We start from the raw sequence: 57,671 nt of genomic DNA on the forward strand, positions 1-57,671 counted from the left end.
TACGAGAAGCAGGAATGGAGCCTGCAATATAATCCGATGAGGTGCATGTGCGGACCAGGAGAGTATTGTATGCTGCGGGGCAGACCTCTTTCCAAAAAGACAGGGAATATATACTACGATCTAAAGGTATCTACAATCCGAAAAGATGATACCTTTTTTGCCGGGGAGCCTGTAGTGACGATCACAAGGGGAAAGAAATTTTTGCAAAGCAAGGTTCCGGTCGATATCTGTGAGGAAATTGTAAAAAGAAAACAGGAGGATATTTTTGATAAGGAATGGTGGAATGGCTATTCTATGCGGGCCTTGTACGATCCGGATTTGAAGGTGGAAATTCTGAATGTTAGAGTTGCTACGCGATTGACGCAAGATAAGGCACAGGATACTGAGGATGAGAAAGCCGGAATATACATTGGCTATGAAGCTGACTTTGCGAAAGCGAAGAAGAAGTGGAAACAGAAACGAAAAGAGAAACGCCTGGAGCAGACAAAAAGAAAGATTGTGAAAAAGGGCTGGGAGTCTCTGAATGATACAGAACAAAGATTTATGAAGAAGAGACTTTCTGTCGAACAGATTGAAGCTTTGCAACAGGAGTGGGTTACGGCAAATGCGCATAAGGATGAGGCTGAGCAGCTAACCCTGAATTTATAAAATAACTTCGGAAAGGACAAATTAGATGGAAAAACGAAAGCTAAAAAAAATGAAGGTATTGGAACCATCGGAAGAGATGCTTCTGGCGGCAGAAAGTGATATTCCAGTTATCGGAAATATGGATTATGAGAGAATGAAATATCCAATTGGTTTGTTCATTCAGGCAGAAATGGACGAAAATATCTTAAAAATTGTTTTTTTTGTTACAGATATTTTGAATGCTGGCGGAAAAAGACCTTTATATACCCTGTTCATTGATAAGGAAAAAGATTGCTTCATAGGGTATGATTACCGGCTGAAGAAATGGACTAATAAAATGCTGGATAAAATTGAACTGCCCAAAGGTGTAAAGGGAGATCATGCCTGGTGTGATCTGAACAGCCGCAGTCAAATATGGAAAACCCTGGGTGAGGAATATAAAAAAGATAATGTATGTTATGGCCTTTTTCATTTTGAAGAACAGGTACGGGAAAGGCAAAAGATACAGAAACATTTAAAACGAACAACCGCCTGGGATCAGATTATGAAATATGTCAGGGAAACTCCGAAGGACTGGGAGAAATGGCTGAAAAAAGTGGGAATTACACAGAATTACATTTTTTATGAATACTCCCGGAAGAAAAATATCACAGGCTACTGTACATGGTGCGAAAAGAATGTGGTGGTAAATGGCGTAAAACACAACAGGATGGGAAAATGTCCTAACTGCAGGCATAAGATCCAATATAAGGCAGTTGGAAGACAGCGCATGGTAAAGTCAAAAGAAGAAACTGCATATCTTTTGCAGACGTGTGGTGATAATTTTGTTATTCGTGAATTCAGGGCAGATGTGAAATATGACATGGTTGCTTATACAAAACCAGTTTATAACTGGAGAGAGCAGCGACGATATGTATTTGATAAAGACCTTAACGAAAAAGAATTTTACTGGGGCTATTATCATGGGACAGAAGAGAACAGATGGATCCATGGGTCATTGAATACATATAACCCTTATTGCTGGGGAAATTGGGGATATGAACCCCGCTATCCGGGACATATCTACAAAAAGTCACTCCATGGAATAAAAAATAACCAGCTTAAAAGAAGCGGATTCTATGAACTGGTCAGAAAAAGTGAATCAGTAGAGCCGGTAGCCTATTTTCATCGGTTAAAGCAATATCCTTATCTGGAGCAATTGATAAAAGCCGGGCTGAATGAGCTTGCAAAGGAAATCATAGGAAACAGCACTTCTGTTTTTTATAAGGAAGCAGATTCGCTTGGACATACTTATCTGCAATCTGTATTGGGAGAAACTAGTGTAGGTGAATGGTTGTCATTCATACCAGGTTGCTTAATATTTACAGGGATTAGTATGGTATACTATTTTTGGTGGGTAAACCACTGGGAAGGAAACAGAATATCGGAATAGAATCGAGGGAAACTATGGCAAAAATACTGGCAGTTGATGATGAACCGGCAATTCTGGAAATGATAGAAAGCATTTTGAATAAGGATGGACATCTGGTTACTAAAGTAAGTAATCCACTGAAACTTAATATGGAAGAATTACATCGTTATGACCTGATTTTACTGGACATTATGATGCCTGGAATTGATGGCTTCGAATTATGCAAAAGAATCAGGATACTTGTGGATTGTCCGATTTTGTTTCTTACGGCAAAAACGGAGGAAAACAGTCTGGTAAACGGACTTTCTTTAGGAGCAGATGATTATATTTCAAAGCCATTTGGAGTGATGGAACTTCGGGCAAGGATCAATGCACATCTTAGAAGAGAGCACAGGGAACATTCTGTCCGGATGGTTTTAGGGAGAGTCTGCATTCAGATGTCTCAAAAGAAACTGTTGATGGATGATAAAGAACTTCCGTTTACGAAAGCAGAGTACGAAATCTGTGAATTTCTGGCTAAAAACAGAGGACAGGTTTTTTCGAAGGAACAGATATTGGAAGCGGTCTTTGGTTTTGACAATGAGAGTAATGACAGTACTATTATCACGCATATCAAAAATATAAGAGCAAAATTTGCGGATTATGATTATATACCGATAAAAACAGTCTGGGGGATTGGATATAAATGGGAAGAATAAAGAGAAGCAATGCACTCAGCAGGATTTTTATGAGATATGTACTGGTCATGCTTGGATCATTAGTTGGTTTGGTGATTGTTGCTTATCTGCTGCTGTACCTTTTGATTAGTGTGGGCTGTATTTATCCGGCAAATTATGCAGAGCAAAAGATTAATGAAGCATATGATACGATTCTACGTGCAGATAAAGTGACTGCTGAGATGATTCCCGCACTTTGTGATTATGTAATCTTTTCAGAGAATGGAGAGAAAATAGGTGGAGATCTGTCAGAACAATACGAACAGATAGCATGGAATGTTGCAAAGTACGGAAACGCATCCGGGAAATATTTTTATAAAGTAATTGTAAGGGAAAATGAATATGTTGTATTGCAATATCGCCTGACACCTCAATATCATTCAGCTTTTTTGAGGGAGCATTTTATAGGACCACAGAATGTGATGAGTTTTATGTCTGTGATTGGAGCGGTAGCGATTATCATCATTCCGTCCATACGTTTTGGAAAAAGAATCAAAAAGCAGATGCAGCCTGTATTAGACGCAATCGGACAAATAAAGGATCAAAATCTGGAATATGAGACATCCTGTTCCGGTATCAAAGAGTTTGATGACTGTTTATCGGCAATCGATGATATGCGAGATGCATTGCGAGAATCTTTAGAAAAGCAGTGGAAAACAGAGCAAGAAAAGAAACAGCAGATGTCTGCTTTGGCGCATGATATTAAAACACCTCTTACGATTGTACGGGGAAATGCAGAACTACTTTCAGAGACTGAACTGACCACAGAACAGAAGAATAATATCACTTATGTTTTGAACGGCACAACACAGATACAAAGTTATGTAAAACAGTTGATAGATGTCACAAAATCATGGAATTGCAGTGATGTTACCTATACAACGGTGAGGTTAGAAGATTTTTTCGCAGATATAAAGGAACAGGCACTCGGACTGGCAGAAATCTATCACCAGATAATAGATTGGAAGGCGGGACAAAGTGATAAAAAGGTAACGATTGCTTATGATCCAATGTTTCGAGCCGTAATGAATATGATTCAGAATGCAGTGGAGCATACAAAAGAAAATGGAATCATTTATATTGACGCAAAGGAGCAGGATGAACGGCTGACATTCATTGTGGAGGATAGCGGATCAGGATTTACAAAAGAAGCATTATTGCATGGCACAGAGCAGTTTTTTATGGATGACACAAGCAGAAATGGCGAAGCTCATTATGGGATGGGGCTATTTTTTGCAAAAACTGTGGCTGAAAAATATGGTGGAGGTATTAAACTTTCAAATTCTGAAAATACAGGTGGGGCGAGGGTAGAAATATTTTTCCTGAGTAGTCAAAAAACAGGCTAAATAGACCACAATTAAGCTATGTAAAAGAAATTTTATATGCTTTTATCTAATATGTAAAAGCCTTTTGATAGACGTTACTACTACGTTTGCTGTAATTTCATGGAAAAAAGAGGTATACAGAAATATGATAGCTGATAAAATTAAAAATGCTCGTACTATAAAGAAACTTACACAGGAACAGGTTGCTGAAGACCTCAATGTTTCCAGGCAGACTATTTCTAACTGGGAAAATGGTGTTTGAGTTATAATAGGACCAAGTTAGATGAAAGCCAGTAAAATCAAGGGGTTATGCCTAATTTAGTCCTTATTTTTATACCAATTTAGCGGTAGATTAAGGCAGCGCTGTTATATCAAAACCGAAAATCCAAGTCAGTATCACAGATGTCCGCAATCAGTCTGAGAGTGAATCTGTGTGCTTAGATTAGGTACAATTTTATATCAAAACATTTAGTGAGGACTAAATTAGCACTTGAGATGGAATATTCCATCAGCTGGTTTGCTCCTCTTTTTATTTGAGAGGAGTGGTCGAATGGGCAAAGTGTTAATTTGGTTCGTAATCATTATTAGTACAGTGGTACTCTATTGTCTTATGAAAGTTAAGGCAGAGAGTGATGAACTGTATGAGGAATTAATCGTGTATATCGGGAAGGCCTAGAATATAATGAATTTACAGGCCAATTGAAATCCATCATTATGCCAGTATACCAATCCGCACAAAATTGTGGTTTTGGAAACTGGATTTACGAGGTGAGCTAGATGAAGGTACATAACAAATTAGTTAGAGATAAAATACCGGAAATAATAGAAAAAGACGGAAAGACTTGTGTAACTCATATTCTCTCAGGCGAGAAATATATAGTAGCATTGGAGACGAAGCTTAACGAAGAGGTGGCAGAGTATCAGGCTGATAAGAACCTTGAAGAAATGGCTGGTGTACTTGAAGTTCTTCAGGCGATATGCGTGGCAAGAGGTTATAGCTTGGATGAGCTTGAGACGATGAGAGCAAAGAAAGCTGATGAACGTGGTGGATTTAAGGATAAAGTATTTTTGGAATATGTTGAATAATGGGGAATGATTATGCATGAGCAGGTTGCAGGCTTTAAGGACATTCATACAGATATGCATTTCCTTCAATATCAACGGGAATATATAGTTTTCCTGTTGAGTTGGCAGCAAAGATTGCGGTACATACAGTAAACCGGTTCTTGCAGGATAATCCGGATTGTTTTGACCTGGTGGAATGGGTGCTATTTGATACTCATACTGAATCAGTGTATGAAGATGAGGTTGATAAGATATATTAAAAGATTAATCGGTTTAAGATTGGTTTGATTTACTCTGCTTAAACCGATTATTTAACCAATCAAGACTCCAAACTGCTATAAAATAGGGCTTATGATTGGTTTAATAGGGTCAAATTTAACTGATTTAAAAAGTTGCAATCTATTTACGGATGAAATAGGACATTTCTTTCTAAAAATAGTATGTTTATGGTATACTAGTATAATCCACTTTAGATAACAAACTATTTTAATACATATTCCTATTATGGTACAATTGAACCATCGGAGGTGCCAATTATGCCACATATCACATATTTGGCGTATCAGAAGCATGAAGCATGTTTCGATATTCCATAGGCGTACATCCGTATTTCTTGCGGAATAGCTGAAAGAAAAAGCTGGTATTCTGATATCCGACGGCAAGGCTGATATCATTTGTGGAAAGTGCGGTGCTCCTTAACAGTTTTGTCGCCTGAGAAAGCCGCTGTGTCTGGACCAGCTCTTTGTAAGTGGTTCCGGTATGCTGGCGTATGTAGGAAGAGAGATAGTTTGGGTGCATATTAAAAAACTCAGCTGTAGAAGAAAGGGTACAGTCCGCAAAGTTTGTTTCGATATATCGGAGTATGGTATAAATCTGATCCACAGAGGCGTGATCCAGAACCATATCGTGCTGGAACAGATTAATCATCTCGCAGGTAATCAGCGTAAAAAGACTGTCTAAAAAAGGTCCGGATGTTACGGACGGAGAATAAAATTCACAGAGAAACTGGTTGGCAAGATCTGCCAGCCGGTTTTGTTTTTGTTCCGGGGAAAAGACAATATACCTGCTTTCCTGCATCGTGGTGTTCAGAGCCTCAATGAAAAAGTGTGTAAGGTAATTATCCTGAGACAGGCGTTCAAAAAAAGTACCGTTCAGATATTCGCGCGTCAGCAGAAAATTGATGATAATATCATTTTCTGAACATCTTTTGACAGAATGAGGGGCATTCTGGCTGATCAGAACCATCTGCCCGGCTTTTAGCCTGAATGTAGTCTTATTTATCGTCATTGTGCAGGAACCAGAATAAATATAACTCAACTCCAGCCACTCATGGATATGCAGAGGTACGTTTTCAAAACGATCCTGTTTTACAACAGCGAAGTTGTAATAACTCGGAAGAACTTTCTTTGAAAGAAATAAAGAACGCAGATCTTCAAGGTTCGTATCAAAACGGTAACAGGGTGTATCAAACTTACCGCTGGCAACAGGAAATTGTGAATAATCTTTCTTTACACCGTTCAGACGATGGGTTTCTTCGGGAGTGTGCTGCTTCAGAAATTGATTCAATGTAGATAATGTCATCATATATATTCTCTCCTTTTCGAGATATGAATGAACTGTGATTATGGTCATCAGCAGTTTATTTAACCTGTCTAAAATATACCATATTGGGGGCAAAGGTGTACAGAGTAATCTCGGATATTTATTAAGTTTGGTCGGTAAATCACTTATGTTTCGTTGATGTAATTTTAGTCTGTATAAAGTAAGATATCAGTAAGAAAAGGAGGCATAGGTTAGGATGAAGATATTTTTTGCAGTAGTGGTGATTGTTTTATTATTTGTAATCGGTGCGACATTATATGTCTACAAAAAAAGTGCCATGTTTTTGCCGGCACTTCTTGGCATCTGCGGATTTCCAAAAATAAAGGAAAGCAGCTATTACGATGAAAACGGACATTTCCGTCCAGGAACGGGGGAGGACAAAGTTGGATTTTTCATGCAGCATCCGGTATTCGGCGGTTTTAAACATATGTTTTTCAATGTGGAGGACAACGTGCTGAAAGCTATTGCGCCTGTAAAGTATAAGGATTTTTTAAAGGCGCAGGGTCGTGAGGAACAATTGGATGCAGCCTTGGAATCTTTCCATTATCTAACCGGACTTGTTGAGAAAGGTCAGGCAAGGCTGGTGCCGGATCTGTATCCTGCGGAAGCAGTGAATAGTCATCCGTACAGGTCACATCTGACGGGAATGTTTTATCAGGGACAACAGGGAAAACCACTTGCCATTGTAGTTCCGGGAGGCGGATTTATCAGTAATGTAACTGATTGCGAGGGGTATCCTGCGGCGATGAAGCTGCATAAAATGGGATATTCTGTTTTCGTCATAAGTTATCCGGTCGGCAGGCAGCTGGGTGAGACAGAACAGGTGAAGCAGGGACAGGCTGCCGCGAGGGAACTGACACAAGTGATCCGATATCTGACGGAGCATCAAAAACAGTTTTATGTAAACATGGATGATTATGCCATCTTTGGTTTTTCAGCAGGAGGACTTATGACCACGGCGTATTCATTTGCAAATTATGAGGACTGCTGCCACAAGAATCATCTGCCAAGACCGAAGGTGATCTTCCCTATGTATGGTCTGGACTGGAATATCAAAGCTTTGCCGGAGGACAAAGGACTGGCGGTATTTTCTATCGTAGGGCGGGGTGATGAGTTCGGTTTTGCAAATGTGGAAGATAAACTGCCGGAATTAGAGAAGGTACTGGGCAAAGAAAATGTGTCAGTTAAAATCATTGACGGTCTGGGACATGGATTTGGCATTGGATATGAAACAAAAGTGAAAAACTGGCTTCAGGAAGCGGTATCCTTCTGGGAAGCCCACAGATAACAGAGGGTAAGATTTATTTAAGGAGGATTTCATAATGAGTAGAAACTTGAAAGAATTAATCAGAGAGATGACGCTGGAGGAAAAAGCAGGACTTTGTTCGGGCGCGGATTTCTGGAACACAATGGGAATCGAAAGATTAGGGATTCCGTCCGCTATGATGACAGACGGCCCGCATGGTCTGCGCAAACAGGAAGGAGCGGCGGATCATCTCGGCCTGAATAAAAGTGTGAATGCAGTATGCTTCCCGGCAGCCTGCGCCACGGCATCCAGTTTTGACGTGGAACTGATGGAACGTATGGGACAGATCCTTGGTGATGAGTGTCAGGCTGAGAACGTGAGCATGCTCCTCGGTCCTGCGGTTAATATCAAACGAAGTCCTCTCTGCGGAAGGAATTTTGAATATATGTCCGAAGATCCTTATCTGACAGGTAAGATGGCGTCAGCATATATCCGGGGCGTACAGTCGAAAGGCATCGGAACCAGTATGAAACATTTCGCCGTGAATAATCAGGAAACAGACCGTATGCAGATATCGTCGGAAGTATCGGAACGGGCTTTCCGGGAAATTTATCTGCCGGCTTTTGAGGAGGCGGTGAAGAAAGCGCAGCCAAAGACTGTGATGTGCAGCTACAATAAGATCAACGGAGTATTTTCTTCAGAGAATAAGAAGCTTCTGACAGATATCCTGCGAGATGAGTGGGGATTTGAAGGATATGTGGTCAGTGACTGGGGAGCTGTAAATGACCGGGTGAAAGGGCTGAAAGCCGGTCTTGATCTGGAGATGCCGGGATCAGAGGGATATAATACAAGAAAGATTATCCGGGCAGTGGAGAATGGAGAGCTGGAGGAGGAGATTCTTGACAGAACGGTAGAGCGCATACTGAAAGTAGTCTTCTCCTACGCAGATAACCGGAAAGCAGAGACTGTATTTGATAGGGAAAAGGATCACAAGGCAGCGGCAGATATCGAAACAGAGTGTGCCGTACTTCTGGAAAATAAGGGGGCGCTGCCGCTGAGAAAAGAACAGAAAATAGTCTATATCGGGGAATTTGCAAAGAAACCGCGCTACCAGGGCGGGGGATCGAGCCACATCAATACGGACAGCGTAGTGTCAGCTCTGGAAACTGCGGTGAGAAAAGGCAGGGCAGTGGAGTATGTGAAGGGCTTCTCGTCAGAGCGTGACGAAATGACAGAAGAAGAACTGAAACAGGCGTGTGAAGCGGCTGCGGGAGCAGATGCAGTTGTAATCTTTGCCGGACTGCCGGACAGCTTTGAATCGGAAGGATATGACAGAACATCCATGGAACTGCCAAAGTGTCAGAATCGTCTTATAGAGGTTGTGGCTGAGATACAGAAGAATGTGGTGGTGGTCCTACATAACGGAAGTCCCGTAGAAACTCCGTGGGCTGAGTCTGTAAATGCCATTCTGGAGATGTATCTGGGAGGAGAAGGCATCGGGGAGGCCAGCGACCGGCTGTTATTCGGGGAGGCGAACCCGGGGGGACGTCTGGCGGAGACTTTCCCATATCGTTTGGAAGACAATCCGAGTTACCTGAATTTCCCCGGAGACGGCAGGACTGTTCTCTATGGAGAAGATATCTTTGTCGGATACCGCTACTATGATGCGAAGAAAGTACCGGTGCGCTGGGCATTCGGACATGGTCTGTCATATACGGAATTCAGCTACAGCAATATGAAACTCTCTTCTGTAGAAATGAAGGATGGAGATGTTCTGAGGGTAAGCATTGATGTGGAGAATACAGGAAAGATGGCAGGAAGTGAAGTAGTTCAGCTCTATGTCAGCGACAAAGACAGCACCGTGCCAAGAGCAGTGAAGGAACTGAAAGGGTTTGCGAAAGTATTTCTGAATCCGGGTGAGAAGAAGACGGTTACAATGGAGCTTTGTGCGAGAGATTTTGCTTACTACGAGACAAAGATTCACGACTGGTATACTCCGTCAGGTACATATGAGATCCAGATCGGACATGCCAGTGATGATATAAGAGAAACTGCCAAACTTTCATTTACTACAGATGTATCGCTGCCGTTTACTGTAGATATGACCACGACAATGGGAGAGTTAATGAGCCACCCGAAGACAGCAGGAAAAATGATGGAGTATCTTGAGGGGATATCACAGGGAGAAGAATCAAAGAAAGAAGAAGGAGAAGTAGAACTTGTGACTCCGGAAATTATAGCCCAGATGCCGCTGAAGTCATTTCTGAGTGTGATTCCAGGTGAAGCGATTGAACAGATGATTGTAGAGTTGAATTCTCTGTGTGCAGAAGAGGGAAAGTGAGAATAAAATATGAATCAAGATAAGATAAAAATGAGAGAAAAGCTGTCATTTGCAATGGCAAACTTTGGAAACATTCCGATTATGACACTGATCAACGGATATTTACTAATTTTTTATACCAATATATGCGGCTTGAGTCCTGCTGCATGTGCGACACTGTTCCTGATCGCACGCTTTCTAGATGCCATTAACGATCCGTTAGTTGGATTTATAATCGACCATCTTCCGACCAGAAAAATGGGACATTTCCGACCGACATTGATTCTGGGAACAATTCTGTGTAGCGTCAATTTCCTTCTGCTTTGGTTTGGACCTATGTTATCAACATCGGGGAAACTGGCAATCGCATATGTATCGTATATTCTGCTTGGTGTGTTGTTCCCAGTCATGGATATTTCGCTGAACAGTCTTCTGCCGGTTATGACAGAAGATATGAAAGAAAGGAACAGCTTAAGTACAATCAAAGGGCTTGCATATGTGATCGGGGCGCTTGTAATCGGTGTGGCAGCTCCACTTATTCTTGGAGATACTTCTAACAAACAGGGATATATTAATCTTGTTCTGATCATGACAGCAGTGATTTTTTTCTTCTCTATTATAGGAACCATGGGAGTAAAAGAACGTGTAAAACCACAGATGGAGAACAGCTATTCTGTAAAAGAATTATTCAAGATTCTCAGTCAGAAGCCGGTGTACATTACATTCCTTGCTGTACTGTTATATTCGATTGGAAGCAATATCGTGAATGCAGCAAATACATACTTTTATACATATATTTTTGAAGACCTGACGTTGGCGTCTATTATTACGCTTATTACATGTGTTGCTGTTTTTCCGGCTACAATGGTCATTGGTAATCTGATTGGAAGGTTTGGAAAGAAGAAAATGTATGCGATTGGACTTGCACTTGCAGGACTTGCACCAATCATCCGTCTGTTGGATGTGAGGAGCATTCCCCTTCTTATTGTCTCTGTATTGATTGCAGGAATAGGAGCCGGCTTTGCAGCACCTCTTAATTATGGAATACAGGCAGATAATACAGATTATATCGAAGTGTCTATGGGAATTAGGGCAGAAGGTGCTGTCGCATCTCTTTCCAGCTTTGTCTCCAAGTGTGCAATGGGAATCGGTGGTGCGATTCCGGGGTATCTGCTGCAGTTAGCAGGATTTGACAGTAAGGCGGCAGTACAGAATGACGATGTGATTAATGTGATCGTCCTCTGTGTGCTAATATTGCCGGCAATCGTAAATGTGGTGGCCATTGTGATCTTCTCAAAAGGTTATCCTATTACCAAGGAAAAATTGAATGAGCAGACATATCTGTTGAGGGAGAAACGGTCAAAAGCGGGAATAAGTGAATAAGAATGATAGAGAAGGAGTATCAGCATGGGAAAGATTTATGCGGCAAAAACAAATCATATCACAAATCCGATAGGGTTTAATATGGATACTATTGCATTTTCATGGAAAGTGAAAGGATGCAGGGGACAGAACCAGAAACATGCAAGGATTGTAATCAGCAAGAATAAAACCTTTACAGATATCTGTTACGATACAGGTGAAACAGAGTTGGACAGCCTCTCTACAAGAGTAGAATTTGAAATACAGCCGTATACAAGATATTACTGGAAGGTCATTGTTGCAACAGATGTAGAGGAAGTAATCGAATCAGATGTACAGTTTTTTGAGACTGCCAAAATGGATGAACCATGGACTGGAAGATGGATTACTTGTGACAGCAGTCAGGAACGTCATCCGATTTTTTCAAAAAGGATTGAACCGAAAAAAAAAGTGAAAAGAGCAAGGTTGTACATTTGCGGTCTGGGATTGTATGAGGCATATTTTCTGGGGGAAAGCAAAGAAAATCCTGAGAAAATCGGTGATGAGTATCTGACTCCGTACTGCAATAATTATGACCAGTGGATCCAGTATCAGACGTATGACATCACGAAACAGGCAGAACAAGGCGGTGTGCTGTCTGTTCTTCTCGGAAACGGCTGGTATAAAGGCAGGTTCGGTTTCAATGATCCGGAGCGGGAAGCATATTACGGTGACGAGTGGAAGCTGATTGCGGAGATTCACATAGAGTACAAAGACGGAACGAAAGATGTGATCAGTTCTGATGAAACCTGGTCAGTTACAAGAAGCAATTTGTGGTTTTCCAATATCTATGACGGTGAGAGAAGAGATGATACGCTGCCGCCGGTAGAGGAGTCTCCTGCGCGGATCGCAAAGGTTCCGAAAGGCCGGCTTATGGAACGGTTATCTCTTCCGGTTAAGGTACAGGAGGAGATGAAGCCGGCAGAACTGATCCATACGCCTGCTGGAGAAGATGTATTTGATCTGGGGCAGGAGATCGCAGGGATCTTCCGACTGCGTGTACATGAGCCGGCGGGGACAACTATCAGGATTCAGACGGGAGAGGTGCTTCAGGACGGATGTTTCTATAACGAGAATTTAAGAACTGCACTTTCGGAGTACATTTATGTTTCTGATGGTACAGAAAAGGTGATTACGCCTCATTTTACATACTATGGCTATCGATATGTGAAAGTGACCGGGATTAGGGATCTTTCATGTGAGGATTTCACGGCGCTTGTTCTTTACAGCGATTATGAGAGCATCGGGGCAATCGAGACAGGGAATGATCTTGTGAACAAATTGATCTCCAATATCGAATGGGGGATGAAAGGAAACTTCCTGGATGTGCCTACAGACTGCCCGCAAAGAGATGAGAGAATGGGCTGGACAGGGGATGCACAGGTATTTTCTGCGACTGCAAGCTATCTGGCTGATACCTACGCGTTTTACCGGAAATATTTATATGACATGTATCAGGAACAGCTTCTGGCGGACGGAATGGTTCCGGAGATTGTCCCCACATTCGGACCGACAAAATGTTCCTGCGCATGGGGAGACGCTGCGTGTATCATTCCGTGGAACGTATATCTGTTCAGCGGGGACAAAACAATCCTGGAAAGCCAGATTGAGAGCATGAAGGCATGGGTTGATTATATTCGCAGGATTGACGGAGATCATCACGGATGGAGACAGATCTTCCATTATGGAGACTGGCTGGCTCTCGACCGTACAGGCGCTGCCGCGAACAGTGTGTACGGGGCGACCGATGAAGCATATATCGCGGATATCTACTATGCGGCAAGCGCCCAGACAGTCGCAAAGGCGGCGGACGTGCTTGGACTGGAAGAAACGAGACAGGAATATCAGGAAATCGCAGACCGTCAGTGGCGGGCAGTGAAAGAAGAATATTTTACTTCCACAGGAAGATGTGCGGTGAAGACGCAGACAGGGCTTATCCTTGCGCTGAAGTATCATCTGTCTGAAAATGAAGAACTGACAAAGCAGATGATGAAAAAACTCCTCCGGGACAACAAAAATAAACTGAATACCGGGTTTGTGGGTACGCCGCTTCTGTGCAACGTGCTGACAGACCACGGGATGACGGATGCGGCGTACCGGCTGCTTTTGAACGAAGAATATCCGGGTTGGCTTTATGAAGTGAAGCTGGGGGCAACGACCGTGTGGGAGCGTTGGAATTCACTGGATGAGAACGGCCATGTCTCCAGCACGGGAATGAACAGCCTGAATCATTATTCATATGGCGCCGTACTGGAATGGATCTTCCGCCATGCGGCCGGGATTGATGTGACGGAACAGAGTCCGGGAGGCCGGGTGATGCGGATCAGCCCGAAAGTGAATCGCGGACTGGGATATGTAAAAGCGGTTTATGATTCAGCATGCGGATGCTATCAGTGCGGTTGGGAGATATCAGGGGATAATAAAATCACTGTCACTGTTACAGTTCCGTTTGGCGGAAGGGCAGAAGTGGTTCTTCCACTTGCGCCGGAATCTGTATATGAAGATAAAGAAAACCCACTGTTTGAAGATGTAGAAAACGGAATTTGCCGTGTGAAAGCCGGAGAATATGAAGTCACTTATGAGGCGTCACAGCCTTTAAAGAGGAAATACAGCATAGATTCGACAATGGAAGAACTGCTGAACCATCCGGATATTCGCGCGTTTCTTTCTCAAATGATGGAAGTGGATATGATTCCGGATATTGCATATGGACTTTCGCTTAGAGATGTCGCGAAAACATTCGCAGGAGAAATCAAACCAGAGGAAGCACAGATGCTGGATATTGCACTGGCAAACTTCTAATAAGGAGCAGAGAGATGAAGAAAGAAAATCAGAAAGTAAAATTATCTGAAAAAATAGGGATGTTGATGGTATGTGCAGGAAACATACCGCTTATGACACTTTTATCCGTATATTTTATGATCTATTACACAACTGTGGTGGGACTGGATCCCAAGGCGCTTGCGACCTTGTTTTTAATCTCTAAGGTAATGGATGGAATCAGCGATCCTGTCATGGGCTTTATTCTGGATAGATTTCCCGTAACAAAAATGGGAAAATTTCGCCCTATGCTGATTCTGGGAACCATTATCTGTGTCATAAACTATATTCTGCTGTGGTTTGGCGCTGTCTGGAGTCCTGTAGGAAAATATGTGATCGTTTATGTTACCTATTTGCTGTTGGGATGGACCTTTGATATCATGGACATCTCCAAAAACAGTCTTCTTCCGGTTATGACTACAGATGATAAAGAAACAGCCTGTCTCTTTTCAACGCATTAGGATCGATGATTGGAGGAGCGGTGATTGGAGTATTAGGACCTGTTATAGTAGCAGATGGAAAACTGGAAAGTTATTATGTATTAATCTTCGGATCTATGGCTCTGACGCTCGTTCTTTCCATCTCAGGTGCACTCAGTGTTAAAGAACGTGTGGAGTTCGGGGAAAATAATGAGGAAAAGTACAGTTTAAAAGAGATGCTTCAATTTCTGAGATATAAGCCTATATGGGCAGCGTTTGCAGCTACTTTAATAGTAGGGACAGGAAGTTCAATAGCTGGCGGAGCAGGAGCATATTTTTATACATATGTTTTAGGGGATATGAAACTGATGTCGGGAGTTTCTATTATTGGCTTAATTGCATCACTGGTTGGAATTGTGATGGGACCATATCTTGCCAATCGGTTTGGGAAAAAGAAAGTTTACCTGACCGCGGTCATAATATCGACAGCGCTTAACCTGCTTCGACTGCTGGATGTGACGTCTATGATTTTAATATATATCAGCGCTCTTATCGGAGGTGTGGCAGGAGGATGGATGGTTCCGGTCAGTACCAGCATACAGGCGGACAATACCACTTATGTACAGTATAAAACGGGTAAACGGGCGGAAGCAGCCATCGCTTCACTCACATCCTTTGTCAGTAAGGTCGCGCAGGGGCTGGGAGGAGCAATTCCAGGGTATGTGATCGCAGCATATGGATTTGTTACCGGCGCATCTGTCCAACCTGAGAGTATCAATACAGGCATTATCCTGTGCGCATTGATCCTGCCGCTGATATTTGGAATATTAGGGTCGCTTATCTTTGGCACACAGTATACGCTGGATCAGAAAGCAGTAATAGAGATGGACGCTAAAATCAACAGGAATAACTAATCCGGCAGGGAGGTTGCTATGGAGCTTACAAGACTTAAGGTAAACAGTCAATACAGACCATGCGTGGACGAAGTACCTTATTTTTCATGGGTGATCATCAGTGACAAAAAGAATGTGATGCAGACATCCTATCATATTACAGTGACAAGTCTGGGAGAAGTAGTGTGGGATTCCGGGGTGATAGAAAGTGATAAAAGCACTTTTGTAGAGTACAACGGGAAACCATTGAAAAGTCTCAGTGACTATAGCTGGACAGTGAAAGTGACGGTTAATAACGGAGAAAAGGCGGCGGCATCCTCATCCTTTGAGACGGGATTTATGAAGAAAGAATGGACGGCCGAGTGGGTGAAATCTCCGTTCCCGATGAAAAAGGTAAAACCTGGAACCGGCGGGCAGAATCCGGCAGAATATTTCCGCAAAGAATTTGACGCACGAGACGGTATAAAACGGGCACGCGTCTATGCCACATGCCACGGAGCATATCAGCTCAGCGTGAACGGAATACGTCCGGACGACAGAGAGTTTGCTCCGGAATTTACCGTCTATTCTAAATATCTGTGTTACCAGACTTATGATGTGACTCCATTCTTGAGAGAGGGAAGAAATGTCATAGGAATGTTAGTGGGGGACGGCTGGTATGACAGTGCGAACTTTAAACCGAGAAGCAGGAAGTTTAAAGCCGAACATTCTGTGTTATTTCAGATAAAGATTGATTATGAAGACGGAACGAGTGAAATTGTTCTGTCCGATGATGCTGTGAAGGTTTCGGAAAGTCCGGTCCGGTCTTCCGATTTGTTTGCAGGCGAACTCTATGACGCACGGATGGAACAGGAAAACTGGAACTGCTGCGGATTCGATGACAGCAGCTGGAAAGCAGGTATCCCATGCGGAAAATCTTACGCGAACCTGGTAGCTCAGTACGGGGAACCGGTGCGCCCGGTAAAGGAAGTACCGGCAGTCGGAATGACAGTCAGCCCGAAAGACGAGACAATCATTGACTTCGGGCAGAATCTGGCGGGGGTTCTGCGCGTAAAAGCGAAACTGCCTGCCGGAACAAAAATGGTATTAGATCATTTTGAAACTCTGGATCAATATGGAAACTATTTCAATAATATTTTCATGTCAGAGAAAACAGGACACAAACAAAGCGATATTTATATTTCAAACGGGAAATTTACAGAATATATACCGCATTTTACATATCACGGTTTCCGCTATGTGAGAATGACATGCAATCAGCCGGTGAGTCCGGAGGATTTCACAGCGATTGTCCTGTCTTCTGACAATGAGGATCTGGGAACTTTTGAGACGTCCAACGAAGATATAAACCGGCTTTACGAAAATACAAGATGGTCTCAGCGGTCGAATCTGTTCTCAATCCCCACGGACTGTCCGCAGAGAGAAAAAGGCGGATGGACCGGAGATATCCAGATTTATGCAAGAACAGCCATGCTCAACGAAAATGTAACCCCGTTTCTGACAAGATGGCTGCGTAATATGACCTGCAGCCAGCAGAAAAACGGAGCGATTCCCAATGTGATCCCCCTTACCGGAATCTATGAATTACTGGAGAAACTGAATCGGATCGTATACCGCAATTTTGAACCGGTGGGAGAAGCGGGATGGGGAGATGCCGCTTGTATCGTACCGTGGAGCATGTATCAGCTTACAGGAAATATCAGGATACTGAGAGAGCAGTATGACACAATGAAAAAGTGGTGCGACTATATCATCAACACTGCAAAGAAGCGTAGAGGCAAGATGAAACATCCAAAAGAAATTGACCAGTATCTGTGGAATACAGGACATCAGTACGGGGAGTGGCTCATACCGAGCCAGACAGTAGACGGAGCAGACCAAAGCGCTGCAAAACCTATCAATACTTCTGTATACTGCGCGCCAATCTTTGGATGGAATTCCTGTCGGATCATGGCAGATACAGCAGCACTCCTCGGGCATACATCAGACGAATTATACTATGATGACATTGCGTCCAGAATGAAATCTGCCATTCAAAAAGGACTGATCGATGATGATGGGAAGATGCCTCTTGATTTTATGGGCAGTTATGTGCTGGCAATCGCATTTGATCTTGCTCCTGAAAGGAAGAAAAAAAGTATCGCCGGACATTTGATCCGCAAGATAGAAGAAAACGGGGATTGTCTGGATACAGGATTCCTGACGACACCGTATCTGCTGGATGCACTCTGTAAGATCGGCAGGATGGACAAGGCATATAAAATCCTGCTCCAGACAAAGTGCCCGTCATGGCTTTATGAGGTGAAGCAGGGAGCGACAACAATCTGGGAAAATTACATTTCTTACAAGGAGGACGGGTCTCCGGTTATGACAAGCCTGAACCATTATGCCTTTGGATGCGTGGACGACTGGATGTTCCGGAAGATAAGCGGCATTGATATGGCTGCTTCCGGATTTAAGAAGATTGTGATTGCGCCGGAGCCGAATAATGCGTTTACAAGTGCAAAACGTACCTATATGAGTGAGTACGGTAAAGTAGGGGCAGAGTGGAGTATGGAAGAGGGGAAATTTAAATTGAAAGTGGAGATTCCCTGTAACACAACTGCCACTGTAAAACTGCCGGATGGCAGATTGTATGAGGTGGGGAGCGGAATATATCAGTTTGAATAAAAGTATCAAAGGAAATAAAATGACAGTATTTGTGAGAACTGACCGGCAAAAGCAGATGGTCAGTTTTTCTTAATACGAAAGTTGAAAATAATACGAGGAGTTTAGGATTATGAAAAAGAAAATATTGAAGATTACCTTAAGTGTCGTTTTAATTTTGATTCTGGCTGTGGGTATAGGTCTGGCATATTTAGTAGGGGCGGCAGGCGGTGGTGGACCGTTTGATTTTGTTTGGAAGAACAAACTGAAAAAAATGCCAGGAAACGCAGAAAAATATAGTCTGGAAAATGTAGAACCCTTAGAAAACAGTCCGCTTGAAGGAAAGCGTATTTGCTATCTTGGATCGTCTGTAACTTTAGGGCTGTACTCAATGGATGTTTCCTTTGTAGATTATATCTCTTATAGAAATGGCTGTGAGTATGTAAAAGAGGCCGTAAGTGGTACTACTTTAGTGGATAACGGAAAGACGTCTTATATCCAGAGGATGAAAAATAATATCGGTACAGATGAGAAATTCGATGCATTTGTCTGCCAGCTTTCCACGAATGACGCGTCGAAGGAAATGCCGATAGGAGAACTCAGCCGTTCAGAAAATTTGGAAGATTTTGATACACAGACGATAACAGGAGCAATGGAATATATCATTGTATATGCAAAGCAGACATGGAATTGTCCCGTGATCTTTTATACTGGAACAAAATATGACAGTAAACAGTATCAGCAGATGGTAGATGTATTATTTGAGCTTCAGGATAAATATGGAATAGGCGTGATCGACCTTTGGAATGACGAGGAGATGAATGACGTTTCTGAAAAAGAATATGAAGTTTATATGGCAGATCCGGTTCATCCGACGCAGGCAGGATATCTGGAATGGTGGACGCCTAAGATGGAAGAATATTTATATTTATTTTTAGAAAGATGATTATTATATTAAGTTTCGTCGGTAAACCGCTTATATATCGTTGGTGATTTGCCCTTTGGGATTATTTATAATTGAATCAAACAATGAAAGGACGGATAACGAAATGGAAAATGCAGTTACAAAAAGAGAAAAAATCAGTTATGGTTTGTATTTTATGGGACAGAATGTATTCTATGGACTGATAGGATATATGACTACATATTTTACAGATATCGGCATAACGGCAGCATTGGTTGCGATCGTGGCGCTGATCACGAAAGTGTGGGATGCCATCAACGATCCGATCTTCGGTATGATCATGGATAAGGTAAATTTTAAGAAAGGGAAATTCCTGCCGTGGCTTCAAATATCTGTCATAGCGATTCCGGTGGCGACCATTCTTCTTTTTACAATACCTACCGGGATTCCCATGATGGCTAAAATCATATGGGCAACACTTGCTTATATGTTATGGGATACAGCCTATACCCTTTGTGATGTGCCGATTTTTGGTATTGTCACCACGATGACAACGGACCAGAAGGAACGTATTTCACTAAACAGTATAGGAAGGATGTTTGTTATTTTTGCAGGTATTGTTACAGGAATTGTCCTGCCGTTGGTACGGCAGCGGTTAGGCGGCTGGGCGACAACAGTAATTGTGTTATCTCTTTTGTCAGTTGTTATGATGATTCCAATCTGTCTGTTCGCAAAGGAGAGAGTAATTGAAAAAGAAAGAGCACTGGACGAAGGGGCAGAAGATAGTTATACGCTGCGCGATATGGCAGAATGTCTGCGAAAGAACAAATATTTATTGATTTTCTTTGCGGCTCCGCTCATCAGCAGCCTGCTTAATGTTGGTGCAAATTGGGGCTTATATGTTGCCCGGTACTGCCTTGGCGGTGAAGAAGCTGCCTCATATGTTTCGATGACGGTGATTATTCCGACCTTAATCGGTGCGGTTATGGCAGTAGAATTATGCAAGAAATATGACAAATTTAAAGTCTTCTATATTTCATATGTTTTCGCTTTACTTCTGGGAATTGTAAGATTCATTGCTGGGTATGAGAATATGACGGTGTATGTGACTTTAAATGCCTTAGGAGGAATTCCGCTGGGAATAGCAGTTATACTGCAGTATCAGTTTACGCCGGACTGCTACGAGTATGGACAGTACAAGACAGGATTAAAAATGCGTGGTGTAACGTTTGCAGCGCAGACATTTTTTACAAAATTAAATGGAGCGGTCGCAACAGCAGTCAGTGTGTTTGCGTTAACTTTAATCGGCTTCCGGGAAGGAGAAGGCGTTGTTCAGGCGGCAGGATTTGCCGATAAATTATGGACATTCAGCTGTCTTGGCAGCATTATCGGGGGGATTTGCACTCTGCTTATGCTTCGCCTTTACAAGCTTAATGACCATGATGTCCAGCTGATGGCAAAATGCAACAATGGTGAGATTAGCCGTGAAGAGGCAGAGTCACAGATGATCAATCAGTATTAAGAAAAGAATGGAGGACTTTTGCGATGGACAGAATAAAGGAACTGATTTCAAAAATGACGCTGGAAGAGAAGGCAAGTCTCTGCTCGGGCGCTGATAACTGGCATACGAAAGAAATCAAACGACTGAACATTCCGTCAGTTATGATGGTGGACGGCCCTCACGGACTGAGAAAGCAGGAAGGGGAAACGGATCATCTGGGATTGAATGAAAGTGTGAAGGCCGTTTGTTTCCCAGCAGCCTGTGCAACAGCCTCCAGCTTCGATGTTGACCTGATGGAACGGATGGGAGAGACGCTGGGAGCGGAGTGTCAGGCCGAGAATGTAAGCATGCTGCTTGGCCCGGCGGTGAATATTAAAAGGAGCCCGTTATGCGGGCGGAACTTTGAGTATCTGTCGGAGGATCCATATCTGGCAGGTAGGATGGCATCGGCATATATCCGCGGAGTACAGAGTCAGGGCGTGGGGACAAGCATTAAGCACTTCGCACTGAATAACCAGGAAACACTCCGTATGACGATATCTTCCGAGGTGTCAGAACGTGCGCTCAGGGAAATCTACCTGCCTGCGTTTGAGGAAGCGGTGAAAGAATCAGCTCCAAGAACCGTCATGTGTAGCTACAACAAAATAAATGGAGAATATGCTTCGGAAAACAGATATCTTCTGACAGATATCCTGAGAAAAGAATGGGGATACAAAGGCTGCGTCGTCAGTGACTGGGGCGCTGTAAATAACCGTGTGAAAGGACTGCAGGCCGGACTGGATCTGGAGATGCCTTATTCCGGAGGATACAATGACAGACAGATTGTGAAAGCAGTACAGGAGGGAAGACTGGACGAAGCTGTGCTGGATGAAGCGGTGGAGCGGGTATTGAATGTTGTATTTGCCGGTGAAGAGCAGCATTGTCCGGAAATTATATCTGATAAGGAAACAGATCATAAAAAAGCAGCGGATATTGAGACGGAATGTGCGGTCCTGCTAGAAAATAACGGTATACTTCCGTTGAATACAGACAGAAAGGTTGCCTATATAGGGGAATTTGCCGAAAAGCCGCGGTATCAGGGCGGCGGCTCCAGCCATATCAATCCGTTCAGGGTCGTTTCGGCATTAGATGCTGCCGGAGAAAAAGGGCGTAGCGTGACTTATGCAAAAGGATTTTCTATGGAAAATGACGCGATGACGGAACAAGAGCTAGAAAAAGCGCTTCGGACTGCTGCAGAAGCAGACGTCGCGGTGATCTTTGCCGGTCTGCCTGAGATATTTGAGTCGGAAGGGTATGACAGAACATCTATGAAGCTGCCCCAATGCCAGGACCGTCTGATCGAAGAAGTGTTGAAAGTACAGCCTAATGTTGTAGTTGTACTCCACAATGGAAGCCCGGTAGAACTGCCCTGGGCTGATAAAGTAAGCGCGATCCTTGAAATGTATCTCGGAGGTCAGGGCGTTGGCGAAGCCTGTGACTGGCTGTTATACGGAGAAGCGAATCCGTCCGGCAGGCTGGCGGAGACATTCCCGTACCGGCTGGAAGATAATCCGAGCTACCTTCATTTCCCAGGAAATGGAAAGCGGGTGTTATATGGTGAGGATATCTTTGTCGGGTACCGCTATTATGATACAAAGAAGGTTCCGGTGCGGTATGCATTCGGACATGGGCTGTCTTACACGGAATTTGCTTATGAGGACTTGAATTTGTCATCGGCTCAAATGACGGATGAGGATATCCTGACGGTCTCCTTCAAGGTGAAAAATACAGGAAAGACAGAAGGAAAAGAAGTCGTACAGCTGTACGTGGCTGACCTGTGCGGCATATCGGAGAGACCGGTCAAGGAATTGAAAGGATTTGCCAAAGTTCATCTCCTGCCGGGAGAGGAAAAAACGGTGTCGATGGAAATTTTGGCGAGGGATCTTTCCTATTATGAAGAACGTCTCGGGGACTGGTATGCGCCATCCGGAACATACCGGATCCTGATCGGCCATGCTTCTGATGACATCCGATTACATGCTGATATTGTATTTGAAACACAGAAAGAACTGCCCCTTCGCGTAGATTTCACAACAACGTTCGGAGAATTATTGGATCATACGAAAACCGCTCCCGTTATTACGGAACTGCTGGCTCCATTGGCAGCAGCAGCCGCATCAGCAGAAGGTATGAGTGACGAATACAAGAAGCTGGGAGAGCAAGTTATCCGGGAAATGCCGATGAAATCTCTGCTGGGACAGATGCCGGGAGAACAGGTGGAACAGCTGATCGGTCAGTTGAATTGCTTACTTGCACAATAGGATAATTGAGGAAGGATGTTCAAAAAATGAAAAAAGAACACGAAATTTTATTTGAACCATTTAAAATTGGAACGGTAATGATTAAAAACCGTTTTGTTTTGGAACCAATGGAAGGTACAAACATGATAGACTGCTTACCTATTTTTAAAATTGGTGAGGATATCTATGATTATTATGTGGAGCGTGCAAAGAATCATGTAGGTTTAATTATTCCCGGAATGGTTACTCTGCGTAGTATGGTGGGGAAACAGTGGCTTTATGAGCAGAAAGAAATATTCGAAGGACTAAAGCCGCTTTTAGCAGAAATTCATAGTTACGGTGCAAAAGTGTTTTTGCAGATTGGTGCAGGATGGGGACGAACATTTACCATGCCGCTGGCATTAAAGGAACTTTATGAAAAAGAGAAGGAAACCGGACAAAAGTCCATGTTTGACTGGGATAATCTTCTTGTAGCCCCTAGTGAACTGCCTAACCGTTGGCTTCCAGAAATTATACATAGACCACTGACGGAAGGAGAAATTCTTGAGTATGTGGATGCCTATGGTAAGACAGCCAAACTTTGTATGGAGACAGGGTTTGACGGTGTGGAAGTGCATGCCGTGCATGAAGGCTATCTGCTGGATCAGTTTACAACGAAGTATACGAATCGGAGAACAGATCAGTATGGGGGGACTTTTGATAACCGCTACAGGTTTGCGAAAGAAGTTGTAGAGGAGATTAAGCGACAGTGCGGTGACACATTCCCTGTATCCCTTCGGTATTCCGTAACCAGTAAGACAATCGGCTTTGGTATCGGGGCAGTTTATGGTGAGAAATTTACAGAAGCCGGCAGAGATCTTGAGGAAGGGCTGAAAGCCGCAAAATATCTTCAGGATGCAGGATATGACATGCTTAATGCGGACAATGGGACTTACGATTCATGGTACTGGGCGCATCCGCCTGTATATATGCCTTTAAACTGTAACATGGCGGAGGTGACACGATTAAAAGAAGTGGTAGAAATTCCTGTGGTATGTGCAGGAAGAATGCAGCCGGATGAAGCTTCAGCATCTATATCAGAAGGAAAACTGGATGCTATGGGAATCGGACGTCAGTTCCTGGCGGATCCGGAATATATTGTAAAACTGGAACAGGAGAAATTTAGCGACATTCTTCCTTGCATTGCATGTCATAATGCATGTCTTCCGATTTATCATTATGAAGGCGTTGGCTGTGAAATCGATGAAGAGGATGGAAAAACACAAGGGCATTGTGCGTTGAACCCTAGGACATTCTGTGAGCAGAAATATGATTTTGAGAAAAAAGCAGCTGTAACGAAAAGTATTGCGGTCATCGGCGGGGGTATCGCTGGGATGACTGTAGCCCGAATTGCGGCAATACGAGGTCATGAGGTAACTATTTATGAAAAGAGTGACCGGCTCTGTGGTGTGTTTAATGCTGCAGCAGCACCTGAATTCAAAGAAAAAGATAAAGAATTTATAAGATGGATTCAACAAGAAATAGAAAGCCTGCCGATTAAAGTGGAATACAACTGTGAAATTACAACTCTGGCTGAGCTGACAGAAGATGAAATTATCATTGCTACGGGCGCAAAACCTAGAAAGCTAGATGTTCCGGGACAGGAAAAAGCTATTGAAGCAACGGAATATCTGCTGGGGAGAAAAGTAGGAAAGGACGTCGCTGTAATCGGCGGAGGTTTGACGGGCTGCGAGATTGCCTATGACCTTGTGCTGAAAGGAAAACGACCGGTTATTGTGGAAATGGCAGACGATATTTTAAAGACCAAGGGACTCTGCATGGCAAACTCCAGTTGTATGAGAGACTTATTGCGGTATTATGAAGTTCCTATTTATAAAAACGCAAAGCTCTTAGAAATCATTGAAAATGGAATTGTTATTGAGACAGCGGAAAAGACAATACAGTTGGAATGCGACGACGTGATAATGAGCTGTGGTTATATGCCAGACACGAGGCTTGTTGACGGCGGAACACAACAGGGGAAAACGAATATTCATATAGTCGGCGATGTTAAAAAGGTTGGAAATTTGAAAACAGCAATCTGGGAGGCTTATGATTTAGCATTTTCTTTGTAAGATTAAACTCTTAAGCGGACAAAGAGGCTTTTAATATATTATAGAAACACTGCTATAAGAATTATTGATACCATTAGGCTGTCGATTTTTGAGGGATGTCATATACAGAATTATACTGACTAATATTAAGTTTTAATCGGTATTTCAATTTGTGTGATGTAATCATCAAAGGAGTCAATGAAGAGTTCATTGATTCCTTTTTCATATGCAAAATCGCAAAATGTAATACCATGCTTGTTGGGCCGGCTCTATCAAAGATGATAAGCCCTTTTTCCTGTCTCAGAAACCTGGATAGGACTTAGATTTCTTACCCAGTTTAAGATAGTTGACTTTGCTACGCCATATTCACTTGATAACTGAGGAAATGAGTAATTTCCTGTATTGTACAAATCCACAATTTGTTGCTTAAACTCTTGTGTGTACTTCTTTTGGTTTTTTGCCATGTTGAACAGCTCCTTTACATTATTATGATTATTATAGGCTGTTCAACTTTTTATGTCTATGGTTATATACTAACACCAATAAAAGCCAAAAGAGAAGGCATAACAAGACAGGAAGCAATAGAAAAAATATTGGCATTACGGGAGAATGGTACATTGTAGTAGTTGAATTTGATATGTGAAAGGAAATGTAGGTATGAGAAAAAAGAACGATATAAAGGAGGAAAATGGGAAACTTCTTCTTTCAGTAAAAGAAACCTGTGAATTAACTGGGTTATCTGAAAAAACAGTTCGTACTATAATGGCTGAAAATGATTTCTGCGTCCGAATTGGGCGCAGAACACTTGTACACAGAAAAAAATTTGAACACTGGTTGGAGGAACAGGACACTTGAATATTTTTTTAGAACGTGTTAATATTCTGATGTACTTGAAATCTGGCCTGGAAAGGATGAATACAGTATGGGAAAATCTTTGAAAGGCAAAGAATTAGGAAGTGGACTTTCGCAAAGGAAGGACGGACGTTATCAAGCCAAATATTATATACCAGGTTCCCCGAAACCCAAATATTTATATGATAGAAATTTGGCAAAACTAAAGAAAAAACGTGATCTGGAAAAAGCAAAATACATTCTGGGTTATAATGATAAAGCGAAAAAATATAAAGTTTCTGAATGGTTTGATGTATGGATGAAACTTTACAAAATTGGGCGAATTAAAGCTAATACGGTTCGTGGATATGTAGATGGATTTGAGCGGGGTGCAGATTTTATTGGCGCTGTGAGGCTTGATTGCCTCACACCTTCTCATATCTACAATATGGTTGAAGGAATGCAAAACGATGGCTATGCGGAATCATCAGTTGTCCATACTTTATCAATTGTAAAGCAATTACTTCAAAGTGCGGTAGATAATCAAATGATTCCAATGAATCCCTGTAAAGGGATTGCAATAGAAAAATCCGAAAAAGTAACAGTTGATCCAATATTGGAGGATGAAAGCAAAATACTTCAACCAGAGGAAATTAAAACATTTCTTGATGCAGCAAAAAACACGAGATATTATGAACTATTTTATATTATTTTGAATACTGGAATGCGTATTGGCGAAATTACAGCACTTTGCTGGTCTGATATTGATTTTGAATGTCATCGAATTCGTGTATATAAAACACTGAATAGAACGACGATTTATTTTGATGAAGGAAAAAATCGATTAGAAAAACCAGAGTCAGTTAAACAGATAACGACGCCTAAGAAAAAGGCAAGTTATCGTTGGATTCCTATGACAGAGGGTGTTGAATTGGCATTTCACTCTTGGGAGAAAAAGCAGATTGCGGATAAAGAAAAAAGCGGATCATCATGGGGAAAGGAAAATCCTTTCCTCAAAGATTTTCCGGATCTGGTATTCACAACACAACCAGGAGGGGTTTTTCTTCCTCAATATGCAAACGCGGAATGTTCACGTATTATAAGCATAATTGAAAAAAAAGAGATCGAATTAGCTGAAAAAGAAAATAGGGAACCTCGTCTTTATGAGGTATATCCCCATAAATTTCGGCATACGTTCGTCACCAAACTGAATGAGTCTAATATGTCTCCATTTACGGTGAGTAAGATTGTGGGACATACAAGCGTAAATATGACGAACTATTATACACATCTGGAACAGGATTATGTGGCAGATGAATTTAGAAAATTTGCTGCAAAATACGATGAGGGAAAAGTTCCGGCGGTGCCAGAAAAAGAATAAAGGAAAATTATGAAGAATACTACTGATAACATACAAAATACTAACCGGGGGTCAAATGGGGGTCAAACTACTATTTCAGGTGCTTCAAACCCGCATAAATTAAGGGATTCAGCGCAAACCATGAAACTGTCGCCCATGATGCAGGAATACTGCAAAACCAAAGAAGAATACAAAGACTGCATCTTATTTTATCGTCTCGGGGATTTCTACGAGATGTTTTTTGATGATGCACTTCTGGTATCCAAGGAACTGGAACTGACGCTCACTGGTAAGGATTGTGGTCTGGAAGAGCGGGCACCTATGTGCGGAATCCCGTTCCATGCGGCAGATACTTATATCAACCGTTTGATCGAGCGTGGGCATAAGGTTGCAATCTGTGAGCAGGTGGAGGATCCGAAGAAGGCAAAAGGACTTGTAAAACGTGCTGTTATCCGTGTGGTTACTCCTGGAACTACTTTGGATGCAACTTCTTTGGATGAATCCAAGAATAACTATTTGATGTCAATTGTCTCCATAGCAGACCGCTTTGGTTGTGCAATAGCGGATATTACCACAGGTGACTGTTTCCTTACAGAAGTACCAAATAGCCAGAAACTGGTTGATGAGATCAACAAATTCAGTCCGGCTGAAATCATATGTAATGATTCCTTTTTTATGAGTGGGGTTGACACAGACGATTTGAAAGAACGTCTTGGAATTTGTATTTTTTCCCTGGATGCCTGGTATTTCGATGATGATACCTGCAGAAAAGAATTAAGGGAACATTTTCACGTAACCAATCTGGAAGGCCTTGGAATCAGCGATTATGACAGTGGAATCATAGCTGCCGGAGCGCTGTTTTTGTATCTTAAGGAAACGCAGAAGACTGCACTTTCTCAGATGACTACCATCCGTCCTTATACGGCAGAGCGTTATATGCTGATTGACAGCTCCAGCCGACGAAATCTGGAGTTGGTGGAGACCCTCCGTGAAAAGCAGAAAAGAGGTTCTCTTCTCTGGGTACTGGATAAGACTAAAACAGCCATGGGTGCCCGTACTCTTCGCTCCTTTGTGGAACAGCCACTGATCGATGCAGAAGAGATCAATCGCAGACTGGAAGCTCTTGAAGAGCTGAATGAGAAACCGATGCTCCGCGATGAGATCCGGGAATATCTCAATCCAGTGTATGACCTGGAGCGTCTGGTCAGCCGTATCAGCTTTAAGTCTGCAAATCCAAGAGATATGGTAGCATTTGCGTCCTCTCTGGAAATGATTCCTTATATTAAACAGGTTCTCAAGGACTTTCAGGCACCGATTCTGAAAGAAATCTACGAGGACATGGACAGTCTTGAAGATATTACAGATCTGATCAAGCACGCCATTGTAGATGAACCGCCCCTTGCCCAGAAGGATGGAGGCATTATTCGTGAAGGCTTTAACGAAGATGTGGATAAATTCCGCAGTGCCCGCACAGATGGAAAAAAATGGCTTACAGAGCTGGAAACAAAGGAACGTGAGCGTACCGGAATCAAATCCCTGAAGATCAAATATAACCGTGTATTCGGCTATGCCCTTGAGGTAACCAATACGTTTAAAGAACTGGTGCCGGAGAACTACATCCGTAAACAGACTCTTGCAAATGCAGAACGTTATATTACCGAGGAGTTGAAAAACCTTGAAAATATGATCCTTGGCGCTGAAGATAAACTTTATGCCCTGGAATACGAGCTGTTTTCCAATGTCCGTGATAAAGTTGGCCAGGAAGTGATAAGAATCCAGCGTACAGCCAAGGCAATTGCAGGTCTGGATGTGTTTGCATCCCTGGCGCTTGTTGCTGAGCGCAATCATTATGTACGTCCGAAGGTAAATGAAGGCGGAATTATAGATATCAAAGGTGGTCGTCATCCGGTTGTAGAGCAGATGATCGATAATGATATGTTCATTGCCAACGATACATACCTTGACAATACTAAAAAAAGAGTTTCCATTATTACAGGTCCAAATATGGCAGGTAAATCCACATACATGCGCCAGACTGCGTTGATTGTACTTATGGCACAGATTGGAAGCTTTGTTCCGGCAGATAAGGCTGTGGTTGGAATTGTAGACAGAATCTTTACTCGTGTAGGTGCATCAGATGACCTTGCCAGCGGACAGAGTACTTTCATGGTGGAAATGACTGAGGTTGCCAATATCCTTCGAAATGCCACTGCCAAGAGCCTTCTGATCCTGGATGAGATCGGCCGTGGAACCAGTACTTTTGATGGTCTTGCCATTGCCTGGGCAGTGATTGAACATATCAGTAATACAAAGCTTTGTGGAGCCAAGACATTATTTGCCACACATTATCATGAACTGACTGAACTGGAAGGAAAACTATCTGGCGTTACCAACTACTGCATTGCAGTTAAGGAAAAAGGTGACGATATTGTTTTTCTCCGCAAGATTGTAAAAGGCGGCGCAGATAAGAGCTATGGAATTCAGGTCGCCAAGCTGGCAGGTGTTCCGGATTCTGTTATTAACCGTGCAAAAGAGCTGGTTGAGGAATTAAGCGATGCAGACATTACTGCTGCTGTAAAAGATCTGGCTTCACCGAAGAAGAAGCCGAAGGTAGAAATGGATATGGCGCAGATGTCATTATTTGACACTGTACAGGACAATGACATTATTGAAGAATTAAAAGGCATTGACATTGGAAATCTGACTCCCATGGAAGCCTTAAATACGTTATACAATCTTCAGAATAAGATAAAGAACAGATGGTAACTGACTGTTGACTTTCATATATGGTGTTGTCACCGCAGGCGACATGTCCGTATTGTGAACCGAAGCGGTCAACCTGCTTTTATATGGAGAGAAAAACTTGAGAAAAATAGCAGTTTTAGATAAACATACCATTGATAAAATTGCAGCAGGTGAGGTGGTAGAGCGCCCTTCTTCTGTTGTAAAGGAGCTTGTAGAAAATTCCATTGATGCTGGTGCTACTGCTGTAACAGTAGAGATTACAGATGGAGGAAAGAAGCTGATCCGTATTACAGACAACGGAGGGGGAATTGAGGCTGCTCAGGTACCTACGGCATTCTTAAGTCATGCTACCAGCAAAATTGAAAAAGTAGAAGATCTGGAAAACATAGCCTCACTGGGATTCCGTGGTGAGGCTTTATCCAGTATTGCCGCAGTTTCCCAGGTGGAGCTGATCACAAAAACTCCTTCTGCTATCAGCGGCGTGCGTTATGTGATCGAAGGCGGCGTAGAACAAAGCCTTGAGGAAATGGGAGCTCCAGATGGAACTACTTTCCTGGTTCGGAATCTTTTTTACAACACACCGGCCCGGAGCAAGTTCCTGAAATCTGATTCTTCAGAAGCAAATTATATTGGAACTATGATGGAACAGCTTGCTCTTTCCCATCCGGAGATTTCTTTTAAATATATTCAGAACAAACAGGTGAAGCTGCATACTTCTGGCAATTATAATGTGAAGGATGTTATTTATAATGTATATGGCCGGGATATGGCGAAAGCACTTCTGGAAGTCTCCTACGAAAATGATTTTATGAAAATTGAGGGATACGCAGGCAAACCGGAAGTTTCCAGAGGAAACCGAAGCTTTGAAAATTACTATGTAAATGGCAGATTTGTGAAAAACAATATTATTACGAAGGCTATTGAAGACGCATATAAGGGCTTTGTCATGCAGCATAAATTTCCTTTTGTGTCATTGCAGATCCAGATGACAGGAAATGATCTGGATGTAAATGTTCATCCCCGGAAGCTGGAGGTGCGTTTTGCAAGAGGGGCGGAGGTGTATGATGCCATTTACGAGGCTGTTCACAATGCACTTCTTCACAGAGAACTGATACCGGTTGTTCCAGTTGGAAAAGAAGAACGAGAATCAAAGGTGGCAGCAGTAAGCCGCGGAGCAGTTCCAGAGCCATTTGAGAAAAGTCGCAGGACGGAGCTTCATTGTGAAGGTGCTGCTGAAAGTATTGGTCGAAGCAGCGCAGGGAATAATGAAAGCTGCTATTCACAGGCAGCTGAAAAAACAGCTCCAACTGGAAAAATAACTTCATCTGGAAGCCTTGGAAACAGTTCTGGCTGTCAGGCCAGCAGTGTGCTTCGTGAGCAGGCAATTTATCAGGCGAAGCCATTTAGCAAGGAAGAGGAAGCTCTTTTTGCAGGAACTTTAAAAGAGGCTGCGGAGGCAGATAAAAGAGCGGATGAAAAAGCAGAAGAAAAAGCGGATAAAAGTGCAGATGAAAAAGCGGCAGAAGATAACATATCGGTTGAGAGAATGAATGAAGCCGATAATCAGGCAGAGACTGCTGTATCCGTAAACTATGAGATACCAGATAAATCTGAGCCTGGACAGAGTGATCCAGGTACAGAATATCCATCCGTTGGGGGAAAGCAGCTTGAGCTTTTTCAGGAGAAACTTCTGGCACCAGAATCCCGAAACCGCCATAAGCTGATTGGCCAGTTGTTTGACACCTACTGGCTGGTGGAATTTGAAAACCAGTTTTACATTATCGACCAGCATGCAGCTCACGAAAAGGTAAATTATGAGCGCTTTGTAAAACGTTTTAAAGAACAGTCCATTGAATCGCAATATCTGAATCCTCCGCTTGTGGTGACCTTGAACATGGATGAACAGGCGAAATTAAAAGCCAACGAAGAATATTTCAGGAAATACGGTTTTGAGATTGAACCCTTTGGTGGAAGGGAATACTGTATCAGTGCAGTTCCGACAAATTTGTACGGATTCCATGAAGAAGAACTCTTTCTGGAAATGCTTGACAATCTGGGAGGAGAAGGGGCAAAGGATGCTTTTGACCTTTTCACAGCAAGACTTGCCACAATGGCATGCAAATCTGCTGTCAAAGGAAATCATCAGATGTCTGCTCTGGAGGCAGATAAGCTGATCGACGAGCTTCTTACTCTGGACAATCCATATAATTGTCCTCATGGCCGTCCCACTATCATTGCGATGACAAAGACAGAAATTGAAAAGAAATTTAAGCGAATTGTATAAACAGGAGAGATTATGAAAAAACCTCTTATTGTCCTTACCGGTCCCACTGCAGTTGGAAAAACCAGGCTGTCTATTTCTCTGGCAAAAGCCATTGGCGGCGAGATCATATCTGCAGATTCCATGCAGGTTTATAAATATATGGATATTGGCTCTGCGAAGATCATGCCAGAAGAAATGCAGGGAGTTCCCCATTATCTGGTGGATGAGCTGATGCCAGAGGAAGAATTTCACATTGTGCGTTTCCAACAGATGGCAAAGGATGCCATGGAAAAGATTTACACCAGGGGACATATTCCCATTCTGGTGGGGGGAACCGGCTTTTATATTCAGGCGGTGACCAGAGATATTGATTTTACCCAGGCTGAGCAGGACGATGGATACCGGGCCGGTCTTGAGGCGACTGTCCAGGAAAAAGGTGCTGCATATCTTCATCAGATGCTGGCAGAGGTGGATCCCAAAAGCGCCGAAGCGATCCACGAAAACAACACGAAGCGTGTAATTCGCGCACTGGAATTTTATCATCAGAACCATAGCCCTATTTCCGCACACAATGAGGAGCAGCAGGAACGGACCAGTCCCTATAATCTGGCATACTTTGTGCTGAATGCACCACGGGAGCTTTTATATAAACGCATTGATAAGCGGGTGGATGAAATGATGACCAGCGGTCTTGTGGCAGAAGTCCAGAAGCTGAAGGACATGGGCTGTCACAGAGGTATGGTTTCCATGCAGGGCCTTGGATATAAAGAAATCCTGGCCTATCTGGATGGAGAGATGCCGCTGGAAGAGGCTGTGCGGATCTTGAAGCGCGACACCCGGCACTTTGCCAAACGCCAGCTCACCTGGTTCCGCAGAGAGCCGGAAACAGTGTGGGTGAATAAAGATGAGTTCGGGTATAACGAGGATAAAATGCTGGAGTATATGCTGAGCGTTTGCCATGAAAGAGGAATAACTGGAGAATAGTTACTTCAATAATCAGATTTTTCCCAGGGGGGATCGCCCGCCTTGAAAATAACAAAAAATGGAGGAATACCGTCAGACAGACGGAAAGAATTATTATGAAAGAATTATACGAGCAGCTGGGAATTTCTTCCCAGGTTTACGATTTTTGCCATGAAATAGAAGAATCCTTAAAGGAGCGTTTTGAACAGTTTGACAAAACTGCAGAATATAACCAGATGAAAGTTCTTCTGGCTATGCAGAAAAACCGCGTCAGCGAGGAGTGCTTCGGCTCTTCTTCCGGTTACGGCTACAACGATTACGGTCGTGATACTCTGGAAAAGGTTTATGCGGATACATTCCACACAGAAGCATGTCTGGTGCGTCCGCAGATTGCGTGTGGAACACATGCCCTGGCCATTGCTCTTTTTGGAAACCTGCGTCCAGGCGATGAAATGCTGGCACCAGCCGGAAAGCCATATGATACTCTTGAAGAGGTGATCGGTATCCGTCCATCCAAGGGCTCCCTGGCAGAATACGGAGTAACTTATCGTCAGGTGGATCTTCTTGAGGATGGAACTTTCGATTATGAAAATATCCGCAAAGCAATCAATGAGAAGACAAAACTGGTTGAGATTCAGCGCTCCAAAGGCTATATGACACGCCCCTCTTTTTCAGTAAAGCAGATTGGTGAGTTGATTGCATTTGTAAAGAGCATTAAGCCTGATGTGATCTGTATGGTAGACAATTGCTACGGCGAATTTGTTGACACGATTGAGCCCAGTGATGTTGGTGCAGATATGGTGGTTGGTTCTTTGATCAAAAATCCGGGCGGCGGACTTGCTCCAATTGGCGGTTACATTGCGGGAACCAAAGAGTGCGTGGAAAATGCTTCTTACCGTATGACCTGTCCGGGACTTGGTGCTGAGGTGGGAGCTTCACTTGGCGTAAACCGTTCCTTCTATCAGGGATTTTTCCTTGCACCGATGGTGACAAAGGGTGCGTTAAAGGGCGCTGTTTTTGCAGCCAATATTTATGAAAAGCTTGGATTTGACGTGGTTCCAAATTCCACAGAGCCAAGGCAGGATATTATTCAGGCAGTGACTTTAAAAAGTCCGGAGCGTCTGATCGCATTCTGTAAGGGGATTCAGGCTGCTGCCCCGGTTGACAGTTATGTTGATCCGGAGCCATGGGATATGCCAGGTTATGACAGTCAGGTCATTATGGCGGCTGGCGCATTTGTACAGGGCTCTTCTATTGAGCTTTCCGCAGATGGACCTGTGAAAGAGCCATATGCCGTATATTTCCAGGGAGGACTTACCTGGGAGCATGCAAAACTAGGTGTTATGATGTCCTTGCAGAAACTTGTGGAGCAGGATTTGGTAAAATTACAGTGAAATCATGAAAAACATGAATTTTCGTGCAACGCCAGGCGTGTAACAGGGAGGCGCTGAACCGTTACCATAAGTTCTTTAAAACAGATGTAAAAAACGGGAGTTTATATGGAGAAAAAACGTGTTATCGTTACAGGCGGCGGGGCGTCCGGGCTGATGGCAGCCATTGCAGCTGCAGAAAACGGGGCCGCTGTAACCATATTGGAACAAAATGAAAAACCAGGCAAAAAGATCTGCGCTACAGGAAACGGCAAATGTAATTTTACCAATATCCAGGTGCCGTCTGATGCATATCGAAGCGAAAATCCAGGCTTTGAACAGGCAGTTCTGAATCAGTTTCCGGTAGAAGACACGGTGAAATTTTTTACCCGGCTTGGAATTTATCCTGTGAATAAAAACGGCGGCTATCTCTATCCGCATAGCGGACAGGCAGCAAGCGTTGCTGAGGTATTGTGTATGGAAGCACGGAATCTTGGGGTAAAGATCAAGACCAACCAAAAAGTACAACGTGTTTTTAAGGAACAGGATATCTGGAAGGTTCAGGTAGAAGGCTGGATATACGAGGGTGAAGCAGTTATTCTTTCCAATGGTTCCAAAGCTTCTGCAATTTCCGGTTCCGATGGCAGCGGTTATGAGCTTGCCGCAGCACTGGGACACAGGCTCATAGAGCCTCTCCCGGCTTTAACTGCCCTGAAATGCAGGAATACAGGCTTTTCCGGCTGGGCAGGTGTCCGCACAGAAGGCAGAATTACGCTGCTTGTGGATGGGAAAAAAGTCACAGAGGAAACAGGAGAACTACAGCTTACTGATTATGGCGTATCTGGAATTCCGGTGTTTCAGGTCAGCCGATACGGAATCCGTGCACTGAAACAGGGAAAAAATGTGACTCTGATTTTAAATTTTCTGCCAGAATTTTCCCGGGAACAGTTGAAAGCTTTTCTGAAAATACGAAAGGAAAACTGCCCCTATAAAGGAAAAAAAGACTTTTTGACCGGACTTTTCCCGGATAAGCTTGCAAAAGTGCTTTTGTCAGCAAATGATCTGGAAGAAGCAATTAGCAGCTATCCGCTTAAAGTGACTGGTTATCAGTCTTTTGAACAGGCACAGGTGTGCTCAGGCGGCGTTGATACTACGCAGGTTAACGCCCAAACCTTGGAATCCACACGAAATTCAGGCTTATATTTCGCAGGAGAACTATTGGACATTGATGGGAAATGTGGCGGTTACAATCTGCAGTGGGCCTGGTCCAGCGGTTATGTTGCAGGAGTGAATGCCAGCAAAATGTCAGAGCGTGTTTGAAAAAGGAGAATAACATGATTCGAATTACCCAGCTGAAACTTTCAATTAATCATACCCCGGAAGAGTTAAGCCAAAAGATCCGTAAGGAGCTTCGTCTGAAAAATGAAGGCTTCACTTACGAAATAGTGAAGCAGTCACTGGATTGCCGTCATAAAGAGGATAAAAAATTTGTTTATACGGTAGATGTGTCTTTGCAGGATAAAAACCAGGAAAGCAAGATCTTTCGAAGAGTTCATAATAATAATATTATGTTAACTCAGAAAAAAGAATATACATTTCCATCTCCTGGTGAAGAGAAACTGAAATATCCGCCGGTCATTGTAGGAAGCGGACCTGCCGGAATTTTTTGTGCCTGGTATCTGGCGAAGGCAGGTTACCGCCCCCTGGTTCTGGAACGGGGAGAGGAAGCGCATGTCCGTCAGAAGACTGTCGAGAATTTCTGGAAAAATGGCGTACTGGATCCGGATTCCAATGTGCAGTTTGGTGAAGGGGGTGCTGGTACTTTTTCCGACGGAAAACTAAATACTCTGGTAAAAGATCCTTCAGGAAGAAATCATGAAGTACTGAAGCGTTTCGTGCAGGCGGGTGCACCGTCGGAAATTATCTATCAACAGAAACCACATCTTGGTACAGACGTGCTGGTTGGCGTTGTGGAGACTCTTCGCCATGAAATTGAGGAAATGGGCGGGGAATTCCAGTTCCGTTCAAAAGTGACAGATCTTTTTTTTGAAAACAGTCAGTTAAAAGAAATTGAGATAAATGGGGAAAAAAGGATTCCGGCCCAGGTATGTGTGCTGGCAGTTGGACACAGCGCAAGAGATTCCTTTTCCATGTTTGAGAAAAAAGGAATCTATATGGAACCAAAATCTTTTGCAGTAGGTGTACGTATGGAACATCCACAGTCCATGATCAATCTGGCTCTTTATGGGGAAGAGGAAAACGAGAAACTTGGAGCTGCTGCTTATAAAGTTACCCACACATGTGAAAATGGCCGTGGTGTTTATTCCTTTTGTATGTGTCCGGGCGGTTATGTAGTAAACGCTTCTTCAGAACCGGAGATGCTTGCTGTAAATGGTATGAGCTATCAGGCCAGGGACAGCCGCAATGCAAACAGTGCGCTGATCGTATCGGTAACTCCGGCTGATTTTCCGGAAGAGGGGCCTCTGGGCGGCGTAGCATTTCAGCGCAATCTGGAGCGCGCAGCGTGGAAAGCTGGAAATGGTAAGGTTCCGGTACAGTTGTTTGAGGATTATCAGAAGCATAAGCCGAGTACAAGACTTAAAGATGTAGAACCTTGTATCAAGGGCGCCTGTGTTCCAGGTGATGTGCGCAGTATTTTTCCAAAAGAGATCGGTGATTCCATAGAAGAGGGTGTTCTTGCCTTTGGAAAAAAAATCAAAGGCTTTGACCGTCCTGATGCAGTGCTGTCCGGCGTGGAAAGCAGAACATCATCTCCGGTGCGTATTGTCCGTGATAAGGATTCCCTGGAAGCAAACTATGAGGGGATTTACCCCTGTGGGGAAGGCGCTGGATATGCAGGCGGGATTACTTCTGCTGCTATGGATGGCATAAAAGTAGCGGAAGCTGTTTCTAAAAAGTTCAGAAATTTGTCAATATGACTCTTAAAAACCTCAAAAATCCAGTATTTATGCGGGTTTGCAGACTTTTGCGCCTATCATAAAATATCGCAAAATATCGTATTTTGGTGTAAAAATGGTGTAGTAAATGGTGTAGTAAAAAGGGAAAATTGAATTGAACTTATGGGAGCATTAGTGGATAAATCTGCTAGTGCTCTTTTTATGTATATGTGCTCCTTTGGTAGTAAATAATATGGTTATAGTACAGATTATATGAAAGGCTGGCGAACACCATAGATAAATACTGCCCTAACTGTAAAGAAAAATTGAAGCGATATGATACCGTGAAACGAATTGTAAGAGGGAAGGATCATTCCAAAAAACTCGTAGCCATAGAACGTTATAAATGCCCGAAGTGCAAAACAATTCATAGAGATCTTCCAAAATATTTATATCCTTTTAAGCATTACGAGTCGGATATTATAGATGGAGTAGTGGAAGGACTTATTGGTCCAGATACTTTAGGCTATGAAGATTTTCCTTGCGAGGAAACAATGAAACGTTGGAAGAAGCAGGGCATTAAACCGAGGTTGTAATGGCAAATTTTTCCACTGACTTTGTTTTAACAATTTCGACCTTTTAACCTAGAATTAGTGTTGAAAGGAGGCGATGTTCTAATGGGAAATATTATAAGAGCAGAGGTATCAGAGAAGAATCCATACTGGATCGAGAAACATCGACATTACGAATTGAAACATTTCTGTCTGCAATACCCAATCTGGAAGAAGGCGTATTCTTCTCTGAATGGGATGTTAAGTAGACGTGAGGCATTGAACGCATTTGGGAAGGCGCGTCATGTATCAAACCCTACTGAGCGAATTGCTATGCTCAAGCATTATTATTCTATTCGTATGGAGATGATTGAGAAAGTAGCAAAAGAAACTGATCCGGAGCTGGCAGAGTACATATTAAAAGGCGTTACAGAAGGATGGAGCTATGATATTTTGAAAGCTAGAATGAATATCCCTTGCTGCAAAGACGTGTACTATACAGCCTACAGGAGGTTCTTCTGGCTGCTTAATAAAGCGCGAGAATAATTCGTGAAAATCGCATTTGCTATTGTGAGAAAAGATAAAGGAGGCATATACATATGCGACAAACAATTTCGGTACCAAAAGATACAAAATTTGTAGAGTTCCAGTTGGATCTCAATGGTGACGACAAGAACGATGTTATAATCGAGTTACAATTTATTGAACGCACTCATTTGGGACGTTGGGGATTTGTAGTGATTTTACCTAATGGAAAAATTACGGGTAAATTGAATGCAAAACCTAACGAGCCATGGACTATCGTAGAAATTGAGCTCGAAAGTAAAAAGATTGACATTGACGTTATTAGAGAACCCGAGGATGACTCCATGATGATTATTACACATTGGTAAAAGAAAAAAGGGGCTGCATATTACAGCTCCTTTATCTTTTTTTTTGCCTGGACTTATTTAACGAGCGCCGCTAAGTTATTTAATTGCATATCTATGTGTTGTTTGCGTTCTTTGACTGCAGCTTCGTAGGTGTAATCGCCGTACATCGTTTTTACCTGCTCTGGTGTCCACTCGTCTCCGAGATCTTCCATAGTTTCAATAAACATCTGAATTTCTGTTTCTGTCATTTTATCATATCCTTTCTTTTCTAGTTTAATCGTCAAATCTGCTACAAGCTGTCATACAGTCAGGATATGCTGGACAACCGCAAGCAACACATCCACCAGGAATTTCGTCGTCTGATGGTTCGCGAGAATCGCTTTCGTATTCATATTCCGAGCAGTCTACAGTGTAACCGCATTCCGGGCAGACAAATTTTAAAAGTCCACCTTCTTCTATCTGATCCATTTCCACTTCGCATTCTGGACAGATACCACCACCGTAATCATGAATTGCATTGATTTCTTCAGTTGTCATAACAAAACCCTCCTTTTTGTAGTACGGCTATTCTAGCATATATGAAAATTTTTTGCTAGTAAAATTATTCGCGATTTTATCTTTCTCTTTTATAGGGAATAGATAAAATTTTAAGGAGGATTTTTAAATGGATTCTGTAAATTTTAACGCAATGGTGGCAACAGCAAACGAAAAATACACAAAGCTTGTTGATTCCATGTATAAAGCTAAAACAGAGGATGATTTGAATAGAAATCTGAATATGATTCATAGCATATACAAGGATGAAATGGATTTGATCGCAAAGTTGCATGACATTACCGTGGAAAATAAATCAGAAGAACGGAAAGTTGAATTAAAGTTATTCGATTTCATGGTGAAGCGCTGAGGAAACTTGGCGTTTTACTTTTTTTCTAGGATAAAAACCGTACTGAGGCAACAATATTACGGTTTATATTTATACCATGTAAAAAAAAGGAGGGGGTGAATTAACTTGTTATAAGCGCAATAGATACCTTATTATTAAAATATTCACAATGGAGGAAAAGAAAATGAACTATCTTATTTTACTTATTGGAGTTGCTTTGGGAGTGGTATTAACGCTCTTATTTTTTTATCACAAATCGGGATACGGATATTTCACAGTAGTACCATATGATGATGAAGATACTGGATTTTACAACATAAATGTTCGTATACCAACTCAAGGCGACCTTTCTAAAAAGAAAAGAATTATCATATATAAAGAAGAACAGTCTTCGCAAAAATAACATGGCGTCTTATGAGAATATTACATAAAGGAGGATTTCAAAATGGAAATCGAACAGTTATTGCAGGATGAGATCAAGGATGAGCTCCAAGGGCTTAGTACACTTGAGCTTGGCTCAGACAAGTACAAAGTGACAACAGATGGAATCGTGAAACTGATGGACAAAGCAATCGAGATGGATAAGATCAACAGAGATCAAGACGAACGACAGGCGAATCGAAATGAAGATTTGGAACTGAAGTACAGACAGATTGAGGCTGAGATTAGAGATCGGAAGGTTAAAAATGTCATAACAGTAGTTATATCTGGCGTCGGAACTGTTGTAACCATCTGGGGGACACTCAAGACATTGAAGTTTGAAGAGGTCGGTACGGTCACCACAATGGCAGGTAGAAATTTCATTAATAATCTCTTCAAGAGAAAGTAATATTGGAACAAGGCGCTGAGGAAACTTGGCGTCTTTATTTTACTAATAAGGTATACAAACAATTCGCAGTGTGGTAAAATTGAAAATAGATTATTATTTCGAAAACGGAGGGTTTACTTATGATGAAGAAAACTATTATTGCTTCTATGGTTTTAGTAACAAGTCTGTTAGCAACACCGGTAATGGCGGAGAATAATTTCGGAGTCGATCTCGAGTCCATGAGTTTAGAGGATCTTATTTCTCTGAAAGACGCGGTGAATGAGCGAATCGCTGCAAAAGGTGGGGATAATGTAATAGGACAGGGAACATACGTTGTTGGCACAGATATCAAAGCTGCTAATTTCAAAATAACTCCGTTATCAACAATGTCCGATCCGGTTATAAATATTGCGGTTTACAAAGACTTAAATACACTTGAGAATGACACTGATGGTGAGGGGTATATGGATTTCATCAAACTTTGGAAACCAGACGAAGAAGAAACACCAGATTCGGCTATGCTTAATCTAAAAGAAAATCAGGTTGTTGTTATAAAATGCGGTATGGCAACTATTGAAGAGACTAAACCTTCCTGGGCTCCGGAGGAATAAGATGAAGCTGATTTCATTAAAATGTCCTGAATGCAGCTCTAATCTTCAAATTGAAGAGGGACGTGATAAATGTTTCTGTCAATATTGTGGAGCTGAAATCACTATAAACGATTATTCAAGTAGTCATATTTATCGAAAAGTTGACGAAGCGCGCATCAAAGAGGCTGAATACAAGAAAGAAGTCAGAGTTAAACAAGCCGAGATAGACAAAGAAGTCAGGTTAAAAGAACTCGAAGTAGAAGCGCGACGAACTAAATCTAACATCGTCAGAGTAGTTGTCAAATTAATTGCTTTTGCAATTCTTGTAATTGTTGCAGCGATATTCGATGTTGTTGGCAATACAAATCAGGATTTAAGAGGGCTTGCAAATACAGCAGCTCTTATATTAGTTATGGTACCTATAGTCCTAATCTTCTTGTTTTTAAGTGAAAAGAAATAACCCTATAAGGGCTTACGTAAATTCTACGTAGGCTCTTATTTTTTCGCAATTTTTACATTTACTATTATGATAGAATAAATCAAAATGGAGGTATTATTATGAGTTTACATCATGCAGCTTATAAAGACGTTTCGAGGGATGTATTTAACGCGGTGGCTGATAGGATACGCGCGGATAAGGAGTTGGATATTCCGATAACCATTTATTACAATGGAACAGCACTTTATGGTGACGTAACTATTGAAGGTAGAGGAGGTGCATCCAAGGAATTTAAGAAAGCACTTAGCATTTTTAACGAAGAATACTGTAAATAAAATTCTAAAAGTCAGAGTCCTAACCGGGGCTCTTTCTTTTTGCTTAGAAGGAGCGACAAATGAAATACCATTACACAAAGCCAACAGAATATTCATCAATGTATGGACAGCTCTACGAATGTAATCATCCAGCGTACAACCATTGTACTTTATATCTGATCGGGGATAAAGGGTTGGCAGTTATCCAACAAAGATACGACAAAAAATCAAAATGCACCTGGTGGTCTGAGATCGACCGGTGTTTGACGGATGTTTTATATTTGCATTCCAAATTTAAATTAGTCTTTGATAAATACGCCAGTGCACCTATGAATGGGCTATATCCAACCATGACTGTCCGACAACTAATGTGGAACCTCCGAATGAAACCCATGGTCCGGGAACGCTGGGAAACCTATTTTGATAAGACTGGATTTTAGCGAAAATTACATGGCATGTTATGAAAAAAAAAATATTTTAGGAGGGTATCTATGACCGATATTGATAAACAAATAGAATCTTTAGGATATGAGATTCGTGTATCTGATTTATCTTGTTGTTATATTGTATATGAAAATAAAAAACAGGACCAGGAGGTGATCATCGAATGGGAAGATGATGATATGCCTGTTGAATGTTGTAAAATATTTTCGCAAACAATAACACGAGTAAAAGATTGGTTAGGACATACGAATCAAATGCCTATGGCGCTAACTATTCAAGAGGTAGAGATATTTGTTGCTAAAATCAAAGAATTGAGAAAGGAGTCCTAACAAGGGCTCTTTCTTTTCGCCATTTTTACAGTTTCTATTATGACAAAATATTTCAAGGGAGGAATCAGAGATGATTACATTAGCAATTTTATTATTACTTGGATTGGCGTTAATCGTATTCACAATTATTAGCGTTGTCGTAGTTGGCAGCGTTGGGTTTGTGATATTTGGCGATGTCATCGTGGCAATATTGATAATTGCTTGGATTATCAGATGTGTAGCCAAGAAATAACTATGAGCGGAGCTGGCAACGGCTCTTGCTCTTTCGCGGAGATAACAATTCCTATTATGACTAAAATAATTCTAAGGAGGAACAAATTTTATGAAAGGTTATTATTCTAAAATCAGAGAATTGGAGAAGGAACTCAAAAGAAACCAAAAGATATATAGCAAGTTATGTCGTCAAAGAGAAAATCTTAACGATCGGAAGGGCGTTGTTATGTTAACCGAGTGTATGGACTTAGAGATACAATTAATATCGGTATCTATAACTATTAGCAGTATTTCTGAGCAATTAAGATATCTGCACGAAGAATATAAGAAATATAAAGAGGAAAATTCAAGGGAGTTCTATGACCCAATGGACAATGTAGATATAGTAATGCTTATTCATAAGGACGGAAGTATTCACGGAACTATTTTATAAGAAGATTAGAGTCTTGGAGAAATCTAAGGCTCTTTCTCTTTCGCGATATTTACACTTTCTTTAGTGAGAAAAAATCAAAGGAGGTATCAAAGATTGGCAGGATTAATCGCAATTCTGGCTGGACTTCTCATATACACAGTATTGAAGTATATTGAGAAATAAGTCGGAACAAAACGATCGAGGTCAGCGATGGCCTCTTTCTTTTGTTTTCGCGATATTTTCAACTACTTTAATGGGAAATAGGTAGCTTAACTAGGTCAAAGCGTCAGAGTAAAATCTGAAGAAAGCCGACTCAAACTCGGTGCTATTTCTTTTAATTTTGATCTAACTCGCGAAAATAACATAGTGTGTAATGGAAACAATAATAAATTTTATTCGAAAAGGAGAAAAGTTATGATGCGTGACAAAGTTGAGAAAATGATTGAGACTATGGATAAGGTTGTAGAAAAGACTCTGCATCTTTTTGCTCCGGATTCATTAAAGTATATGGATTCGGATAATTTAGAGATGCTGCAGCTTTGTTTACAGCTTATGGAAGAGTCGAAGGAAGTTGTTAAAACCGAGGCGGAACAGCTTGATCGTATCGAAAAGAAATTGGATAAATTGTTATCCGCAACAAATAAGATTGGGGCTTAAAAAGCCTCTTTCTTTTGTTTTCGCGATATTTTCAATTCCTTTAATGGAGAAACAGTTAGCTCAGTTGGGAGAGCATTCCACAAGCGAAGGGTCGTGGGTTCGAGCCCCACACTGTTTCTTTTAGCTTTTAACCACTTCATATGAAAAGGAGAAAAAGATTATGAGATTAGAAACTTTAGCTGTATCGAAACTTATGGAAAGAATGGTGAATAATGGTGCATCGCTGGAAGAATTGAAAAAGGTTGCCGATTACATGGTAACCGCAGCCGTATACGATGAAATGACGGTCAATCTTTATGATGTTGCTGAGAAAAACGGAATTAAAGAACTTGTAAAAAAGTACCCGCCTCGTTTTTCATGGCTTGGCTCCAGCGATACATCTGCAAAAGAACTGCTCAACTTAAACCATGGCGTACCAAAGCACGAATACGATTTTTCCAAAACTAAAGTAGGCGACAAGATTACAGTCGACTTGAAAGAATTGGGGAAATTCAAAGCTACTGCTCATGAAGTGACGGATAACAACGTTCTTTTCATCTTTGATAATTATATTGCAGAGCGTCCTATGAATAAAAAGCCTACAAATGAAGGTGGATATGAAAAATCCGATTTGAAGAAATGGATTGATAGCTATTTATATAATTCATTTCCATTAGAACTGAAAACCCGCATGTTAGAGTTAACCATTCCTACTGTTGGACAGGTTGTTGGATGGGAGAACGAATGGGATAAAGAGCATTTTGAAGCCAATGACGATGAACAGCTTCCTCTTATGAAACTGATAAAAAATAGAGTGGCATATTTTAATAATAAATGTAAATGGGGCTGGCTGCGAAATGCAACAAAGAAAGAATATTCTTCGGCTCACTTTGCCCTTGTGGCCACCGGCGGCGGTGCGAGTTGCGGCTACGCTTCGTACTATAATGGGGTTCGTCCGTATTTCCGATTAAAGAAATAACAGATTAGAAAGGAGACGCCTATGAAGCCAAAGTTATTTTTCAAGAGAAACTCATCCACCATACTGACTGTACTTGGATGCGCTGGTGTTGTGGCAACTGCAGTGTTATCTGCCAAAGCAGCACCAAAAGCAAAGCGGCTGCTAGCTAACGCTGAGTTGGAGAAAGGTGAGGAGCTTACTGTACTAGAGAAAACCGAGACAGTGGCTCTTACATATTTGCCTGCGATATTGACCGGTTCGGCGACTATATTCTGCATCTGCGGAGCACAAATTCTTAACCAGCACCAGCAAGCATCTATGGCGAGTGCATACGCCTTGCTAGATCAGTCTTACAAAGATTATCGTAGAAAGTTGAAAGAATTATATGGAGAGGAAGCGGATCAGAGGATAATTGAGGCTATTGCTGTAGAAAAGGCTGAAAAAGTGCACATTCAAGCGTCTTATTTATGCAGTGATTGTGACATATCTTCAGATAAATCGGTTGGAAGACCGGTATTATTCTACGAAGAATATTCGAAGCGATTCTTTAGAGCTACGGTGGAACAAGTACAAAATGCCGAATACCATTTAAACCGAAACTACGCATTGGGCGGAAGTGTTATTCTAAATGAATTATATTCTTTTCTTGGTTTATCCTCTACCGACTTTGGAGAGGTTCTTGGCTGGGCGCCAACTGATGAAGGAGAATATTGGATTGAATTTAATCATCGTAGGGCAAAACTCAAAGACGGCACTGAGTTTTATATCATCGAGATGCCATTTGAGCCGCGGGTAAACTATGATGACTATTATGAAAGCGAAGAGGAGTATTATGCCAACAATCCAAATTCGCCAAAATTACAGATGCTTTAATGAAAGAAAATCATAAGGAGGAAAAATCATGGATAAAACAGTCAAGACTATCTTGAAAATTGGAGGCATATTTGCTGCAACGCAGGTATATGAAGTTTTAGTAAAAGGTCATATGTTATATTTAGTTGAGCCTTTACTGGACAAAAATGTGAATTTTAAAAGCGGCGCGGATCTAATATGTGAACCGACAAAGAAATTAAGATATAAGTCTATAATGGCGGTTAAGGATTTTTTCAAGAAATATGATAAATAAAGTTTTGACACCTGGGAAACTGGGTGTCTTACTTTTCGCCAAAATTACAGGTGCTTTAATGGAAAGGAGGTATACATAAATGAAGAATAAACTGGATGTTACTAATCTGGTCAAAATTGCTGGCTGGATTGCCGTAGCCGTAGGAGGTCTTATGGCGAGTTGGGCTAGTGATAAGCAGCAACAGGAACAGACAGAAAAATCTGTCAAAGAGTATATTTCACAAAAAGAGGAGTCCTAACAAGGGCTTCTCAATTTTATTTTTAGGAGGATGCCATGAAGAAACCAAACGTAACAAAAATATTCAACACAGTAAAAAAAGCAGTCGGAAAGAAAAGCCCAGAGATTCTTATTGCTTTTGGTATTGCCGGAATGATTACAACTACTGTACTGGCAGTAAAAGCTACACCTAAGGCCATGGAAAAAATCAAAGAAGCTGAAAAGAATAAGAAAGAGGAATTCGATCGCGACCATGGATATTCTGAGTTAGATACCATGTTTAAACTAACCAAACCTGAAGTAGTCAAAGCAACCTGGAAATGTTATATTCCGGCGGCTATATCTGGTGCGGCATCTATCGCATGTATCGTTGGAGCTAATACTGTACATTCAAAACGTAATGCAGCTATAGCAACAGCCTATAAGTTATCTGAAAAAGCACTCACAGAATATAAGGAAGCTACCGTTGAAGAAGTAGGAAAAGAAAAAGCCAAGGCAATCAAAGATAGGGTGGCACAAAAACAGCTCGATAATAATCCTGTAAATGACAGTCAGGTTATCATCACTGGAAACGGTAAACAGCTTTGCTATGATGGTGTATCTGGACGATATTTTGAATCTAGTATACAGGAAATTGAGACCGCTGTGAATAAGATAAACCGTTCTTTAAATTACGACATGTATGTCTCATTAAGCGAATTTTATGACGAACTGGATCTCGAACATACTGATATAAGTGATGAGCTTGGGTGGAATTTAGATGATGGTTTGGTCGAGATTAGTTACGGCACTATGATAGCAAAAGATAACCGACCGTGCATCACCTTGGAATATCATGTCGCACCAAAATACGATTTCTCAAAATTAATGTAACTCGCGAAAAAAGCAATCACTTTAATGGGAAATGAAAACTTATTTTTAGGAGGAAAATTAAAATGGAAGAAAAGAAAGTTATCACAATGGAGAATCGAGAAAACGAGTGTGAAAACAACGATGAAGTTCTTGAGGAAGTCATTGAGAAGGAATCTTTGTTTAATAAGGCAAAAAGATTTGTGAAGAGTAACAAGAAGAAAATCCTGGCAACAGGAGCGCTTCTGGTTACTGGAGCTATTGGATTTGCTTTGGGGGCAAGGTCTAACGATGGTGACGAAGATGACATTATTGACAGCACTTGTGAAGAAACTGAAAGTGATGATTCTGATTCCACAGAAGAAACTGAAGAATGAGATTCTATAAAAAAGGGGAGCACCTATAACACGGTGTTTCTCTTTTTTCTTTTACAGGAGGATGTATGCCACGATATTTATACGATGGTCCTGTTCTTGAGTTTGAACGACTTCTGACAGACAGGTGGAGGGCTGAAACATTCGCGCCTACGAAGCGTAAAGCTATCAGTAACCTCCAATACCAGTTCAAGAAAAATAATAATAGATTACCAAACTCAAAGATTACTCTACCTGGTAATCTTCTTATGGTTAGTTAAGGAGGATATAAATGGATATTAAAGCTACACCAAACTCTCACCGATATAAGGCAGAGCAGGCTAAAGCTTCTGAGAAGAAAGTCCAGAAAATTGTTAGCGGAAATGTGAAAACAAGAAAAAAATCTGAAATGAGTAAATTCAAAGACACTATATTCGCTGAAGATGTGAATAGCGTGAAATCGTATCTATTCGTTGATGTAATCGTCCCTACCATCAAAAAAGCCATATTTGAAACTGTGATAAATGGTGCTGAAATGATGCTTTATGGAGAGGTACGTGGAAAGAAACGGTCTTCTTATGACCAGGTATCATACAGAGATTATTCAAAGAGCGACCGACCATATTCGAGTAAATCATCTACGTCATTCGATCTGGATGAAATCAGTTTTGATAATCGCGGTGATGCGGAAGCTGTCCTGGATGGAATGACAGATATTCTTAATGAATACGATTCCGTATCGGTTGGGGATTTATACGACATGATTGGAAAAACGGCTCCATTCACCGCTTATAGATGGGGATGGACAAGCATTAGAACTGCTGAAACAATCAGAGGCAGAGGAGGAGAATATTTCCTTAAACTGCCTAAAGCAAAACCACTTTGATTAATATTTTAGAAAAGGAGAATTAACAAAATGAAAAAATTTAACATGACAAATGTAACCAGAGCAATCAATAAAGCAGGTTTCAAATTGAAAAAACACAGTCCGGAAATCCTGGTTGTAGCAGGTGTAGTTGGAGCTGTAGCGAGTGCAATCATGGCTTGTAAAGCTACTATGAAGCTTAGCGACACTCTGAATGACACAAAAGAAAGAGTAGAGGATTTCCACGCAGATGAAACAAACTACACAGAGGAAGAAGGAAAAAAAACTCTGACCTTAATTTACAGTAAGGCAGCTCTTGACATTGCTAAGCTGTATGGTCCATCTGTGGTGCTTGGAGGGCTATCTATCACAGCTATTCTTACATCAAATAACATCCTTAGAAAGAGAAACATCGCTCTCGCAGCGGCATATACGGCAGTTGACAAAAGCTTTAAAGAATATCGTGGACGTGTAATCGAGAGATTCGGTAAGGAGCTTGATCGTGAACTCAAATATAATATCAAAGCTAAAGAAGTAGAGGAAACTGTCGTAAGCGAAGACGGTACTGAGGTTGTAGAAAAGAAAACAATCGAACTTGCTGACCCAAATACGTATTCTCCGTATGCGAAATTTTATGATGATGGATGTTCCGGTTGGACTAAGGACCCAGAAGCTAATCTCATGTTTCTTCGTATGCAGCAGGATGCAGCTACAAAGCGCCTGAAACAGCAGGGTTGGTTGTTACTGAATGACGTGTACGATATGCTTGGAATTCCTCGCACAAAAGACGGAATGGTCATTGGTTGGGTGTACGATGAAAAACATCCAGTTGGCGATAATTTCGTTGATTTTGGTATTTACGATACCAATAGAGCTTCGAACAGAGATTTTGTAAACGGTTACGAACGTACTATTCTTCTTGATTTCAATGTAGACGGCAATATCTACGATCTCATGTGAACGTTTGGAATGGGTACAGGAGACCCGTTGCGAGATATGATGGATTGTATATTAGGAGAAGGAGAATAGTCATGACCGGACGTGAATTGATTGTTTATATTTTGGAAAACAATCTCGAAAATGAGGATATTTTAAATCCAAACGAAAAATTAAACACCCATATTTTCATTCGAGAAGACGTGGCAGCTGCTGAATGCAATGTAGGTATAGCATCTATTAAAGCGTGGTGTAAACAGAAGTATCTTGACTATGTTACTTATTGCGGCTGTATTTATATTTTAAAGAATAAAAAATACGAGGAGGTTAAACGATGGGAAGAAATTTAAAGATTAACCGTGATTTCGTATTATTTGCTGTTGGGGCTATCATTGGCTCCGCAGCAACTTGGTTATATTTGAAGGATGAGTATGACAGACGGCTTAAAGAGGATGTTGATTCAGTGAAAGAATCTTTTGGTAGACTCTACAAGAAAGAAGAAAAGCCAGAAGAAGAGAAGCCTTATACCCCGACAAAAGACGACCTTGCAACTTTGACAAAGACAATCCAGACAAATGGGTATAGAGATTATTCAAATAGTGAAGAGGAGGAAAAAGAGAGTATGAATGAGCCTTATGTCATTTCACCGGACGATTTTAACGAGCTTGGCTATAACACAAAAACTCTTACATATTGGGAAGACGGAATAGTAACTGACAATGAGGACAACATCGTGGAAGATTATGAGGAGCATATCGGAGATGATGCACTTGGTCATTTTGGAGAATACGAGGATGACTCCGTATTTGTAAGAAATGATGAAGAGCAGACCGACTATGAGATTCTGCTCGATGGGCGAAATTATCACGATGTTTACGGAGACACTGACGATTAATCCGGAGGCATGATGGATAAAGAAAAAACAGTAAATAATTATTTTGAATTTCTCGCAGGTGTCGTGTCTGATGACCGTTTCGGAAAGAACGTGACGTATCGAAGACTGCTTATGCACCTTCATACAATAGAGTTCCGGTGGACCATTAAAGACGATTCAAACCGAGCTAATGACGGCATAAGCATGAGATGGAGATTTGCGCAGGAGACTGGGAGAGAGAGATACTACGAAGAAATAAGCGAATGTCTTGCTGGTCCGTGTACAGTGCTCGAAATGTTGGTTGCTCTTGCTGTCAAGTGTGAGGAAAATATCATGGATGACCCAAATTATGGTAATCGTACAGGGCAGTGGTTCTGGAAAATGATCACTAATCTTGGTCTTTCCACGATGTATAACAATAAGTTTGATAAGAAAATTGTTAATATTGTTATAGAAAAATTCCTTGATCGCGAATATGAACCAAATGGACAGGGCGGTTTATTCGTAATCCGCAACTGTCGAAAAGACCTGCGTGAGGTACCAATTTGGCAACAGCTGTGTTGGTATCTGGACAATTTTTCTTGATATTTAGGAAAGGAGAAACACTAATGTAATGCTTGATTTTGTAAGGATTTCCACGCGTTCTAAAAAGCAGGGTGTTGTTGAAATCTATCCAAACTTTGTAATGAAAAAATCATCTGATCTCATGATTCGGGGTGGAGATTTCTATGCCGTCTGGGTCGAAGAAAATGGTCTATGGTCAACCGATGAGCAGGACGTCATTGATATGATTGACAGAGAGCTTAAAAATTTCACAATAAAATACAAAGAAAATTCCGGAAACGAATCGGTACATACTTTGTATATGTGGGATGCTACTTCTGGAATGATCGACGATTGGCATAAATACTGTCAAAAACAGCTTAGAGACAATTATCATCCACTTGATGAGGAATTGATATTTTCCAATATGGAGACTAAAAAAACTGATTATGCCAGTAAAAAGCTTCCATATCCATTGGAACAGGGAAATATATCTGCTTACAACAAATTAATCTCTACTTTATACTCTGAAGAAGAGAGAAGAAAAATTGAGTGGGCCATCGGATCTATAGTTGCAGGTGATTCAAAATATATTCAGAAATTTATGGTACTTTACGGTGCCGCAGGAACAGGTAAATCTACAATCTTAAATATCATACAAGCTTTGTTTGAGGGTTATTATTCGGTATTTGATGCTAAGGCGTTGGGATCGAGTAATAACTCTTTTGCGTTAGAGGCATTCAAAACCAATCCACTGGTCGCTATTCAGCATGACGGCGACCTATCAAGAATTGAAGACAACACCCGATTAAACAGTCTTGTTTCTCACGAGCTCATGACAGTTAATGAGAAATTCAAATCTGCATATTCTAACCGGTTTAATGCTTTTCTATTTATGGGAACTAATAAGCCGGTAAAGATTACAGATGGAAAGTCTGGTCTGATCCGAAGACTTATTGACGTATCGCCATCTGGTAACAAGCTCAATCCTAGAGAATATAAGGAAGCGATGGATCAGGTGGCATTCGAACTTGGAGGAATAGCATACCATTGCAAGAAAGTATATTTGGAGAATCCAGGCGCATTTGACAACTATACGCCAATAGCAATGTTGGGGGCATCTAACGACTTCTATAACTTTGTGGTGGATTCTTTTCGCGTGTTCAAAAAGGACGATAGAACAACTCTTAAAGCTGCGTGGGAGATGTATAAGGTTTATTGCGAGGATGCAAGAGTTCCGTATCCATTTTCTCAAAGAACATTTAAAGAGGAGTTGAAGAACTATTTTCGGGAGTTCACAGAGACCTTTAATGATGGCGCCGGTTCAAGGAACGTGTATAGCGGTTTTCGCAGCGATATTTTTGAGAAAAAAGTAAAAGAGGTAAGAGATGACGATAAAAGTAGAAGAGCTTCGTGGATCAAATTTGAAACACCTGAAGTTGGAAAAATTGGACCCTTCGAGGATATCTGTGGAGAATATCCCGCTCAGTATGCCAACTCGGACGAAACCCCAAGAAAGGGATGGACGAAAGTCAAGACCAAACTCAAAGATCTGGATGTTTCTAAGCTTCATTATGTCAAAGTTCCAGAATGGTTGATCGTAATCGACTTCGATCTCAAAGACGAGGATGGAAACAAATCTCTTGAGAAGAATTTGGAAGCCGCCAGCAAATGGCCTGCTACGTATGCTGAGGTAAGTAAGGGTGGTGCTGGATTACATCTTCATTATATTTACAAAGGGGATGTATCTAAGCTTTCCAGAATATACGACAAAGACATTGAGATCAAAGTGTTTACTGGCAACAGCTCACTCAGAAGAAAACTTACTTTATGTAATTCTTTGTTGATAGCAACAATCAGTTCAGGTTTACCAATGAAGGAGGAAAAAATGATAAGTACAGATATTATTCAGTCTGAAAAGGGACTGAGAACAACTATAAAGAAGTGCTTAGCAAAAGAAGTTCATCCCCAGGGGACTAAACCGAACGTGGACTTCATTTATAAAGTACTTGAAGATGCTTACAACAGCGGCATGAGCTATGATGTATCCGATATGAAGAACGCTGTGTACGCTTTCGCAGCCCAAAGTTCAAATCAGTCTGACCTTTGTATCAAGCTTGTGTCTAAAATGAAATTCAAGTCTGAAGAAGCTGCTCCCAATACCACAGGCGATGTAGAAAAGCCTATTATATTTTTTGATTGTGAGGTATTTCCTAATCTATTTCTTGTAAATTGGAAATTTCAAGGAAAAGATAAACCTATTGTCAGACTTATCAATCCAAGACCAACAGATATCGCAGAGCTTATAAAATACAGGCTGATTGGATTTAACTGCAGACAGTACGATAATCACATGCTTTATGCTTGCATGCTCGGTTATGACAATCAGCAGATATATGAACTTTCCCAGCATATCATCAACACAAAAAAAGGCGAAAAAAAAAAGTACACATTCGGCGAGGCATACAATCTTTCTTATACGGATGTCTACGACTTCGCCTCAGCTGGTAATAAAAAGAGTCTGAAAAAACTTGAGATTGAGATGAGTAATGTTGCAAACGATCCAAAATCTAAGATGGACGATGATCTAAGAGAGATGCTGAAAGGCATTAAACATCATGAGCTTGGACTTCCGTGGGATCAGCCAGTTCCAGAATCAAGATGGCAAGAGGTTGCTGAGTATTGCGATGACGATGTTATTGCTACTGAGGCGGGCTTTTATTATTTGAAATCAGATTGGACAGCAAGACAGATTCTGGCAGATCTCGCAGGGATGAGTGTGAATGACACCACAAATACGCTCACAACAAAATTTATATTTGGAAATAATAAGAACCCTCAGAATGAGTTCCATTATCGGAATCTTGCAGAACCAGTACTCGACTTGGATGAGGATACATATCAATTCCTTGCTGAAGCGTGTCCTGAAATGATGAGTCAAACCCATGGGGAGGCGGGGTCATTACTTCCGTATTTTCCGGGATATAGATACGAAAACGGAGTCTCAATCTATCGAGGAGAAGAAGTCGGAGAAGGTGGGTATGTATATGCAGAGCCTGGTACGTATGGAAACGTCGCGTTGCTGGACATTGCTTCTATGCATCCTCACAGTACGATTGCTGAAGTCTTATTTGGAGTGAGATATACCAAGGCGTTCCGTGACATCGTTGAGGGTCGTGTGAGTATAAAACATAAAGCCTGGGACGAAGTCAATCATATGCTTGACGGGAAGTTGACGCCTTATATTCAGAAGGTAATTGATGGTGAAATGACAGCTAAGGATTTGGCTAATGCACTAAAGACAGCAATTAACTCTGTATACGGCCTGACTTCAGCCAAATTCGACAATGCGTTCCGTGACATTCGTAATAAGGACAACATTGTGGCTAAACGAGGCGCACTGTTCATGGTAGATCTGAAGAATGAGGTTCAGAAACGAGGTTTTACTGTTGCACATATTAAGACAGACTCAATCAAGATTCCAGATGCCACGCCAGAGATTATCAAATTTGTTATGGACTTTGGTAAGAGATATGGATATACATTCGAACACGAGGCGACCTACGACCGCATGTGCCTTGTGAATAACGCGGTTTATATTGCCAAGTACAAAAAGCCAGAAGAATGCGAGCAGTTATATGGATATATTCCAGGAGACAATGCGGATCACATTAAAGACCCATGGACAGCTACAGGTAAGCAGTTTGCGGTACCGTATGTATTTAAGACATTATTTAGCAAAGAACCTGTCGACATTCGGGATATGTGCGAAACATTCTCTGTAAAATCAGCTTTATATTTGGATATGAATGAGAAACTTCCAGATGTATCCGGATATGAGAAGCGTTTGGAGAAGATTGAGAACGATTATAAGAAAGGTAAATTGTCTGATACACTATTCGAACCCGAAGCTACAGAGCTTGCTGAAAAAATAGCAGAAGGTCATGATTATCACTTTGTAGGAAAGGTTGGAGAGTTCTGTCCGGTTAAAACTGGTAAAGGTGGCGGTGTTCTTGTAAGAGAACAAGAAGGTAAATACTACGCAGCAACTGGAACCACTGGGTACCGTTGGTTGGAGTCCGATATCATGTTTAACGGCGGAAATGACGAGTTTATCGACCGTTCATTCTATGATAAACTTGTGGATGATGCGGTAGAAGCCATATCCAAGTACGGTGACTTTGAATGGTTCGTATCTGATGACCCCTATACCTCACCACCGAGACTTGAGGATTTTATGAACATTCCAGAAGATGCGCCAGAGGAAATTCCGTTCGCGTAAAATGCAGTCTCTATTACGAGAAAGGAGTGATATTTTTATGAAACGAATAGAAAGGGTATATGACAAAGATGTTCTATATTGGACAAACAGTCGGGAAGCAAATGTAATGTTTATTCAAATCGTAGAAAACAATCTAAAAAGTAGATTGGAACATAGCTCATGGGTGTCATTGAACGATGCTTTTGATGGGTTGGGTTTTCCAAGAACTATTGAAGGACAGATGTTTGTATGGAAGAAAAAGAACATATCATTTACACTAATTCCAATTAACGAACATGATATCAAAATTATATTCGAGGGTTTGATACCACTGTTTTAAAAGAAGTGGAGCTTTGGCTAGAAATAGCTGAGGCTCTTTTTTTCGTTTATCCAATATTCGCGCAAAATACAGTCTCTGTTATGAGAAAAATATTTCAAGGAGGAAATTTATATGAGAAAAACAGAAATGGTAGCTAACGCTATACTTTGGGTAGGTGGCGTATTGGGAGGCTATGGTGCTTTAAACACGATTAACAATATCGAAGATACAGACACTACAGCCACGGCAATAAGAAAAACGGCGCGGGCAGGGGTTGGTATTACTGTGTATGTTGTGACAATGAATTATTTCCTAAGAAAATAACTCACAGAAAGGCTTTGGCTAGAAATAGCTGAGGCTCTTTCTTTTATATTTATTCAGGAGGAAGGAATACTTGCTTGGATTACTATACAAGTTAGGTTTTAGAAGACTTATTGATTATCGCATCGTTGGCGATTACTTGGACACAGATGACGGTATTCATTATCAAAAGAAATATATCAGAAAATATTATATCAAAAGGAGATAGAAACAATGGAATTAAGATTTTTAAACAATGGTAACATTCAAGTAGATGGTGCAAGAATCATCTTTAGAAACTTTGCAGGCGCTCCGTCTCAGTATAACAGAGAGGGTGATAGAAATTTCGCTATGGTTATTCCAGACGAGGAGACTGCTGAGAGATTGACCGCCGAAGGGTGGAATGTAAAAGTCAATCCGCCAAGAGACGAGGAAGAAGGTCCATTCATGTATCTTCCGATTAAAGTAAAATTCAATGCTCGTGGTCCGAAAGTTTATCTTCTCACAGGGGAGGCTCATAATCTTATCGACGAGGAGATGATTGCTATGCTCGACGAGATTGATATTCAGAGTGTGAACATGGATATTCGTCCATATGATTGGGAGTTTGGCGGAAAGAACGGTCGTGCGGCATATTTATCAGCTATGGAGGTAACTCAGAATATTGATCGTTTTGCCGCGAGATATGCTGAGGAAGAAAGTCCCGAAGAGTAATACGCGATAAAAACAAGTTCTCTAATGGAAAACAATTATATACATAAGGAGAATTTAAAAATGGGAAATCACAAAATGATAATTTATGAGCCAAAAGGAATTTTTAAAACAGCATTAAAGGTTGGAATAGGAATCAAACTTGGTTTAGAATTGGGGGATTTTATATACTATATCGCACTGAAAACTATAAGTAAATCGGCGGATATATATTTTATCAAACAGGCTAAAAAAGGTTTAAAAGGAGCTAAGGAATGCTGTAAAAAATATGGTCTCGATTACGAAGATGATAACTCAGAAGATTCTTAACTGTAGAATTGTTTACTGTAAAAAGGGCTTTGGCTAGAAATAGCTAAGGCTCTTTTTATATTTGGAGGAAACAATCAATGAAGAAATTCAAGTTGACAGCAAGGAGGATTTTGCATGACTTGTAAATGCGCAGTAAGAACGGACGAATACCATGGTTGGAAATGCAGTATTACAGAAGGTTCTTGTATATTTCTTGTCCCAGATTCGAAATTATGTGCTGAATTGTACGGAGAGGGACCAGATGTGGTGGAAGAAACAGAGGAAGAGTCCTTATTATAGGGCTCTTTTAATTTCTATGAAAGGAAAATCATGAACATAAGAAAATATGAAACGAGGCTCGATGGAAATGGATTCGTCATGCTGAATCTGGTGTTTTCGAAGTATATCCCCGAAATAGAAAATAACTTTACCAATAGTGAAAAAGTATATCAATTATGCCGTACTATGGAATGGGATACATATTCTGAAGAACATGTATTTTTATTGAGTTTTAACATGAAATTTAGATTAAAAGCCTTTTTTGAAATTGGTATTGGGAACAACGATACATGTCTCGTAGACCGACGTGGTATAGCACAAAAAATTTTGCTGTCCAATGCCGCTAAAATGATAATGGTTCATAATCATCCATCTGGCGATCCTACGCCAAGTAAAGAAGACCTAAATGTGAGTAATGAATTAAAGAAACTTGGCGAATTGTTAGGTATTCCTTTTGTTGACTCTATCATTCTTGGCGATTGGGTATACAAAAGTTTTGCGGAGGAAGGAATTTTATAATGCAGACTATATTTTTAAAAGAGGAAGAATGCTACTGTCAACTGGATAAGTTCTATGCAAACGTAGCGAAACATCTCGGTTATGAT

The 57,671-nt window shown here is 41.4% G+C and carries 59 protein-coding genes, 1 tRNA gene and 4 pseudogenes (1 of these 64 running past the window's edge); 60 read left to right on the top strand and 4 right to left on the bottom strand.

The features are described from left to right. From PGQ38_RS01255 to PGQ38_RS19650, 8 genes and pseudogenes are all read left to right on the top strand, one after another. A pseudogene (locus PGQ38_RS01255) lies at nt 1-648 on the top strand (hypothetical protein); the annotation flags it as partial. Nucleotides 649-1,912: 1,264 nt separating this feature from the next. Further along, nucleotides 1,913-2,059 (top strand): annotated as a pseudogene (locus PGQ38_RS01260) (lantibiotic immunity ABC transporter MutG family permease subunit); the annotation flags it as partial. Between the two features lie 14 nt (nt 2,060-2,073). Further along, nucleotides 2,074-2,736 (top strand): response regulator transcription factor, encoded by a 663-nt coding sequence (locus PGQ38_RS01265; protein ID WP_117854320.1) that lies wholly within the window; start codon nt 2,074-2,076, stop codon nt 2,734-2,736. Next, the gene (locus PGQ38_RS01270) at nt 2,724-4,100 is read left to right on the top strand and encodes a sensor histidine kinase (protein WP_117854321.1); all 1,377 of its coding nucleotides are present in this window, start codon (nt 2,724-2,726) and stop codon (nt 4,098-4,100) included. The genes PGQ38_RS01265 and PGQ38_RS01270 overlap by 13 nt, the downstream gene beginning before the upstream one ends. Before the next feature lie 124 nt (nt 4,101-4,224). Then, a complete protein-coding gene (locus tag PGQ38_RS01275; RefSeq protein WP_117854322.1) occupies nt 4,225-4,341 on the top strand; it encodes a helix-turn-helix transcriptional regulator in 117 nt (38 codons plus the stop codon). A 288-nt stretch (nt 4,342-4,629) separates the two neighbouring features. Beyond that, entirely contained in the window at nt 4,630-4,755 is a 126-nt protein-coding gene (locus PGQ38_RS01280; RefSeq protein ID WP_262579799.1) for a hypothetical protein, read from the top strand. 101 nt (nt 4,756-4,856) lie between these two features. Further along, nucleotides 4,857-5,165 carry a nucleoside triphosphate pyrophosphohydrolase gene (locus PGQ38_RS01285; RefSeq protein WP_117854323.1) on the top strand — a complete coding sequence of 103 codons (309 nt, stop codon included), beginning with the start codon at nt 4,857-4,859 and terminating at the stop codon, nt 5,163-5,165. 56 nt (nt 5,166-5,221) lie between these two features. Beyond that, a pseudogene (locus PGQ38_RS19650) lies at nt 5,222-5,404 on the top strand (RNase III inhibitor); the annotation flags it as partial. A 286-nt stretch (nt 5,405-5,690) separates the two neighbouring features. Here the strand turns inward: PGQ38_RS19650 and PGQ38_RS01295 are convergent. Further along, nucleotides 5,691-6,728, bottom strand: coding sequence for an AraC family transcriptional regulator (locus tag PGQ38_RS01295; protein ID WP_178105360.1), 1,038 nt, complete (start codon nt 6,726-6,728; stop codon nt 5,691-5,693). 214 nt (nt 6,729-6,942) lie between these two features. Here PGQ38_RS01295 and PGQ38_RS01300 point away from each other — a divergent pair, with 214 nt between their 5' ends. The 10 genes and pseudogenes from PGQ38_RS01300 to PGQ38_RS01345 all read left to right on the top strand — a co-directional run bounded on the left by PGQ38_RS01300 (nt 6,943) and on the right by PGQ38_RS01345 (nt 25,289). Continuing rightward, a complete protein-coding gene (locus tag PGQ38_RS01300; RefSeq protein ID WP_117854326.1) occupies nt 6,943-8,034 on the top strand; it encodes an alpha/beta hydrolase in 1,092 nt (363 codons plus the stop codon). 34 nt (nt 8,035-8,068) lie between these two features. Beyond that, nucleotides 8,069-10,333 carry a glycoside hydrolase family 3 C-terminal domain-containing protein gene (locus PGQ38_RS01305; protein WP_117854327.1) on the top strand — a complete coding sequence of 755 codons (2,265 nt, stop codon included), beginning with the start codon at nt 8,069-8,071 and terminating at the stop codon, nt 10,331-10,333. A 9-nt stretch (nt 10,334-10,342) separates the two neighbouring features. Further along, a complete protein-coding gene (locus tag PGQ38_RS01310) occupies nt 10,343-11,695 on the top strand; it encodes an MFS transporter (RefSeq protein WP_117993828.1) in 1,353 nt (450 codons plus the stop codon). A 24-nt stretch (nt 11,696-11,719) separates the two neighbouring features. Further along, on the top strand, nt 11,720-14,515 hold the full coding sequence (locus tag PGQ38_RS01315; protein ID WP_117854329.1) for an alpha-L-rhamnosidase: 2,796 nt from the start codon (nt 11,720-11,722) through the stop codon (nt 14,513-14,515). A gap of 116 nt (nt 14,516-14,631) precedes the next feature. After that, a pseudogene (locus PGQ38_RS01320) lies at nt 14,632-15,866 on the top strand (MFS transporter). Between the two features lie 18 nt (nt 15,867-15,884). Then, a complete protein-coding gene (locus PGQ38_RS01325) occupies nt 15,885-18,515 on the top strand; it encodes a family 78 glycoside hydrolase catalytic domain (RefSeq protein ID WP_270430600.1) in 2,631 nt (876 codons plus the stop codon). 109 nt (nt 18,516-18,624) lie between these two features. Beyond that, the gene (locus PGQ38_RS01330) at nt 18,625-19,437 is read left to right on the top strand and encodes an SGNH/GDSL hydrolase family protein (RefSeq protein WP_270430602.1); all 813 of its coding nucleotides are present in this window, start codon (nt 18,625-18,627) and stop codon (nt 19,435-19,437) included. Between the two features lie 103 nt (nt 19,438-19,540). After that, on the top strand, nt 19,541-20,917 hold the full coding sequence (locus PGQ38_RS01335) for an MFS transporter (protein WP_117854333.1): 1,377 nt from the start codon (nt 19,541-19,543) through the stop codon (nt 20,915-20,917). 23 nt (nt 20,918-20,940) lie between these two features. After that, nucleotides 20,941-23,196, top strand: a complete 2,256-nt coding sequence (locus PGQ38_RS01340) for a beta-glucosidase (RefSeq protein WP_117854334.1) — start codon at nt 20,941-20,943, stop codon at nt 23,194-23,196. 26 nt (nt 23,197-23,222) lie between these two features. After that, a complete protein-coding gene (locus PGQ38_RS01345; protein WP_117854335.1) occupies nt 23,223-25,289 on the top strand; it encodes an oxidoreductase in 2,067 nt (688 codons plus the stop codon). A gap of 251 nt (nt 25,290-25,540) precedes the next feature. On the opposite strand, the gene PGQ38_RS01350 is transcribed toward PGQ38_RS01345, so the two are convergent. Continuing rightward, complete coding sequence (locus PGQ38_RS01350) at nt 25,541-25,732, bottom strand: transposase (RefSeq protein ID WP_226818136.1); 192 nt, start codon at nt 25,730-25,732, stop codon at nt 25,541-25,543. Nucleotides 25,733-25,925: 193 nt separating this feature from the next. On the opposite strand from PGQ38_RS01350, the gene PGQ38_RS20340 reads away from it, so the two are divergent. The 11 genes from PGQ38_RS20340 (at nt 25,926) to PGQ38_RS01400 (ending at nt 39,141) form a co-directional block, all read left to right on the top strand. Continuing rightward, entirely contained in the window at nt 25,926-26,123 is a 198-nt protein-coding gene (locus tag PGQ38_RS20340) for a helix-turn-helix domain-containing protein (RefSeq protein WP_117854336.1), read from the top strand. A gap of 67 nt (nt 26,124-26,190) precedes the next feature. Then, nucleotides 26,191-27,480, top strand: a complete 1,290-nt coding sequence (locus PGQ38_RS01355) for a tyrosine-type recombinase/integrase (protein WP_117854337.1) — start codon at nt 26,191-26,193, stop codon at nt 27,478-27,480. Between the two features lie 120 nt (nt 27,481-27,600). Then, nucleotides 27,601-30,225 carry a DNA mismatch repair protein MutS gene (gene mutS, locus PGQ38_RS01360; RefSeq protein WP_270430607.1) on the top strand — a complete coding sequence of 875 codons (2,625 nt, stop codon included), beginning with the start codon at nt 27,601-27,603 and terminating at the stop codon, nt 30,223-30,225. 97 nt (nt 30,226-30,322) lie between these two features. Then, nucleotides 30,323-32,488, top strand: coding sequence for a DNA mismatch repair endonuclease MutL (mutL, locus tag PGQ38_RS01365; RefSeq protein WP_270430609.1), 2,166 nt, complete (start codon nt 30,323-30,325; stop codon nt 32,486-32,488). 12 nt (nt 32,489-32,500) lie between these two features. Then, nucleotides 32,501-33,451, top strand: coding sequence for a tRNA (adenosine(37)-N6)-dimethylallyltransferase MiaA (gene miaA, locus PGQ38_RS01370; RefSeq protein WP_270430611.1), 951 nt, complete (start codon nt 32,501-32,503; stop codon nt 33,449-33,451). Between the two features lie 95 nt (nt 33,452-33,546). Further along, on the top strand, nt 33,547-34,824 hold the full coding sequence (locus PGQ38_RS01375; protein WP_204453112.1) for a methionine gamma-lyase family protein: 1,278 nt from the start codon (nt 33,547-33,549) through the stop codon (nt 34,822-34,824). Nucleotides 34,825-34,929: 105 nt separating this feature from the next. Continuing rightward, complete coding sequence (locus PGQ38_RS01380) at nt 34,930-36,120, top strand: BaiN/RdsA family NAD(P)/FAD-dependent oxidoreductase (protein ID WP_173773744.1); 1,191 nt, start codon at nt 34,930-34,932, stop codon at nt 36,118-36,120. A 14-nt stretch (nt 36,121-36,134) separates the two neighbouring features. Beyond that, complete coding sequence (locus PGQ38_RS01385; protein ID WP_270430614.1) at nt 36,135-37,739, top strand: NAD(P)/FAD-dependent oxidoreductase; 1,605 nt, start codon at nt 36,135-36,137, stop codon at nt 37,737-37,739. A gap of 251 nt (nt 37,740-37,990) precedes the next feature. Next, nucleotides 37,991-38,293 carry a DUF6431 domain-containing protein gene (locus PGQ38_RS19655; RefSeq protein ID WP_270430741.1) on the top strand — a complete coding sequence of 101 codons (303 nt, stop codon included), beginning with the start codon at nt 37,991-37,993 and terminating at the stop codon, nt 38,291-38,293. Nucleotides 38,294-38,374: 81 nt separating this feature from the next. Further along, on the top strand, nt 38,375-38,794 hold the full coding sequence (locus tag PGQ38_RS01395) for a hypothetical protein (RefSeq protein ID WP_270430616.1): 420 nt from the start codon (nt 38,375-38,377) through the stop codon (nt 38,792-38,794). A gap of 53 nt (nt 38,795-38,847) precedes the next feature. Next, nucleotides 38,848-39,141 carry a hypothetical protein gene (locus PGQ38_RS01400; protein WP_173715534.1) on the top strand — a complete coding sequence of 98 codons (294 nt, stop codon included), beginning with the start codon at nt 38,848-38,850 and terminating at the stop codon, nt 39,139-39,141. A gap of 53 nt (nt 39,142-39,194) precedes the next feature. On the opposite strand, the gene PGQ38_RS01405 is transcribed toward PGQ38_RS01400, so the two are convergent. Next, nucleotides 39,195-39,368: a hypothetical protein gene (locus PGQ38_RS01405; protein WP_173715535.1), complete on the bottom strand. Its 174-nt coding sequence runs from the start codon at nt 39,366-39,368 to the stop codon at nt 39,195-39,197. A 25-nt stretch (nt 39,369-39,393) separates the two neighbouring features. Next, nucleotides 39,394-39,657, bottom strand: a complete 264-nt coding sequence (locus PGQ38_RS01410; RefSeq protein ID WP_173715536.1) for a zf-TFIIB domain-containing protein — start codon at nt 39,655-39,657, stop codon at nt 39,394-39,396. 127 nt (nt 39,658-39,784) lie between these two features. Here PGQ38_RS01410 and PGQ38_RS01415 point away from each other — a divergent pair, with 127 nt between their 5' ends. From PGQ38_RS01415 to PGQ38_RS01565, 31 genes are all read left to right on the top strand, one after another. Then, nucleotides 39,785-40,024, top strand: a complete 240-nt coding sequence (locus tag PGQ38_RS01415) for a hypothetical protein (protein WP_173715537.1) — start codon at nt 39,785-39,787, stop codon at nt 40,022-40,024. Nucleotides 40,025-40,187: 163 nt separating this feature from the next. Further along, complete coding sequence (locus tag PGQ38_RS01420) at nt 40,188-40,406, top strand: hypothetical protein (RefSeq protein ID WP_173715538.1); 219 nt, start codon at nt 40,188-40,190, stop codon at nt 40,404-40,406. 42 nt (nt 40,407-40,448) lie between these two features. Beyond that, on the top strand, nt 40,449-40,832 hold the full coding sequence (locus tag PGQ38_RS01425; RefSeq protein WP_173715539.1) for a hypothetical protein: 384 nt from the start codon (nt 40,449-40,451) through the stop codon (nt 40,830-40,832). Nucleotides 40,833-40,951: 119 nt separating this feature from the next. Beyond that, entirely contained in the window at nt 40,952-41,422 is a 471-nt protein-coding gene (locus tag PGQ38_RS01430; protein ID WP_270430619.1) for a hypothetical protein, read from the top strand. 1 nt (nt 41,423) lies between these two features. Continuing rightward, nucleotides 41,424-41,861, top strand: a complete 438-nt coding sequence (locus PGQ38_RS01435; RefSeq protein ID WP_270430620.1) for a TFIIB-type zinc ribbon-containing protein — start codon at nt 41,424-41,426, stop codon at nt 41,859-41,861. Between the two features lie 98 nt (nt 41,862-41,959). Then, nucleotides 41,960-42,175 (top strand): hypothetical protein, encoded by a 216-nt coding sequence (locus tag PGQ38_RS01440; protein ID WP_270430621.1) that lies wholly within the window; start codon nt 41,960-41,962, stop codon nt 42,173-42,175. A gap of 59 nt (nt 42,176-42,234) precedes the next feature. After that, nucleotides 42,235-42,594 carry a hypothetical protein gene (locus tag PGQ38_RS01445; protein WP_270430622.1) on the top strand — a complete coding sequence of 120 codons (360 nt, stop codon included), beginning with the start codon at nt 42,235-42,237 and terminating at the stop codon, nt 42,592-42,594. 51 nt (nt 42,595-42,645) lie between these two features. Beyond that, nucleotides 42,646-42,927 carry a hypothetical protein gene (locus PGQ38_RS01450; RefSeq protein ID WP_270430623.1) on the top strand — a complete coding sequence of 94 codons (282 nt, stop codon included), beginning with the start codon at nt 42,646-42,648 and terminating at the stop codon, nt 42,925-42,927. 70 nt (nt 42,928-42,997) lie between these two features. Continuing rightward, a complete protein-coding gene (locus PGQ38_RS01455) occupies nt 42,998-43,159 on the top strand; it encodes a hypothetical protein (protein WP_270430624.1) in 162 nt (53 codons plus the stop codon). A 90-nt stretch (nt 43,160-43,249) separates the two neighbouring features. Further along, nucleotides 43,250-43,573, top strand: a complete 324-nt coding sequence (locus PGQ38_RS01460; RefSeq protein ID WP_270430626.1) for a hypothetical protein — start codon at nt 43,250-43,252, stop codon at nt 43,571-43,573. Between the two features lie 393 nt (nt 43,574-43,966). Further along, a complete protein-coding gene (locus PGQ38_RS01465; protein WP_270430627.1) occupies nt 43,967-44,209 on the top strand; it encodes a hypothetical protein in 243 nt (80 codons plus the stop codon). Nucleotides 44,210-44,257: 48 nt separating this feature from the next. Then, nucleotides 44,258-44,328, top strand: a tRNA-Leu gene (locus PGQ38_RS01470). Nucleotides 44,329-44,369: 41 nt separating this feature from the next. Then, nucleotides 44,370-45,167, top strand: a complete 798-nt coding sequence (locus PGQ38_RS01475) for a DUF6273 domain-containing protein (RefSeq protein ID WP_270430629.1) — start codon at nt 44,370-44,372, stop codon at nt 45,165-45,167. A gap of 21 nt (nt 45,168-45,188) precedes the next feature. Then, nucleotides 45,189-46,019, top strand: a complete 831-nt coding sequence (locus PGQ38_RS01480) for a DUF6353 family protein (RefSeq protein ID WP_270430630.1) — start codon at nt 45,189-45,191, stop codon at nt 46,017-46,019. Nucleotides 46,020-46,047: 28 nt separating this feature from the next. Then, nucleotides 46,048-46,272, top strand: coding sequence for a hypothetical protein (locus PGQ38_RS01485; RefSeq protein ID WP_173735428.1), 225 nt, complete (start codon nt 46,048-46,050; stop codon nt 46,270-46,272). 79 nt (nt 46,273-46,351) lie between these two features. Further along, nucleotides 46,352-46,510, top strand: a complete 159-nt coding sequence (locus PGQ38_RS01490; RefSeq protein ID WP_173735429.1) for a hypothetical protein — start codon at nt 46,352-46,354, stop codon at nt 46,508-46,510. Between the two features lie 35 nt (nt 46,511-46,545). Then, nucleotides 46,546-47,361, top strand: coding sequence for a DUF6353 family protein (locus tag PGQ38_RS01495; RefSeq protein ID WP_270430633.1), 816 nt, complete (start codon nt 46,546-46,548; stop codon nt 47,359-47,361). Nucleotides 47,362-47,423: 62 nt separating this feature from the next. Next, nucleotides 47,424-47,714, top strand: coding sequence for a hypothetical protein (locus PGQ38_RS01500; protein WP_270430635.1), 291 nt, complete (start codon nt 47,424-47,426; stop codon nt 47,712-47,714). A 268-nt stretch (nt 47,715-47,982) separates the two neighbouring features. Beyond that, on the top strand, nt 47,983-48,576 hold the full coding sequence (locus tag PGQ38_RS01505) for a hypothetical protein (protein WP_270430637.1): 594 nt from the start codon (nt 47,983-47,985) through the stop codon (nt 48,574-48,576). Nucleotides 48,577-48,606: 30 nt separating this feature from the next. Then, nucleotides 48,607-49,515 (top strand): DUF6353 family protein, encoded by a 909-nt coding sequence (locus PGQ38_RS01510; protein ID WP_270430639.1) that lies wholly within the window; start codon nt 48,607-48,609, stop codon nt 49,513-49,515. A 71-nt stretch (nt 49,516-49,586) separates the two neighbouring features. After that, the gene (locus PGQ38_RS01515) at nt 49,587-49,841 is read left to right on the top strand and encodes a hypothetical protein (RefSeq protein WP_270430641.1); all 255 of its coding nucleotides are present in this window, start codon (nt 49,587-49,589) and stop codon (nt 49,839-49,841) included. Next, nucleotides 49,826-50,386: a hypothetical protein gene (locus tag PGQ38_RS01520; RefSeq protein WP_195699340.1), complete on the top strand. Its 561-nt coding sequence runs from the start codon at nt 49,826-49,828 to the stop codon at nt 50,384-50,386. The genes PGQ38_RS01515 and PGQ38_RS01520 overlap by 16 nt, the downstream gene beginning before the upstream one ends. Before the next feature lie 9 nt (nt 50,387-50,395). Then, nucleotides 50,396-50,950 carry a hypothetical protein gene (locus PGQ38_RS01525; protein WP_195699341.1) on the top strand — a complete coding sequence of 185 codons (555 nt, stop codon included), beginning with the start codon at nt 50,396-50,398 and terminating at the stop codon, nt 50,948-50,950. 28 nt (nt 50,951-50,978) lie between these two features. Then, complete coding sequence (locus PGQ38_RS01530; protein WP_270430644.1) at nt 50,979-55,190, top strand: DUF5906 domain-containing protein; 4,212 nt, start codon at nt 50,979-50,981, stop codon at nt 55,188-55,190. Between the two features lie 37 nt (nt 55,191-55,227). Next, nucleotides 55,228-55,509: a DUF6353 family protein gene (locus tag PGQ38_RS01535; RefSeq protein WP_270430645.1), complete on the top strand. Its 282-nt coding sequence runs from the start codon at nt 55,228-55,230 to the stop codon at nt 55,507-55,509. Nucleotides 55,510-55,620: 111 nt separating this feature from the next. Further along, nucleotides 55,621-55,812, top strand: a complete 192-nt coding sequence (locus PGQ38_RS01540; protein WP_270430646.1) for a hypothetical protein — start codon at nt 55,621-55,623, stop codon at nt 55,810-55,812. A gap of 210 nt (nt 55,813-56,022) precedes the next feature. Continuing rightward, complete coding sequence (locus PGQ38_RS01545) at nt 56,023-56,502, top strand: hypothetical protein (protein ID WP_195699345.1); 480 nt, start codon at nt 56,023-56,025, stop codon at nt 56,500-56,502. A 60-nt stretch (nt 56,503-56,562) separates the two neighbouring features. After that, nucleotides 56,563-56,808 (top strand): hypothetical protein, encoded by a 246-nt coding sequence (locus PGQ38_RS01550; protein ID WP_270430648.1) that lies wholly within the window; start codon nt 56,563-56,565, stop codon nt 56,806-56,808. A gap of 114 nt (nt 56,809-56,922) precedes the next feature. Beyond that, the gene (locus PGQ38_RS01555) at nt 56,923-57,087 is read left to right on the top strand and encodes a hypothetical protein (RefSeq protein WP_270430650.1); all 165 of its coding nucleotides are present in this window, start codon (nt 56,923-56,925) and stop codon (nt 57,085-57,087) included. A 30-nt stretch (nt 57,088-57,117) separates the two neighbouring features. Then, complete coding sequence (locus tag PGQ38_RS01560) at nt 57,118-57,585, top strand: JAB domain-containing protein (RefSeq protein ID WP_270430652.1); 468 nt, start codon at nt 57,118-57,120, stop codon at nt 57,583-57,585. Beyond that, a protein-coding gene (locus PGQ38_RS01565) for a hypothetical protein (RefSeq protein WP_270430653.1) crosses the window boundary here: on the top strand, nt 57,585-57,671 show its beginning. The gene runs 237 nt beyond the window's last position; the window shows 87 of its 324 coding nt (coding positions 1-87); the start codon lies at nt 57,585-57,587; the stop codon falls past the right edge of the window. The genes PGQ38_RS01560 and PGQ38_RS01565 overlap by 1 nt, the downstream gene beginning before the upstream one ends.

Origin of the sequence: Blautia faecis (assembly GCF_027662325.1) — a bacterium.
Classification (GTDB): Bacteria; Bacillota; Clostridia; order Lachnospirales; family Lachnospiraceae; genus Blautia_A; species Blautia_A faecis.

What these genes read in the sequence shown, in the direction of transcription:
- PGQ38_RS01425 (WP_173715539.1), top strand. Translation starts at nt 40,449, where the DNA reads ATGGAAATCGAACAGTTATTGCAGGATGAGATCAAGGATGAGCTCCAA.
- PGQ38_RS01335 (WP_117854333.1), top strand. Translation starts at nt 19,541, where the DNA reads ATGGAAAATGCAGTTACAAAAAGAGAAAAAATCAGTTATGGTTTGTAT.
- PGQ38_RS01295 (WP_178105360.1), bottom strand. Translation starts at nt 6,728, where the DNA reads ATGATGACATTATCTACATTGAATCAATTTCTGAAGCAGCACACTCCC.
- PGQ38_RS01305 (WP_117854327.1), top strand. Translation starts at nt 8,069, where the DNA reads ATGAGTAGAAACTTGAAAGAATTAATCAGAGAGATGACGCTGGAGGAA.
- PGQ38_RS01395 (WP_270430616.1), top strand. Translation starts at nt 38,375, where the DNA reads ATGGGAAATATTATAAGAGCAGAGGTATCAGAGAAGAATCCATACTGG.
- PGQ38_RS01380 (WP_173773744.1), top strand. Translation starts at nt 34,930, where the DNA reads ATGGAGAAAAAACGTGTTATCGTTACAGGCGGCGGGGCGTCCGGGCTG.
- PGQ38_RS01355 (WP_117854337.1), top strand. Translation starts at nt 26,191, where the DNA reads ATGGGAAAATCTTTGAAAGGCAAAGAATTAGGAAGTGGACTTTCGCAA.
- PGQ38_RS01415 (WP_173715537.1), top strand. Translation starts at nt 39,785, where the DNA reads ATGGATTCTGTAAATTTTAACGCAATGGTGGCAACAGCAAACGAAAAA.
- PGQ38_RS01400 (WP_173715534.1), top strand. Translation starts at nt 38,848, where the DNA reads ATGCGACAAACAATTTCGGTACCAAAAGATACAAAATTTGTAGAGTTC.
- PGQ38_RS01280 (WP_262579799.1), top strand. Translation starts at nt 4,630, where the DNA reads ATGGGCAAAGTGTTAATTTGGTTCGTAATCATTATTAGTACAGTGGTA.
- PGQ38_RS01560 (WP_270430652.1), top strand. Translation starts at nt 57,118, where the DNA reads ATGAACATAAGAAAATATGAAACGAGGCTCGATGGAAATGGATTCGTC.
- PGQ38_RS01385 (WP_270430614.1), top strand. Translation starts at nt 36,135, where the DNA reads ATGATTCGAATTACCCAGCTGAAACTTTCAATTAATCATACCCCGGAA.
- PGQ38_RS01555 (WP_270430650.1), top strand. Translation starts at nt 56,923, where the DNA reads ATGACTTGTAAATGCGCAGTAAGAACGGACGAATACCATGGTTGGAAA.
- PGQ38_RS01410 (WP_173715536.1), bottom strand. Translation starts at nt 39,657, where the DNA reads ATGACAACTGAAGAAATCAATGCAATTCATGATTACGGTGGTGGTATC.
- PGQ38_RS01330 (WP_270430602.1), top strand. Translation starts at nt 18,625, where the DNA reads ATGAAAAAGAAAATATTGAAGATTACCTTAAGTGTCGTTTTAATTTTG.
- PGQ38_RS01510 (WP_270430639.1), top strand. Translation starts at nt 48,607, where the DNA reads ATGAAAAAATTTAACATGACAAATGTAACCAGAGCAATCAATAAAGCA.
- PGQ38_RS01435 (WP_270430620.1), top strand. Translation starts at nt 41,424, where the DNA reads ATGAAGCTGATTTCATTAAAATGTCCTGAATGCAGCTCTAATCTTCAA.
- PGQ38_RS01430 (WP_270430619.1), top strand. Translation starts at nt 40,952, where the DNA reads ATGATGAAGAAAACTATTATTGCTTCTATGGTTTTAGTAACAAGTCTG.
- PGQ38_RS01340 (WP_117854334.1), top strand. Translation starts at nt 20,941, where the DNA reads ATGGACAGAATAAAGGAACTGATTTCAAAAATGACGCTGGAAGAGAAG.
- PGQ38_RS01520 (WP_195699340.1), top strand. Translation starts at nt 49,826, where the DNA reads ATGGGAAGAAATTTAAAGATTAACCGTGATTTCGTATTATTTGCTGTT.
- PGQ38_RS01300 (WP_117854326.1), top strand. Translation starts at nt 6,943, where the DNA reads ATGAAGATATTTTTTGCAGTAGTGGTGATTGTTTTATTATTTGTAATC.
- PGQ38_RS01495 (WP_270430633.1), top strand. Translation starts at nt 46,546, where the DNA reads ATGAAGAAACCAAACGTAACAAAAATATTCAACACAGTAAAAAAAGCA.
- PGQ38_RS01480 (WP_270430630.1), top strand. Translation starts at nt 45,189, where the DNA reads ATGAAGCCAAAGTTATTTTTCAAGAGAAACTCATCCACCATACTGACT.
- PGQ38_RS01525 (WP_195699341.1), top strand. Translation starts at nt 50,396, where the DNA reads ATGATGGATAAAGAAAAAACAGTAAATAATTATTTTGAATTTCTCGCA.
- PGQ38_RS01500 (WP_270430635.1), top strand. Translation starts at nt 47,424, where the DNA reads ATGGAAGAAAAGAAAGTTATCACAATGGAGAATCGAGAAAACGAGTGT.
- PGQ38_RS01420 (WP_173715538.1), top strand. Translation starts at nt 40,188, where the DNA reads ATGAACTATCTTATTTTACTTATTGGAGTTGCTTTGGGAGTGGTATTA.
- PGQ38_RS20340 (WP_117854336.1), top strand. Translation starts at nt 25,926, where the DNA reads ATGAGAAAAAAGAACGATATAAAGGAGGAAAATGGGAAACTTCTTCTT.
- PGQ38_RS01275 (WP_117854322.1), top strand. Translation starts at nt 4,225, where the DNA reads ATGATAGCTGATAAAATTAAAAATGCTCGTACTATAAAGAAACTTACA.
- PGQ38_RS01265 (WP_117854320.1), top strand. Translation starts at nt 2,074, where the DNA reads ATGGCAAAAATACTGGCAGTTGATGATGAACCGGCAATTCTGGAAATG.
- PGQ38_RS01310 (WP_117993828.1), top strand. Translation starts at nt 10,343, where the DNA reads ATGAATCAAGATAAGATAAAAATGAGAGAAAAGCTGTCATTTGCAATG.
- PGQ38_RS01345 (WP_117854335.1), top strand. Translation starts at nt 23,223, where the DNA reads ATGAAAAAAGAACACGAAATTTTATTTGAACCATTTAAAATTGGAACG.
- PGQ38_RS01485 (WP_173735428.1), top strand. Translation starts at nt 46,048, where the DNA reads ATGGATAAAACAGTCAAGACTATCTTGAAAATTGGAGGCATATTTGCT.
- PGQ38_RS01445 (WP_270430622.1), top strand. Translation starts at nt 42,235, where the DNA reads ATGAAATACCATTACACAAAGCCAACAGAATATTCATCAATGTATGGA.
- PGQ38_RS01285 (WP_117854323.1), top strand. Translation starts at nt 4,857, where the DNA reads ATGAAGGTACATAACAAATTAGTTAGAGATAAAATACCGGAAATAATA.
- PGQ38_RS01460 (WP_270430626.1), top strand. Translation starts at nt 43,250, where the DNA reads ATGAAAGGTTATTATTCTAAAATCAGAGAATTGGAGAAGGAACTCAAA.
- PGQ38_RS01475 (WP_270430629.1), top strand. Translation starts at nt 44,370, where the DNA reads ATGAGATTAGAAACTTTAGCTGTATCGAAACTTATGGAAAGAATGGTG.
- PGQ38_RS01505 (WP_270430637.1), top strand. Translation starts at nt 47,983, where the DNA reads ATGGATATTAAAGCTACACCAAACTCTCACCGATATAAGGCAGAGCAG.
- PGQ38_RS01545 (WP_195699345.1), top strand. Translation starts at nt 56,023, where the DNA reads ATGGAATTAAGATTTTTAAACAATGGTAACATTCAAGTAGATGGTGCA.
- mutS (WP_270430607.1), top strand. Translation starts at nt 27,601, where the DNA reads ATGAAACTGTCGCCCATGATGCAGGAATACTGCAAAACCAAAGAAGAA.
- miaA (WP_270430611.1), top strand. Translation starts at nt 32,501, where the DNA reads ATGAAAAAACCTCTTATTGTCCTTACCGGTCCCACTGCAGTTGGAAAA.
- PGQ38_RS01440 (WP_270430621.1), top strand. Translation starts at nt 41,960, where the DNA reads ATGAGTTTACATCATGCAGCTTATAAAGACGTTTCGAGGGATGTATTT.
- PGQ38_RS01465 (WP_270430627.1), top strand. Translation starts at nt 43,967, where the DNA reads ATGATGCGTGACAAAGTTGAGAAAATGATTGAGACTATGGATAAGGTT.
- PGQ38_RS01315 (WP_117854329.1), top strand. Translation starts at nt 11,720, where the DNA reads ATGGGAAAGATTTATGCGGCAAAAACAAATCATATCACAAATCCGATA.
- PGQ38_RS01405 (WP_173715535.1), bottom strand. Translation starts at nt 39,368, where the DNA reads ATGACAGAAACAGAAATTCAGATGTTTATTGAAACTATGGAAGATCTC.
- PGQ38_RS01455 (WP_270430624.1), top strand. Translation starts at nt 42,998, where the DNA reads ATGATTACATTAGCAATTTTATTATTACTTGGATTGGCGTTAATCGTA.
- PGQ38_RS01325 (WP_270430600.1), top strand. Translation starts at nt 15,885, where the DNA reads ATGGAGCTTACAAGACTTAAGGTAAACAGTCAATACAGACCATGCGTG.
- PGQ38_RS01350 (WP_226818136.1), bottom strand. Translation starts at nt 25,732, where the DNA reads ATGGCAAAAAACCAAAAGAAGTACACACAAGAGTTTAAGCAACAAATT.
- PGQ38_RS01535 (WP_270430645.1), top strand. Translation starts at nt 55,228, where the DNA reads ATGAAACGAATAGAAAGGGTATATGACAAAGATGTTCTATATTGGACA.
- PGQ38_RS01515 (WP_270430641.1), top strand. Translation starts at nt 49,587, where the DNA reads ATGACCGGACGTGAATTGATTGTTTATATTTTGGAAAACAATCTCGAA.
- PGQ38_RS01540 (WP_270430646.1), top strand. Translation starts at nt 55,621, where the DNA reads ATGAGAAAAACAGAAATGGTAGCTAACGCTATACTTTGGGTAGGTGGC.
- PGQ38_RS01550 (WP_270430648.1), top strand. Translation starts at nt 56,563, where the DNA reads ATGGGAAATCACAAAATGATAATTTATGAGCCAAAAGGAATTTTTAAA.
- PGQ38_RS01490 (WP_173735429.1), top strand. Translation starts at nt 46,352, where the DNA reads ATGAAGAATAAACTGGATGTTACTAATCTGGTCAAAATTGCTGGCTGG.
- PGQ38_RS01375 (WP_204453112.1), top strand. Translation starts at nt 33,547, where the DNA reads ATGAAAGAATTATACGAGCAGCTGGGAATTTCTTCCCAGGTTTACGAT.
- PGQ38_RS01270 (WP_117854321.1), top strand. Translation starts at nt 2,724, where the DNA reads ATGGGAAGAATAAAGAGAAGCAATGCACTCAGCAGGATTTTTATGAGA.
- PGQ38_RS01530 (WP_270430644.1), top strand. Translation starts at nt 50,979, where the DNA reads ATGCTTGATTTTGTAAGGATTTCCACGCGTTCTAAAAAGCAGGGTGTT.
- PGQ38_RS01450 (WP_270430623.1), top strand. Translation starts at nt 42,646, where the DNA reads ATGACCGATATTGATAAACAAATAGAATCTTTAGGATATGAGATTCGT.